This is a genomic window from Endozoicomonas sp. NE40 (genome assembly GCF_040549045.1).
Taxonomy (GTDB): domain Bacteria; phylum Pseudomonadota; class Gammaproteobacteria; order Pseudomonadales; family Endozoicomonadaceae; genus Endozoicomonas_A; species Endozoicomonas_A lisbonensis.
On record NZ_JBEWTB010000002.1, the window covers coordinates 4,096,705 to 4,153,340 of the forward strand.

Annotated in this window: 48 protein-coding genes, 17 tRNA genes and 1 pseudogene (2 of these 66 only partly in view); 46 read left to right on the forward strand and 20 right to left on the reverse strand. The window is 50.9% G+C overall.

The features are described from left to right. From V5J35_RS19530 to def, 19 genes are all read left to right on the forward strand, one after another. Window positions 1-74: transfer RNA gene (locus V5J35_RS19530), tRNA-Val, on the forward strand; it begins 2 nt to the left of the window's first position. 38 nt (window positions 75-112) lie between these two features. Continuing rightward, window positions 113-189: transfer RNA gene (locus V5J35_RS19535), tRNA-Asp, on the forward strand. A 57-nt stretch (window positions 190-246) separates the two neighbouring features. Beyond that, a tRNA-Val gene (locus V5J35_RS19540) sits at window positions 247-322 on the forward strand. A 38-nt stretch (window positions 323-360) separates the two neighbouring features. Next, window positions 361-437 (forward strand) — tRNA-Asp (locus tag V5J35_RS19545). Window positions 438-494: 57 nt separating this feature from the next. Further along, window positions 495-570, forward strand: a tRNA-Val gene (locus V5J35_RS19550). Between the two features lie 38 nt (window positions 571-608). Beyond that, window positions 609-685, forward strand: a tRNA-Asp gene (locus tag V5J35_RS19555). Between the two features lie 53 nt (window positions 686-738). Next, window positions 739-814: transfer RNA gene (locus V5J35_RS19560), tRNA-Val, on the forward strand. 51 nt (window positions 815-865) lie between these two features. Beyond that, window positions 866-942, forward strand: a tRNA-Asp gene (locus tag V5J35_RS19565). A gap of 70 nt (window positions 943-1,012) precedes the next feature. Beyond that, window positions 1,013-1,088, forward strand: a tRNA-Val gene (locus tag V5J35_RS19570). Window positions 1,089-1,139: 51 nt separating this feature from the next. Further along, window positions 1,140-1,216, forward strand: a tRNA-Asp gene (locus V5J35_RS19575). A 70-nt stretch (window positions 1,217-1,286) separates the two neighbouring features. Then, window positions 1,287-1,362, forward strand: a tRNA-Val gene (locus V5J35_RS19580). Window positions 1,363-1,400: 38 nt separating this feature from the next. Further along, window positions 1,401-1,477: transfer RNA gene (locus V5J35_RS19585), tRNA-Asp, on the forward strand. 404 nt (window positions 1,478-1,881) lie between these two features. Continuing rightward, window positions 1,882-1,958, forward strand: a tRNA-Pro gene (locus V5J35_RS19590). Window positions 1,959-2,001: 43 nt separating this feature from the next. Continuing rightward, window positions 2,002-2,078: transfer RNA gene (locus V5J35_RS19595), tRNA-Pro, on the forward strand. A gap of 43 nt (window positions 2,079-2,121) precedes the next feature. Then, a tRNA-Pro gene (locus V5J35_RS19600) sits at window positions 2,122-2,198 on the forward strand. A 43-nt stretch (window positions 2,199-2,241) separates the two neighbouring features. Next, window positions 2,242-2,318: transfer RNA gene (locus V5J35_RS19605), tRNA-Pro, on the forward strand. 43 nt (window positions 2,319-2,361) lie between these two features. Further along, a tRNA-Pro gene (locus tag V5J35_RS19610) sits at window positions 2,362-2,438 on the forward strand. Between the two features lie 194 nt (window positions 2,439-2,632). Continuing rightward, a complete protein-coding gene (locus V5J35_RS19615; protein WP_354008753.1) occupies window positions 2,633-3,670 on the forward strand; it encodes a CNNM domain-containing protein in 1,038 nt (345 codons plus the stop codon). An 86-nt stretch (window positions 3,671-3,756) separates the two neighbouring features. Then, window positions 3,757-4,269, forward strand: coding sequence for a peptide deformylase (def, locus tag V5J35_RS19620; protein WP_354008754.1), 513 nt, complete (start codon window positions 3,757-3,759; stop codon window positions 4,267-4,269). A 62-nt stretch (window positions 4,270-4,331) separates the two neighbouring features. On the opposite strand, the gene V5J35_RS19625 is transcribed toward def, so the two are convergent. Both V5J35_RS19625 and V5J35_RS19630 read right to left on the reverse strand, forming a co-directional pair. Next, window positions 4,332-5,477 carry a hypothetical protein gene (locus tag V5J35_RS19625; protein ID WP_354008755.1) on the reverse strand — a complete coding sequence of 382 codons (1,146 nt, stop codon included), beginning with the start codon at window positions 5,475-5,477 and terminating at the stop codon, window positions 4,332-4,334. 26 nt (window positions 5,478-5,503) lie between these two features. Beyond that, window positions 5,504-6,310, reverse strand: coding sequence for a TatD family hydrolase (locus V5J35_RS19630; protein ID WP_354008756.1), 807 nt, complete (start codon window positions 6,308-6,310; stop codon window positions 5,504-5,506). Between the two features lie 41 nt (window positions 6,311-6,351). Between V5J35_RS19630 and V5J35_RS19635 the strand changes: the two genes are divergently transcribed. Next, entirely contained in the window at window positions 6,352-6,855 is a 504-nt protein-coding gene (locus tag V5J35_RS19635) for a hypothetical protein (RefSeq protein ID WP_354008757.1), read from the forward strand. Continuing rightward, the gene (locus V5J35_RS19640; RefSeq protein ID WP_354008758.1) at window positions 6,856-7,362 is read left to right on the forward strand and encodes a copper chaperone PCu(A)C; all 507 of its coding nucleotides are present in this window, start codon (window positions 6,856-6,858) and stop codon (window positions 7,360-7,362) included. It begins immediately after the preceding gene. Between the two features lie 60 nt (window positions 7,363-7,422). Here the strand turns inward: V5J35_RS19640 and V5J35_RS19645 are convergent, their stop codons facing one another. After that, window positions 7,423-8,613 carry a nucleoside recognition domain-containing protein gene (locus V5J35_RS19645; protein ID WP_354008759.1) on the reverse strand — a complete coding sequence of 397 codons (1,191 nt, stop codon included), beginning with the start codon at window positions 8,611-8,613 and terminating at the stop codon, window positions 7,423-7,425. A gap of 149 nt (window positions 8,614-8,762) precedes the next feature. Beyond that, window positions 8,763-10,343, reverse strand: coding sequence for a peptide chain release factor 3 (locus V5J35_RS19650; protein WP_354008760.1), 1,581 nt, complete (start codon window positions 10,341-10,343; stop codon window positions 8,763-8,765). Window positions 10,344-10,506: 163 nt separating this feature from the next. On the opposite strand from V5J35_RS19650, the gene V5J35_RS19655 reads away from it, so the two are divergent. Then, a complete protein-coding gene (locus tag V5J35_RS19655) occupies window positions 10,507-13,050 on the forward strand; it encodes an inositol phosphate phosphatase SopB (protein ID WP_354008761.1) in 2,544 nt (847 codons plus the stop codon). Here the strand turns inward: V5J35_RS19655 and V5J35_RS19660 are convergent. The 4 genes from V5J35_RS19660 to V5J35_RS19675 all read right to left on the reverse strand — a co-directional run bounded on the left by V5J35_RS19660 (window position 13,041) and on the right by V5J35_RS19675 (window position 16,437). Next, complete coding sequence (locus V5J35_RS19660; RefSeq protein WP_354008762.1) at window positions 13,041-13,499, reverse strand: potassium channel family protein; 459 nt, start codon at window positions 13,497-13,499, stop codon at window positions 13,041-13,043. The two genes, V5J35_RS19655 and V5J35_RS19660, sit on opposite strands and share 10 nt — an antisense overlap. Window positions 13,500-13,570: 71 nt before the next feature. Beyond that, window positions 13,571-14,551 carry an octaprenyl diphosphate synthase gene (gene ispB, locus V5J35_RS19665; protein WP_354008763.1) on the reverse strand — a complete coding sequence of 327 codons (981 nt, stop codon included), beginning with the start codon at window positions 14,549-14,551 and terminating at the stop codon, window positions 13,571-13,573. An 81-nt stretch (window positions 14,552-14,632) separates the two neighbouring features. After that, window positions 14,633-15,484 (reverse strand): GNAT family N-acetyltransferase, encoded by an 852-nt coding sequence (locus V5J35_RS19670; protein ID WP_354008764.1) that lies wholly within the window; start codon window positions 15,482-15,484, stop codon window positions 14,633-14,635. 53 nt (window positions 15,485-15,537) lie between these two features. Beyond that, complete coding sequence (locus V5J35_RS19675; RefSeq protein ID WP_354008765.1) at window positions 15,538-16,437, reverse strand: polysaccharide deacetylase family protein; 900 nt, start codon at window positions 16,435-16,437, stop codon at window positions 15,538-15,540. Window positions 16,438-16,703: 266 nt separating this feature from the next. On the opposite strand from V5J35_RS19675, the gene rplU reads away from it, so the two are divergent. From rplU to proB, 4 genes are all read left to right on the forward strand, one after another. Further along, the gene (gene rplU / locus V5J35_RS19680; protein ID WP_262563638.1) at window positions 16,704-17,015 is read left to right on the forward strand and encodes a 50S ribosomal protein L21; all 312 of its coding nucleotides are present in this window, start codon (window positions 16,704-16,706) and stop codon (window positions 17,013-17,015) included. 107 nt (window positions 17,016-17,122) lie between these two features. Next, on the forward strand, window positions 17,123-17,380 hold the full coding sequence (gene rpmA / locus V5J35_RS19685; protein ID WP_354008766.1) for a 50S ribosomal protein L27: 258 nt from the start codon (window positions 17,123-17,125) through the stop codon (window positions 17,378-17,380). A 257-nt stretch (window positions 17,381-17,637) separates the two neighbouring features. Next, window positions 17,638-18,849: an Obg family GTPase CgtA gene (gene cgtA, locus V5J35_RS19690; protein WP_354008767.1), complete on the forward strand. Its 1,212-nt coding sequence runs from the start codon at window positions 17,638-17,640 to the stop codon at window positions 18,847-18,849. A gap of 54 nt (window positions 18,850-18,903) precedes the next feature. Beyond that, window positions 18,904-20,031 (forward strand): glutamate 5-kinase, encoded by a 1,128-nt coding sequence (gene proB, locus V5J35_RS19695; protein ID WP_354008768.1) that lies wholly within the window; start codon window positions 18,904-18,906, stop codon window positions 20,029-20,031. 13 nt (window positions 20,032-20,044) lie between these two features. On the opposite strand, the gene V5J35_RS19700 is transcribed toward proB, so the two are convergent. After that, window positions 20,045-21,352, reverse strand: coding sequence for a hypothetical protein (locus tag V5J35_RS19700; RefSeq protein WP_354016479.1), 1,308 nt, complete (start codon window positions 21,350-21,352; stop codon window positions 20,045-20,047). 201 nt (window positions 21,353-21,553) lie between these two features. Then, a pseudogene (gene rpsT, locus V5J35_RS19705) lies at window positions 21,554-21,821 on the reverse strand (30S ribosomal protein S20). Between the two features lie 298 nt (window positions 21,822-22,119). Between rpsT and murJ the strand changes: the two are divergent. Then, window positions 22,120-23,691: a murein biosynthesis integral membrane protein MurJ gene (gene murJ, locus V5J35_RS19710; protein WP_354008771.1), complete on the forward strand. Its 1,572-nt coding sequence runs from the start codon at window positions 22,120-22,122 to the stop codon at window positions 23,689-23,691. Window positions 23,692-23,971: 280 nt separating this feature from the next. Here the strand turns inward: murJ and bhcD are convergent, their stop codons facing one another. The 3 genes from bhcD to bhcB all read right to left on the reverse strand — a co-directional run bounded on the left by bhcD (window position 23,972) and on the right by bhcB (window position 27,225). Further along, window positions 23,972-24,964, reverse strand: a complete 993-nt coding sequence (bhcD, locus tag V5J35_RS19715) for an iminosuccinate reductase BhcD (RefSeq protein ID WP_354008772.1) — start codon at window positions 24,962-24,964, stop codon at window positions 23,972-23,974. An 87-nt stretch (window positions 24,965-25,051) separates the two neighbouring features. Further along, window positions 25,052-26,200 (reverse strand): 3-hydroxy-D-aspartate aldolase BhcC, encoded by a 1,149-nt coding sequence (gene bhcC / locus V5J35_RS19720; protein WP_354008773.1) that lies wholly within the window; start codon window positions 26,198-26,200, stop codon window positions 25,052-25,054. A gap of 50 nt (window positions 26,201-26,250) precedes the next feature. Next, complete coding sequence (gene bhcB, locus V5J35_RS19725; protein WP_354008774.1) at window positions 26,251-27,225, reverse strand: beta-hydroxyaspartate dehydratase BhcB; 975 nt, start codon at window positions 27,223-27,225, stop codon at window positions 26,251-26,253. 229 nt (window positions 27,226-27,454) lie between these two features. Here bhcB and V5J35_RS19730 point away from each other — a divergent pair, with 229 nt between their 5' ends. The 3 genes from V5J35_RS19730 (at window position 27,455) to V5J35_RS19740 (ending at window position 29,414) form a co-directional block, all read left to right on the forward strand. Next, window positions 27,455-27,823: a hypothetical protein gene (locus tag V5J35_RS19730; protein ID WP_354008775.1), complete on the forward strand. Its 369-nt coding sequence runs from the start codon at window positions 27,455-27,457 to the stop codon at window positions 27,821-27,823. A 174-nt stretch (window positions 27,824-27,997) separates the two neighbouring features. Next, window positions 27,998-28,777: an IclR family transcriptional regulator gene (locus V5J35_RS19735; RefSeq protein WP_354008776.1), complete on the forward strand. Its 780-nt coding sequence runs from the start codon at window positions 27,998-28,000 to the stop codon at window positions 28,775-28,777. Between the two features lie 4 nt (window positions 28,778-28,781). Continuing rightward, complete coding sequence (locus tag V5J35_RS19740) at window positions 28,782-29,414, forward strand: TetR/AcrR family transcriptional regulator (RefSeq protein ID WP_354008777.1); 633 nt, start codon at window positions 28,782-28,784, stop codon at window positions 29,412-29,414. Window positions 29,415-29,437: 23 nt separating this feature from the next. Here the strand turns inward: V5J35_RS19740 and V5J35_RS19745 are convergent, their stop codons facing one another. After that, window positions 29,438-30,781: an NCS2 family permease gene (locus V5J35_RS19745; protein WP_354008778.1), complete on the reverse strand. Its 1,344-nt coding sequence runs from the start codon at window positions 30,779-30,781 to the stop codon at window positions 29,438-29,440. Window positions 30,782-30,975: 194 nt separating this feature from the next. Here V5J35_RS19745 and xdhA point away from each other — a divergent pair, with 194 nt between their 5' ends. The 3 genes from xdhA to xdhC are packed head-to-tail and all read left to right on the forward strand — an operon-like array spanning window position 30,976 to window position 35,681. Next, window positions 30,976-32,406 (forward strand): xanthine dehydrogenase small subunit, encoded by a 1,431-nt coding sequence (gene xdhA / locus V5J35_RS19750; protein ID WP_354008779.1) that lies wholly within the window; start codon window positions 30,976-30,978, stop codon window positions 32,404-32,406. Continuing rightward, a complete protein-coding gene (gene xdhB / locus V5J35_RS19755; protein WP_354008780.1) occupies window positions 32,399-34,810 on the forward strand; it encodes a xanthine dehydrogenase molybdopterin binding subunit in 2,412 nt (803 codons plus the stop codon). Before xdhA ends, xdhB begins: the two co-directional genes overlap by 8 nt. Continuing rightward, window positions 34,800-35,681: a xanthine dehydrogenase accessory protein XdhC gene (gene xdhC / locus V5J35_RS19760; protein WP_354008781.1), complete on the forward strand. Its 882-nt coding sequence runs from the start codon at window positions 34,800-34,802 to the stop codon at window positions 35,679-35,681. The genes xdhB and xdhC overlap by 11 nt, the downstream gene beginning before the upstream one ends. Window positions 35,682-35,713: 32 nt before the next feature. Here xdhC and puuE read toward each other — a convergent pair whose 3' ends face one another. After that, entirely contained in the window at window positions 35,714-36,643 is a 930-nt protein-coding gene (gene puuE / locus V5J35_RS19765; RefSeq protein WP_354008782.1) for an allantoinase PuuE, read from the reverse strand. A gap of 190 nt (window positions 36,644-36,833) precedes the next feature. Here puuE and alc point away from each other — a divergent pair, with 190 nt between their 5' ends. The 7 genes from alc (at window position 36,834) to V5J35_RS19800 (ending at window position 43,186) form a co-directional block, all read left to right on the forward strand. Next, the gene (alc, locus tag V5J35_RS19770; protein ID WP_354008783.1) at window positions 36,834-37,850 is read left to right on the forward strand and encodes an allantoicase; all 1,017 of its coding nucleotides are present in this window, start codon (window positions 36,834-36,836) and stop codon (window positions 37,848-37,850) included. Beyond that, window positions 37,847-38,368 (forward strand): 2-oxo-4-hydroxy-4-carboxy-5-ureidoimidazoline decarboxylase, encoded by a 522-nt coding sequence (uraD, locus tag V5J35_RS19775; RefSeq protein ID WP_354008784.1) that lies wholly within the window; start codon window positions 37,847-37,849, stop codon window positions 38,366-38,368. The genes alc and uraD overlap by 4 nt, the downstream gene beginning before the upstream one ends. 57 nt (window positions 38,369-38,425) lie before the next feature. Continuing rightward, complete coding sequence (gene uraH, locus V5J35_RS19780) at window positions 38,426-38,764, forward strand: hydroxyisourate hydrolase (RefSeq protein WP_354008785.1); 339 nt, start codon at window positions 38,426-38,428, stop codon at window positions 38,762-38,764. A 123-nt stretch (window positions 38,765-38,887) separates the two neighbouring features. After that, entirely contained in the window at window positions 38,888-39,424 is a 537-nt protein-coding gene (locus tag V5J35_RS19785) for an ureidoglycolate lyase (RefSeq protein WP_354008786.1), read from the forward strand. Beyond that, the gene (gene guaD / locus V5J35_RS19790; protein WP_354008787.1) at window positions 39,421-40,725 is read left to right on the forward strand and encodes a guanine deaminase; all 1,305 of its coding nucleotides are present in this window, start codon (window positions 39,421-39,423) and stop codon (window positions 40,723-40,725) included. Before V5J35_RS19785 ends, guaD begins: the two co-directional genes overlap by 4 nt. A 2-nt stretch (window positions 40,726-40,727) precedes the next feature. Further along, a complete protein-coding gene (locus V5J35_RS19795) occupies window positions 40,728-41,972 on the forward strand; it encodes a urate hydroxylase PuuD (protein WP_354008788.1) in 1,245 nt (414 codons plus the stop codon). Between the two features lie 134 nt (window positions 41,973-42,106). After that, entirely contained in the window at window positions 42,107-43,186 is a 1,080-nt protein-coding gene (locus V5J35_RS19800; RefSeq protein WP_354016480.1) for a pyridoxal-phosphate-dependent aminotransferase family protein, read from the forward strand. Between the two features lie 114 nt (window positions 43,187-43,300). Here V5J35_RS19800 and V5J35_RS19805 read toward each other — a convergent pair whose 3' ends face one another. From V5J35_RS19805 to V5J35_RS19815, 3 genes are all read right to left on the reverse strand, one after another. Then, window positions 43,301-43,597, reverse strand: coding sequence for an RNA recognition motif domain-containing protein (locus V5J35_RS19805; RefSeq protein WP_262568285.1), 297 nt, complete (start codon window positions 43,595-43,597; stop codon window positions 43,301-43,303). 516 nt (window positions 43,598-44,113) lie between these two features. Further along, window positions 44,114-44,674 (reverse strand): DUF2780 domain-containing protein, encoded by a 561-nt coding sequence (locus V5J35_RS19810; RefSeq protein ID WP_354008790.1) that lies wholly within the window; start codon window positions 44,672-44,674, stop codon window positions 44,114-44,116. A gap of 47 nt (window positions 44,675-44,721) precedes the next feature. Beyond that, window positions 44,722-45,678, reverse strand: coding sequence for a DUF1853 family protein (locus tag V5J35_RS19815; protein WP_354008791.1), 957 nt, complete (start codon window positions 45,676-45,678; stop codon window positions 44,722-44,724). A 329-nt stretch (window positions 45,679-46,007) separates the two neighbouring features. Between V5J35_RS19815 and V5J35_RS19820 the strand changes: the two genes are divergently transcribed. From V5J35_RS19820 to V5J35_RS19830, 3 genes are all read left to right on the forward strand, one after another. After that, a complete protein-coding gene (locus tag V5J35_RS19820) occupies window positions 46,008-48,206 on the forward strand; it encodes a hypothetical protein (RefSeq protein WP_354008792.1) in 2,199 nt (732 codons plus the stop codon). A gap of 73 nt (window positions 48,207-48,279) precedes the next feature. Then, window positions 48,280-49,173, forward strand: a complete 894-nt coding sequence (locus tag V5J35_RS19825) for an NAD(+) kinase (RefSeq protein WP_354008793.1) — start codon at window positions 48,280-48,282, stop codon at window positions 49,171-49,173. Window positions 49,174-49,229: 56 nt separating this feature from the next. Next, window positions 49,230-50,108, forward strand: a complete 879-nt coding sequence (locus V5J35_RS19830) for a rhomboid family intramembrane serine protease (protein WP_354008794.1) — start codon at window positions 49,230-49,232, stop codon at window positions 50,106-50,108. A 136-nt stretch (window positions 50,109-50,244) separates the two neighbouring features. Here V5J35_RS19830 and V5J35_RS19835 read toward each other — a convergent pair whose 3' ends face one another. Next, a complete protein-coding gene (locus V5J35_RS19835) occupies window positions 50,245-50,895 on the reverse strand; it encodes a hypothetical protein (RefSeq protein WP_354008795.1) in 651 nt (216 codons plus the stop codon). 65 nt (window positions 50,896-50,960) lie between these two features. Continuing rightward, on the reverse strand, window positions 50,961-52,733 hold the full coding sequence (locus V5J35_RS19840; protein WP_354008796.1) for a trans-sulfuration enzyme family protein: 1,773 nt from the start codon (window positions 52,731-52,733) through the stop codon (window positions 50,961-50,963). A 90-nt stretch (window positions 52,734-52,823) separates the two neighbouring features. On the opposite strand from V5J35_RS19840, the gene V5J35_RS19845 reads away from it, so the two are divergent. The 3 genes from V5J35_RS19845 to pepN all read left to right on the forward strand — a co-directional run. Beyond that, window positions 52,824-53,090, forward strand: a complete 267-nt coding sequence (locus V5J35_RS19845; protein WP_354008797.1) for a YeaC family protein — start codon at window positions 52,824-52,826, stop codon at window positions 53,088-53,090. A 121-nt stretch (window positions 53,091-53,211) separates the two neighbouring features. Next, window positions 53,212-54,012, forward strand: coding sequence for a DUF2797 domain-containing protein (locus V5J35_RS19850; protein ID WP_354008798.1), 801 nt, complete (start codon window positions 53,212-53,214; stop codon window positions 54,010-54,012). Between the two features lie 61 nt (window positions 54,013-54,073). Continuing rightward, window positions 54,074-56,636 carry the 5' portion of an aminopeptidase N gene (gene pepN / locus V5J35_RS19855; RefSeq protein WP_354008799.1) on the forward strand. 80 nt of this gene lie beyond the right edge of the window, so only the first 2,563 of its 2,643 coding nucleotides appear in the window; its start codon is at window positions 54,074-54,076; the stop codon falls past the right edge of the window.

Genomic DNA, 56,636 nt, shown 5'->3' on the forward strand with positions numbered 1-56,636 from the left:
GTGATTAGCTCAGCTGGGAGAGCATCTGCCTTACAAGCAGAGGGTCGGCGGTTCGATCCCGTCATCACCCACCAAACATTGTGTTGAAGTATTAACTTCAAAAAGATTATGCGGACCGGTAGTTCAGTTGGTTAGAATGCCGGCCTGTCACGCCGGAGGTCGCGGGTTCGAGTCCCGTCCGGTCCGCCATTATTATTGCTCTTTAATAGAGAGTAAGTTGCAATACGACAGGCGTTGTAACGAACAGGGTGATTAGCTCAGCTGGGAGAGCATCTGCCTTACAAGCAGAGGGTCGGCGGTTCGATCCCGTCATCACCCACCAAATATTATGTTGAAGCGTTAGCTTTAAGAAGATTATGCGGACCGGTAGTTCAGTTGGTTAGAATGCCGGCCTGTCACGCCGGAGGTCGCGGGTTCGAGTCCCGTCCGGTCCGCCATTATTATTGCTCTTTAATAGAGAGTAAGTTGCAATACGACAGGCGTTGTAACGAACAGGGTGATTAGCTCAGCTGGGAGAGCATCTGCCTTACAAGCAGAGGGTCGGCGGTTCGATCCCGTCATCACCCACCAAATGTTATGTTGAAGCGTTAGCTTCGAAAAGATTATGCGGACCGGTAGTTCAGTTGGTTAGAATGCCGGCCTGTCACGCCGGAGGTCGCGGGTTCGAGTCCCGTCCGGTCCGCCATTGTTTCTCCTTACGGAGAGTAGATTGTTGCACGACAGGCGCAGCGATTGATTGGGTGATTAGCTCAGCTGGGAGAGCATCTGCCTTACAAGCAGAGGGTCGGCGGTTCGATCCCGTCATCACCCACCAAACATAGTTTTGAAGCGTTAGCTTCTTAAAGACTCTTTATAGAGACTATGCGGACCGGTAGTTCAGTTGGTTAGAATGCCGGCCTGTCACGCCGGAGGTCGCGGGTTCGAGTCCCGTCCGGTCCGCCATTGTTATCTCAGATAAAGAGTTTCTCCTTGCGGAGAGTAGATTGTTGCACGACAGGCGCGGCGATTGATTGGGTGATTAGCTCAGCTGGGAGAGCATCTGCCTTACAAGCAGAGGGTCGGCGGTTCGATCCCGTCATCACCCACCAGATATTATGTTGAAGCGTTAGCTTCAAGAAGGCTCTTTATAGAGACTATGCGGACCGGTAGTTCAGTTGGTTAGAATGCCGGCCTGTCACGCCGGAGGTCGCGGGTTCGAGTCCCGTCCGGTCCGCCATTGTTATCTCAGATAAGGAGTTTCTCCTTGCAGAGAGTAAATTGTTGCACGACAGGCGCAGCGATTGATTGGGTGATTAGCTCAGCTGGGAGAGCATCTGCCTTACAAGCAGAGGGTCGGCGGTTCGATCCCGTCATCACCCACCAAACATTATGTTGAAGCGTTAGCTTCAAGAAGAATATGCGGACCGGTAGTTCAGTTGGTTAGAATGCCGGCCTGTCACGCCGGAGGTCGCGGGTTCGAGTCCCGTCCGGTCCGCCATATTTCAAAAACCCGAAGTCATAAGGCTTCGGGTTTTTGTCGTTTATAGCCCTGTGCTTATGGGCTTTTTGCGTATTTTTTGGTTTTTAAAAACATACCATCGATCTGTGTGTGCCGAATGAGAGCGTCGCCTGAAAAATATGAGCTTTCAGAAGTAACTTGATCATATGTTCATTTTTTACTGCCTCAGATCAAAAGAAGCAAAGCTGGGTGAACGGTGTAAGGCAGAAATGAGTGTCCATTGTTAACAGCTGATTTCTGAAGGAACTGGCTGGTAAACTCTGAGATGTTGGCCTGCGAATCTGAAAAAATCCATTTTTTCGGTTAATACTTTTGTAATACGCAAATCATTTTGATAGATTAGCCGCCGTCGTTGAACAAGGCAGCTGTTCTGTTCAGGGATACGGGGTATAGCGCAGTCTGGTAGCGCGCCTGCTTTGGGAGCAGGATGTCGGGAGTTCGAATCTCTCTACCCCGACCACTTTACATGCTCATGGTTTTGAGTCTAAATAAGCCGCACAGTTCGGGGTATAGCGCAGTCTGGTAGCGCGCCTGCTTTGGGAGCAGGATGTCGGGAGTTCGAATCTCTCTACCCCGACCACTTTACATGCTCACGGTTCTGAGTCTAAATAAGCCGCACAGTTCGGGGTATAGCGCAGTCTGGTAGCGCGCCTGCTTTGGGAGCAGGATGTCGGGAGTTCGAATCTCTCTACCCCGACCACTTTACATACTCACGGTTCTGAGTCTAAATAAGCCGCACAGTTCGGGGTATAGCGCAGTCTGGTAGCGCGCCTGCTTTGGGAGCAGGATGTCGGGAGTTCGAATCTCTCTACCCCGACCACTTTACATGCTCATGGTTCTGAGTCTAAATAAGCCGCACAGTTCGGGGTATAGCGCAGTCTGGTAGCGCGCCTGCTTTGGGAGCAGGATGTCGGGAGTTCGAATCTCTCTACCCCGACCACTTTTTGAAAGCGATTAAACCTGCAGTTTTGCAGGTTTTTTTGTATGTGCCTTTTACCCACCATAAATATCTCCGCAAAAAATTGACTCGTATCTATACCTCTCTATTTTCCCGTTTTTACTAACTTCCCTTGTCGTCAATCGCTTCTGGATGACGTTACAATAGCCGCTGAATCTTAGTCTCTGGAGTTGTTTGTGTTAGCGCTCGTTGCGTTTGTAGCGGTTGCCCTGGTGGTATCGTTTTTCTGTTCCGTATTTGAATCGGTTCTTCATCATCTCACCCCGGCTTATGTCATAAATCTGGAAAAGAAACAGAGTCCCTGGGCAAGTGCAGTCAGGGGATTGTACGACAATCTCGATCGTTCACTGGCAGCTGTGCTGACCCTGAATACCATTGCTCACACTGTTGGTGCAGCCGGGGCGGGGGCTCAGGCCGCCAGTGTGTTTGGTGACGGTTCGACAGGACTGTTTGCTGCCGTTCTGACTCTGTTGATTCTGTTTGTGTCTGAAATTATCCCTAAAACCCTGGGAGCGAATGGCTGGCAGAAACTGGCACCTTCTACGGCCGTGTGTGTCAGTTTTCTGATCAGGTTGCAGATGCCGTTGATCTGGCTGGCAGAACAGGTTACCCGACAGCTGACTCCCAGACATAAAAAGAGTGATTATCTGCGTGATGAAATCAGTGCCATGGCAGATATTGGAGAGGAGGAAGGTGTTCTTCACGGCACTGAGTCGGACCTGCTTAAAAACATGCTTCGCTTCAGGGACTTGAAAATTATTGAGATCATGACACCTCGCTCAGTCCTGTTCACTCTGCCTGAATCCATGGATGCAGAAACTTATCTGCAGACCTGCCCTGACAATGCCTTCTCAAGGGTTCCGGTTTATAGCGATGAGCCGGATGATATCAATGGCTTTGTGATGAAAAATGACATCCTGATGGCTTATCATCAGAAGGATGGCAAAGTGACGCTGGGTGAACTGAAACGTCCGATCATTGCTGTGCTTGAAAATGAATCCCTGCCAAGATTGATGACAACGCTGCTGGAGCAACGCAATCATATCGCTATGGTGGTGACCGAGTATGGTGATATCAGAGGCATTGTGACGCTGGAAGATATGATTGAAACCCTGTTGGGTCGTGAAATCGTCGATGAAAGCGATGAGGTGGTGGACATGCAGCAGGTGGCACTGCAGAAGTGGGCAGAACGACTGCCGTCGCAATTACACTGACAAACAGTGGGTGGGGTTGTTCATATAAAGCCGCTCTGTCTATATTGGTGTAGTGATCATTTCAGACAATCATCAGAAGAAAACAGATGGCTTTATTACAACTGGTTGACGAGTCCCATCCTAATTTAAGACGACCCACCAAGCCCGTTTCTGACTTCGGAGACGCTTTTCAGGCAATCGTCGACGACATGCTTGAAACCATGTATGAGGTGAACGGTGCGGGTCTGGCTGCCACCCAGGTTGGGCTGGATATCAGGGTAGCGGTTATTGATGTTACCTCTGATCGCAGCCAGCCGCTGGTTCTGGTTAATCCCGAGATTATTGACTCAGCCGATGAGCAGAATATGGAAATGGGCTGTTTGTCGCTACCCGGTTGCTGGGCTGCGGTAAAACGTGCTGGCTGGGTTAAAGTTCGGGCGCAGGATCGTTATGGTGAATTTTATGAAATGGACGGTGAGGGGATTCTTGCCGAAGCATTTCAACACGAGATCGATCACCTGGATGGCATTCTTTTCATTGATAAACTGTCTCCGCTCAAGCAAAAGATGGTGCGCCAGCGAGCAAGGAAAGCGCTGAAAAAGCAGCAGCGGCGCAGTTAGCTGGTATTCAGATTCGAGTCAGGGAGGCGTGAACCTTCTCTTTGCAGTGAACTTTGCGGTCATCATCCGTATGAATCAATCTGTTGCTGTCTCCAGATCTGCTGCGCCATGACCGTAATGTCATACGGCGTCCAGAAGCTGTTAGGCTTATGAATGTTCTTACGGTTTTCCTCCGGCAGGCCTGCCAGAAGCAGGTTGCCGACCTTAGTGGCACAGTTGTGGCTGGTCAGGTGGTAGCCCTTGTCTCTGACTGATTCCAGATAGTGAACCATTTCGTCCCGGTCCATACCTTTCAGTTCAACCACAAAGTCCGGCATCCCAAACTGTACGCAGTCTTGCCTGAATTCGTGACTGGTGGCTTTGGTAGACGAGCCGGGGAAGACGGCTTTTATTTTACTCAGCACGGACTCCCCGAGCCCCAGGTGGGAAACATAGAGAGGTTTTTTCCCGTTTATTCCTTTTCCACCAATCACCAGCGCGGCATGGCCGGGTTGCTCAGGCGCTCTGTCCTGATAGACAACAACATAGACCGAGGCAGGGTTAGACAGCTTTTCCCCCTGTTGAATGATGGCTCTGGCATAGGCTTCAATATCTTCAATTTTGTTGCGTTGCGCTTTACCGGTGAATCTTCTTTTCTGTCCGGCGATAAGCTGGCGTGTGCCTTTCAATAAGCCTGCCTTGCGGGGAATCACCAAACCATCCTGCTGGTAGAAGCCCATCATTTCAGACAGTTTCATACGGCTGATCATTGCGTTCATGTCTGTCAGTTTGGAAGAGGGTGCTTTTTTTTGGAGCGGAACTATGGAAAAGTCGGTGCGTTTACCGTTTGAAGGAACTTTGTATTGCGCCAGCCCGTTGGCCACCAGAAAGGCAGAGGCAATGTTCTGACTTTGTTTTCTCGAGAGGCTGTGCGGCTCCTGTCGCAGAACGGCTGCGCAGGTTTGCTCAAACAATGAATTAAAGTCTATTTCCTTCTGGTTCACCTGAGGTGTGACGGATTCCGCCTTTGTGACCTGATAGGAATGAATCGAACGTGTTTGAAAAGGGTGTTTTAAATATTGAAGAAAGCGTTTGCCAAGCTCTCTCAGTTCAGTGCGAAATCCGCGCCATGAGGTTGTTTTCGTCTGCTGGCTTCGCGAACTCCGGGGAGTTGATTCAGGCGATGATTGCTGTTGTATCTGCAACGGGGTTTTTGGTTCGGTTTTCATTGGCTTCCCTGCCAGTCGTACCTGATCTAAGGATAGCTGGCATGGGGAAGTGACAGTATTTTCAGGGTGTTCCGGCGAGTGGCCTCTGCAATCTCAGTTAATGATTCCGGGCGAAGGTCTGCCAGACATTTGAGGACCTCAGTCAGTTGTGCCGGCTCATTTCGTTGTCCCTGAAAGCCACACAGCGGCATATCGGGCGCGTCGGTTTCCAGCACTAATGAACCCAGGGGCAGGGTAGCGGCAAGGGCTCTGGTTTTCCTGGCTCTTGGGTAAGTGATGCCGCCACCAAAACCAAGGCAGAATCCTTGTTCAATATACTGGTAAGCCTGCTGTTCACTGCCGGAAAAGGCATGAACTATGCCACCCTGTTTGACCGGCTTTTGTCGCAGCTGTTTCAGTATCAGGTCATGGGCTTTGCGGGCATGCAGAATCACGGGCTTTCGGAATTGCCGGGCCAGCTCCAGCTGTTCAGTAAACCAGAATTCCTGTGCTTTTTGACTGATGGATTGCAGAGCGAAATCAAGCCCGATCTCGCCAACAGCGACGATGTGCTGGTTTGTTTCGAAAAATTTGACCAGTTGTTGCAGGTCATCTGGCTCGTGTTGATCGATAAACCATGGGTGAATGCCCAGTGCTGCGTAAAGTCTGACTGGCTTGATGGTCTCAGTACACATCTGCAACAGTGGCTTCCAGTGTCGGGACTCTGTCCCCGGAATGCAGATAGCTTCAATACCCTGTTCGGAAGCAGCGCTGATGACCTGTGACCGGTCCGGATAAAACTCGGGAAAATCAAGATGGCAGTGGCTGTCTATCAGGGGTGGCAGGTTGGTCATGGTAGTTTAATGCTGTCAGTGATTGTGCGTATAATGCCCGCATGAATTATAAGAAGAATGGCGCTGTACTGCTGGCCTTGATTCTGACTCTGATGCTGATCGCAACAGTAGTCACTGCGCCCGGATTATTACAACAATCTCTGCGTTCAGCAGAAGAAAAAGGCAAAGAATATCACCATTCAAGCTGTCAGGTATCAGCGGGCTGCCAGCTGGACTATCCGGATGGTTCCATCAAACTGGTTATTAAGCCTTATACTATGCCAGTGCTGCAACCGTTACAGGTTGATGTATTGGTTCATGGTGCGAAGCCGGAAGCCGTGAGTCTGGAATTTGTCGGACGTGATATGCCAATGGGGTTAATGCCCTACAGCCTGTCGCCGCAACAGAACTCAGCAGGCCGCTGGGGCAATGACCAGTGGCGCTATCAGGATACTGCCATGATTACGTTTTGCCCGGTTGACCGGAACATGGTATGGCTGGCAAAGGTGGTGGTTGAGTTTGATCAGTTAATAAGAATAATGGTTTTTGAACTGGAGAATCAGTAAATGAAGTGTCTGGCACCTGTCTTTCGTTATTCCAGAGCGGCTCTGGCCGGCTTGTCTATGGCTGGGTCGTTGATGATTGGTTGTATCAGTTCAGCGAATGCTGCAATGGTTTCGATAACCGACCCGGCAGTCAGGGCTGTGCCACCCACCTCAACCAATACCGCAGCCTTTATGACGCTGCAAAACAAGGGCAAAGACGACATTAAGCTGGTTGGTGTGGATAGCAGCATTGCCGCCCGGGTAGAAATACACGGTCATCGCCATGAAGGTCATAAAATGGTGATGTTTAAAATGGACGACCTGCCTTTACCCGCCGGAAAAGAGGTCAGGCTTGAATCCGGGGGCTATCACATCATGATAATGGGGCTGAAGAAGACGTTGAAGGAAGGTGAAGAAGTACCGCTAACCCTGCATTTCTCTGACTCCGATGCCATTGATATTCTGGCACCGGTTAAACCTCTGATGGAAACCATGTCGAAAGACCCTCACGGTCACATGCATCACTGAGCTTTGAAAAGGTGAACCTGTCAGATGGTTTTTATCTGACAGGTTCCTGTTTAAAGCAGATTAGAAAAGGTTCTGAATCAGCAGGTAAATATAACGGGCAGCGACACCGGCGCAGAGTCCGCCCACGGTATGTGCAATGATTGCCTTGGAAGTCAGTTTGCGAAAGCCCAGCGTGTCCAGCATGGCTGTATGTGTGCTCAGATAACCACTCCAGCACATGCCCATGGCCGTGAATACGGCAATATCGCTTTCACTGATAATGCCCTGGGAGATAAAGTTAGGCACCAGGGACATGGCTGCACCCACCGCGCCTAACGATGTAATCGGAAATGCGACCAGCTCAGGATGGTCAAAACCAAACAGGAACTGAAACAGCCAGGACAGTTCACCAGCCAGCTTTGGCAACAGAGCTACGCCTTCGTATGCAGCACCGGTATAACCTTCAGCAGAGGGTCCGAAGGTCAGCACCATCACCATAGTGCTGATAATCAGCACACCGGGGATAATCGCCATGCCCATTTCTACACCGCTTTTGCCTCCGTCCAGAATCGAATTAAGGCCGCGTAGCCAGACAGGACTGTTGTCATGGTCTTCAGGCTGCTCTGATGGTTTTGAACTCAGGCTGTTCAGGTTGATGGCTTTTACATCAGAAGCGGTCAGTCGCTGCATCAGACGTGTGGAAATAACGGCACCAACCATTGCGCCTGCCAGTCCTACCAGAGCCGCATGAAGAAAGTTCTGGCCGGGATCACTGTCCAGTGTTGCCATAAAAGTAATAACGATCAGTCCCATGCCAAAGGCTGTACCAAAGTTGGTCAGGGAAATCAGCTCATGGGGCTTGAAGCTGCTACTGAAGCGTTTGTCTTTGGCAAGGCTGATAATTGCGGGATTATCCGAGAAGAAAGTCATCATGGCTGCCATGGCTGCCCGACCGGGCAGGTTGAACAGTGGCCGCATCAGTGGCATCAGCAGGCGTTCCAGCAGGCTGATGACATGAAATTCAGTAAGAAGCCGACTCAGGGCGCCTGCGAGTACGGTGATACCCATCAGGAACAGAACGGTGTGCAGAAGCAGGTCGTGAGCTGTGCTGAACAGAGTGTTGAACATGTTGGTGAGCCCCATTTCTGAGCCCACGTAACCGAAAAACAGAACCAGAAGCGCTATCAGGCCCAGAGGTTCGATGATCTGGCGAGCACCAAGGCTGCTCGATTGGATTTTGTCTTTATCAGACACCGAGACAAATTCATTCATATAGGCTCCGGGAGGGGACTGGAGAGTAAAGATTAGATGAAAACAGGTGATTACGCAGAATTTTGAACAGTTAAGCTACATAAAGCAGTGGGTCAGGCAGTTATTTAATACTCATAAACAGGCCGGGAGTCCCGGCCTTTTTTCAGAAATCAGTGCTCGCGGGTGGTGCGGAACTCAACGTCCGGATAGCGCTCCTGAGACAGTGACAGGTTAACCCGGGTTGGAGCCAGATAGGTCAGGTGGCCACCACCATCAATGGCCAGGTTCTCCGCGCATTTACGCTTGAACTCTTCCAGCTTTTTCTCGTCGCTGCACTCAATCCAGCGAGCGGTGTTAACGTTCACCGGCTCATACAGGGCTTCTACTTTGTATTCATCTTTCAGACGACGCATCACCACATCAAACTGCAGCACACCGACCGCACCCAGAATCAGGTCATTGTTGTTGAGCGGCATAAACAGCTGGGTGGCCCCTTCTTCCGACAGTTGCTGCAGACCTTTCTGAAGTTGCTTCAGCTTCAGCGGGTCTTTCAGGCGAACCCGGCGGAACATTTCCGGTGCGAAGTGTGGGATACCCGTGAATTTCATCAGTTCGCCCTGACTGAAGGTGTCGCCGATCTGGATAGTGCCGTGGTTATGGAGGCCGATAATATCGCCGGACATTGCTTCTTCTACGTGAGAGCGGTCACCCGCCAGGAAGGTCACAGCGTCGGCGATTTTAACATCCTTGCCAATACGCACATGTTTCATCTTCATGTTGCGGGTGTACTTACCGGAACAGATGCGCAGGAAGGCAATACGGTCACGGTGTTTCGGGTCCATGTTGGCCTGAATCTTGAATACGAAGCCTGAGAACTTATCTTCCGCAGGTTCAACGGCACGTTCATCCGTATGGCGGGGTAAAGGTGCCGGAGCCCAGCGGGCAAAGTCGTCCAGCATTTCACGTACACCAAAGTTTGCCAGTGCAGTACCAAAGAATACCGGTGTCATCCGACCCGCCTGATAGGCTTCCAGGTCGAATTCATGACTGGCTCCCTGAACCAGCTCGATTTCTTCAACAAAGTCGTCGTAGATTTCACCCAGCAGTTCCCGGGCTTCGTCGCTGTCCAGCCCCTGAATGCGGATGTCGTCCGGAATCGTATGGCCCTGACCCGGTGTAAACACATGGATGGTATCGGTGTACAGGTTGTAGACGCCTTTAAAGCGTTTACCCATGCTGATGGGCCAGGTGACGGGCGCACACTGGATTTTCAGGATGCTTTCTACTTCGTCCAGCACTTCAATCTGGTCACGCACTTCACGGTCCATCTTGTTGACGAAGGTGAAGATCGGGGTGTCGCGCAGGCGGCAGACTTCCATCAGCTTGATAGTCCGGTCCTCGACACCTTTGGCGCCGTCGATCACCATCAGGCAGCTGTCTACGGCGGTCAGGGTGCGGTAGGTGTCTTCCGAGAAGTCTTCATGTCCCGGGGTGTCCAGCAGGTTGACGGTGCAGCCTTTGTACGGGAACTGCATCACCGAGGTGGTGATGGAGATACCGCGCTCCTGCTCCATCTTCATCCAGTCAGAAGTGGCCATGCGTCCAGACTTTTTACCCTTGACGGTACCCGCCATCTGAATGGCGCCACCCAGTAGCAACAGTTTTTCAGTGATGGTGGTTTTACCCGCATCAGGGTGGGAAATGATTGCGAAAGTACGGCGTTTTGCCACTTCCTGAGCCAGTGCGCTCATTGATACCTGCCAAGAAATACTCAAAAAAACTGGCTGCATTATATAGGCTCTGACAGCTAAAACCAGTGATCTGTTCTGAATAAGCTGTTTCCGGCAGGCTGTTTTCTTCAGGCTGTACGCCGATAACCTATTTAATCAAAGTGGGTAGAGCCAATACGTATTCATGGATGCACTTCAAAGACTGTTAACCGCTCCGGTCAGTGGTATAGCCGACATTACAGAGGAGGACGCGCCCGTTGGTGTCTGGCATGGGCATAGCGTCCAGCCTTTTCCTCTTGGGCGGGAGCTGGGGCTACAGGAAGGCGATGAAGTGGCTGTGGAAGAAGTAACCGGGGCGCTGGAAAAGCATTACGGGTCTTTTGTGAAGCAAGAGATAGAGCAGCACCTGGTGGGAATGACGGCCCTGAGTGACAGGGATGTTGCCATCATTGATAAGCAGGCCAGAAAGATATTCCGTGAAGTCAGGGATGGAAACCAGGAGCTGATAAAATCTGCAGTTACAGTGAAATGGGTTGGCAGGCTGTTTGAGTTCTTGCAGACGGAGCCGAACGACGACAGGCTGAGAGTCAGCTGGAATTATCTGCCAGAACATGAGCAGCAGCACATGGTGGAGTCTGTCCGGATCAGTATGCAGGCAAAACAGGGTGTACTCACTTTTGATGATATTGATCGCGAGGGTGTGTCCAGCCTGAAGGCTCATCAGACGTTGTTTGCCAGGTCGGCACCGCAGATTACCCGCTTTCTTGAAAATCAGGGACTTGAGCCGCCCATCAAGCCCGGTGATCTCAGGGATTTTGCTGAAGAATTATATTTTTGCACCAAGCCTTCCGGTCAGGAGATCAACCGGCAGGAACTGGGGCTTATGCGCAATGCGGATGTCTTAACCAACCGTACTGCGAAGCTGCTCTATAACTCCCCCCTGGAAATGATGCATGAAAAAACGCTGGGTATGCAGAAACAGGAGGCGAGGGAGCACGCCAAGAGTCTGATGCGCGGGCTTTCAGCCGTTGGTAAATATGGTGAGAACCTTCCGGAGGCTTTTCAGGAAGCGATGATCATTGATTTACGCAGCCAGTTTTTTGCCACAGTTGATCACATTCATCAGCTGGAGGTGCTGGAGGCCAACAACCCTCTGGACCAGGCTCACTGGCAGCAGTGTAAACAGGACGAGCTGGCTGTGGCTCTGGATGTGTTGCTGGCTGAAGAAGACCGGCTCGGGGAAGAAATTGAGCAGGGTAGCGATGATGGAAGAGGCTCGAAAGCCCGGTTTTATAACCGGATCAATCAGTTGACCGATGAATTTGATGACTTGGCTGGTAAGGTTGGGAGCTACACAGATGGTGACCTGTTACCCAGCGGCGAACACTCCGATGAGCTGGGGGCTGAACGATTAGGGCGCCGCCCTGTCCAGGACGCCAGTCGCTATGCCCGTTTGATTGCCCGGCGCCTGAAAGGCATTGGTATCAAAAAAGTGGATAAAAAGCTGAGCGAGGCCAGAACCCGAAGAATGGCCAGTGTTCCCTGGAAAACCGTTGAAACCCGCCTTGAGCCTCGTATCAACAACAAAACCCTTAAACTGAAAAGCCGGATCACCCCTGCCGCAGAGTTTCGGCTGGAGATGGGGCATTCGCGCAATGTTGATATATTTCCTATCCATCTGCATGGCAAGGGCAAACCCTCTTCGAAAAGAGACGAGATGAATAATGCCGTTAATCTGGGCGAAACGCAGTTGCTGCTTGAGCAGGGTGGGAAACAGAAAAGACTGTTCAGAGGTTTGCGTTCCGGCACACTGATGGCATTTGGGGTCTCAAAGAAAAAAATACGGGAAAAGGCCAATGACACAAGGTGTTATGACCTGGCTGTTTCCAGTCTGAAGCAGGTGCTGGACGATAATCCTGAACTCTTTAGTCAACAGCCTGTTCCCATCAGGCTTTCAACACTGCAGCTTCTGACACCTGATAAAGGACGTCACTGGCTTCGAATACATGATGATGAGCTGAAAATGCAACGGGAACAGATGGAGGCGTTAAAACGATTAAAAGCCCGGCTGGACGGTGGTGAGAAACTGGCTATTACGGACAGCTACGGTGATGTACATGAAGTGGAGGTCGATTTTGATTTTGCAGCAACCAATTTTGGTGTCAACAACCTTGCACTGGAGACAAAGTGGAGGGCTATGGGGCCGTGGGGCGCTGTCAGGGATGACAATCAGGAAGGGTTGAAAAAGTTGATGGGCGGTGTTGAGCCCGGTGATGAAATGGGTGGCTGGGCTCAGGACTTTTTAAATGGTCAGGCATCCTCAAAAGACAAGATGATTGTCAGGCAGCTGATTGAACAGATTCGTGACCTGTATGTTACCGAAGATTATAAGCGGGAAGGGATAGACGCTTATAAAATGGTGGCTCGTATACTGCTACTGTCTTATAAGCTGGGACTGATCACACACTTCAACTGTAAGAGTGGTAAAGATCGTACGGGTGAGGCTGATGCGGCTGTCAAGCGGCTGGCTGCGCAGGTAGAGGCGCTGGGTTATGTGCCTGATCCCAGGCAGCCCCTTAGTCAGGCAGAGCGTGTTTTATCCCAGATGTTTGCACTGGAAACCGGAAATATTCTCTGGCAGCAGATGAACATTAACCGTCCCGGCTATAAAACGACAACCGGCAAGGACAGACTGGGCGAGCGGGTGTTTGGCATGATTCATGTGTAGTGATCAGGACGTTTGAAAAGCTCTTTCCAGATGGTCTGTATCACCATAAACAACATGGCTGTACTCCAGCCGGAAAGAATGATGCCATTGATGGACTGAATGCCTGTTAAGAGTCGTGTATCACCGGTCAGAACAATGTCGCCATAGCCCAGTGTTGTGAATGTCACCATGGAAAAGTAGATGGCATCGGTCCAGGACAGAATGATTTCCACTTTCGGAATGATGTAATAACCCGCAGCCCAGACAATAATCTCTGCCAGGTGCAGGAATACAATGATCAGTGTTGTGCTGGTCAGGATCAGTAATTGGAAATTAGCGGTATGCAGAAGGTGGGGGAAGGACCGGTTCAGACTGTACAGCCCTTTAAGCCAGAGCGTGGTACCGGCTGCGTGCAGTATAACCGTGACCGTAACCATTAGTGAACCGTACAGAGAAGCTTCAAGCAGCATATCATCAGGCCAGTGTCGTGAACTGAAAGGGCTTCGTTGCAGAAGCCCTTGTCAGACAGATATAAAGAGTTTTAGTAGGTGCGGGCTACAGCAAAACGGGCCAGGTCTTCCATAGCAGAGCGGTATGGAGATTCAGGCAGTTTGGACAGGCTGGCAATGGCTTTCTGAGCCTGTTCCTGTGCTCGCTGTGCGGTGTAGCCCAGGGCGCCACAGTCCCGAACGGCGGCAATAATGGCATCCATATTGTCAAGACCGTTCCCTTCTTCAATGGCCTGGCGCACCAGCTCTTTCTGTTCCGGCTTGCCTTCTGACAGAGTGAAGATCAGGGGCAGGGTAGGCTTGCCTTCCGCCAGATCGTCACCGAGGTTTTTACCCATGGCTTCTGCGTCACCGACATAGTCCAGCAGGTCGTCAACCAGCTGGAAAGCCATGCCAAGATGGTTGCCGTAATCGCACAGAGCCTGTTCGGTTTTTTTGTCCTGACCGGACAGGATGGCAGCTGTGTGGGTAGATGCTTCGAACAGCATAGCCGTCTTACAGCGAATTACTTCCATATACTGGGCTTCTGTGACGCTGGAATCGTTGACATTCATCAACTGCATCACTTCACCTTCAGCAATCACATTGGTGGCATTGGACAGAATGTTCAGCAGGCGCATGTTGTCCAGCCCGACCATCATCTGAAAGGCTCTGGAGTAGAGAAAGTCGCCGACCAGTACACTCGGCGCATTGCCCCACAAGGCATTGGCAGTGTCACGGCCGCGACGCAGGTCAGACTGGTCAACCACATCGTCATGCAGCAGGGTGGCGGTGTGCAGGAACTCGATAATGGCGGCCAGTGGAATATGATTTTTGCCTTTGTAGCCACAGGCGTTGGCGGTCAGAAGAACCAGCAGGGGGCGCAGGCGTTTGCCGCCGGACTGGATGATGTACTGGCCAATCTTGCTGACCAGTGCGACATCAGAATGCAGCTGTTCACGAATGCACTGGTCGACCAGGGCGAAATCGTCACGGACAACAGCTTGGAATGAGGGTTGTTTGCGATCAGGCATAGGTTTGCTGCAGAAGGTATAAATGGCTGCATCCTATGGAGTGCTTGCGTTGCTGTCAATAGCCGTACTGTTGATAGTGGCTTATCCGGCTTCCAGTGAGGTGAGTGCATACAGGCGCTGATAGTCAAGGTCAGGCTCATAGCCACGGTACATGCGGACAGAGAGAAAGTCGATGGGCCGGCCTTCAAAGCTGTGTACCAGATGACGTGCGTAGCGATTGGTTTCCGGCATATCGCAGAAAACAGGCTGTCCAAGGCTGTGCTGGAGCAGGGCCTGCATCAGGTGCTCGCCAATCACGGGGGTGTCGGCAAACAATGGGCCAATCTTATAGCCAGTGATACACGGGCGCAGAACGCCAAAGCCTTTGATATCGTGATGATCGCGAAAGCAGAAGGCGCTGGCTTCGGGCTGGGTGACCCAGGCTTTCAGGTAGGGCTTGCGTTTTCCGGGAAACAGCTGTTTTTCATAGTCAAGCAGTTCCAGCAGACGGATATGTCTGAGGTTTATGATATTAGGGTGAAGTTCTTCCGGAGCGTGCTGCCAGTTGAATTCAAAGCGTTGATTGATATGGGCAGTCCGAAAGCCCACCGAACGGTATACGCTTTCTTTTTCCAGAACACCGTCCAGCGACAGGTTGCGGTAGCCCGCCATCTGTAGCCGCTTTCGGGTCATCATCAGGCCAAATCCCTGTCCACGGTATTCTGGTTTGACAACGAAGTTGCCAAAGCTGGCATAGCGGGTATTGTGCCTGAATACGGCTGCAACACCCACCAGTTCGTCATCCAGTTTGATACCAATAAACCCACTGGCAAATGCTTTGTAAAAAGTATCTGCGTCGTGGATACCAGGATTCCAGCCTTCCCGGGCGATCCACTGATACATGGTTTGCACTTCTTCCCGGCTCAGGGTGTCGATGTGAATGTTTCCCCGCATGGCAGTACCTCATCGTTATCAGCCATCATTTATAGTGTTTCTATTGAAGCGGCTTATTGCCGGTATTGTTGTATCCACAGGTCAGCAATGCTGGATCGAGTGGTAAACCACACATCAGGATAGCTGCTGGTGTAGTTCAGGAACTCTCTGATGGCTTCGCTGCGTCCGGGATGGCCCGACAGCCGGCAGTGCAGACCAACGGTCATCAGGCTGGGTTGCGCTCCGCCTTCCCTGTACAGACAGTCAAAAGTGCTTTTCAGATGCTGGTAAAAGTGGTCGGGCGTTATCCAGCCGGGGCTGGAGCCGTACAGGCAATCGTTATTGAGCAAAGTGTAGGGGATGATCAGATGTCCGTTCTCCCACCAGGGGTAATCGTCGGAATAATCATCGCTGTCCCACAGCAGACCGGCTTCGATCACCAGTTCACGGGTATGCAGGCTTTTGCGTCCGGTGTACCAGCCCCGGGCGGGTTTGCCGGTACTCTGGTGAATCGTATCCAGAGTGCGTAGCAGATGTTCCCGTTCGTCCTCTCTGGAAAAGTGATGATAATCAATCCAGCGCCAGCCATGCCCCGCGATTTCATGGTTCGACTGACCCAGGACTTTAGCGATGGCCGGGTTGCGGGCCAGTGCCTGACCGCAGGCAAAGACGGTAACGGGTATCTTGTATTCTTCAAACAGCCGGTGCAGTCGCCAGAATCCGGCTCTGGCGCCATAGGCAAACAGGCTTTCGCTCGACGGGTGACGGGCACCGGTTCGCTCAGGCAGGCCGGAAAAGCCGGAAAGGTAGTGTTCCGAAGAGTCGTCCCCATCCAGTACGTTACGCTCAGCCCCTTCCTCAAGATTCAGTATCAGGTTGATCGCCAGCCGCTGGTTTCCGGGTAGTCTGATTGCGGGTGGCTTACCGGCGTAACCGGCCCAGTTGCGGGGATAAGGGGTTGATTGATCGGTCATCAGTGGCTGTACCTACACAGGTCGAGTCAATTAATAACCAAGAGAATAGACAAACCTACTTGCCAGATGGGCTGGCATTACTTAAAATTTGCGCCCCTATCTGAGAATCCGGTGCGGTGTGCCATTTTGTTATGAGTTTCATTTGAGGCTTATGCGGTGCCGCTCTTTTGAAGTGATTTTTAGGTAGCTAATGAAAATTCCGCCAGAACCCTGTTCTTGAGCGGATGCCTTTGACAAAGAGGCTGACAGGATTTTCGGAGATTATTATGTACGCTGTTATCAAGACCGGCGGCAAGCAGTATCGCGTTGCTGAAGGTACCACCCTCAAAGTAGAGAAGCTGGACGTAGCTGCTGGCGAGAACGTTGAAATTACTGACGTTCTGCTGATCGCTAACGGTGAAGAGCTGAAAGTTGGCGCGCCAGTTATCGAAGGTGCCAAGGTGACTGCTGAAGTCGTTGCTCATGGTCGTGGTCCTAAGATCAAGATCATCAAGTTCAAGCGTCGTAAGCACCACCGCAAGCAGATGGGCCACCGTCAGTGGTTCACTGAGCTGAAGATCTCCAGCATCGCTGGTTAATTTCGGTTTCATAACGCTGATGGGTTAGTTTTAACCCATTTTATGTTTTAGAAGGTGGGTGTCTGGTTTGGTCGCTGGCCACTTCACCGGGTTAAAAGGAGAGCATAATGGCTCACAAAAAAGCTGGCGGTTCTACCCGCAACGGTCGCGATTCAGAAAGTAAACGCCTTGGTGTCAAGCGCTTTGGTGGTCAGGTAGTTATCGCAGGTAACATCCTGGTTCGTCAGCGTGGTACTCGTTTCCACGCTGGTGAAAATGTTGGTATTGGCAAGGATCACACCCTGTTCGCCAAGGCTGACGGCAAGGTAGTATTTGAGGTTAAAGGTCCTCAGAAGCGTAAGTACGTTCGTATCGAAGCTGCTTAATCGCTACTGCTTTTTACCGGATGCCCTGATTGATATCAGAAGTGGTTATCCGGTAAACAGAAAGCCCCGCTTTAATGCGGGGCTTTCTCGTATCTGAGATATATTTATACAGTTGCATAAATGCGGCGTAATCAGTGTCTGATGCTTTGATGGCTCTGATGAACTCTGATGAAAAGGTGCCTGGAGATAAGTTTTTCGAAGCGAAGAATTTATGTGCAGGCATTGCCATTGAGAGCGAATGCTGCAGGAGGTTGTGAATGAAGTTTGTCGATGAAGCCACGATCTGGGTTCAGGCAGGTAAGGGCGGTAACGGTTGTCTGAGTTTCCGTCGTGAAAAATACATCGCCAAGGGTGGTCCTGACGGTGGTGACGGTGGTGACGGTGGCAGTGTTTACGTAGAAGCCAGGGATGATCTGAATACGCTGGTGGACTACCGCTATACCCGTCGCTATCAGGCAGAGGCCGGTGCGCCGGGGCGTGGTCGTAATTGCTCCGGTAAAAAAGGTGAAGACATTATTCTGCCAGTACCGGTCGGTACGACCGTTGTTGATGACGATACTGAAGAGGTGATCGGTGACCTGATGGAAACCGGTCAGCGCATTATGGTAGCTCACGGTGGCTGGCATGGTCTGGGTAATACCCGCTTCAAGTCCAGTGTTAACCGCGCGCCCCGCCAGACAACGCCGGGTTCTGAAGGTGAAGCGCGCAACCTGCGTTTTGAGCTGAAGGTGATTGCGGATGTGGGCCTGCTGGGTATGCCTAACGCCGGTAAGTCGACCTTTATCCGCTCGGTATCCCATGCCAAACCAAAAGTAGCGAACTATCCGTTCACAACTCTGGTACCTAACCTGGGGGTGGTGAGTGTAGAGAAGCATCGCAGCTTTGTCGTGGCCGATATTCCGGGTCTGATTGAAGGGGCGGCAGAAGGCGCGGGACTGGGGATTCGTTTTCTGAAGCACCTGTCCCGCTGTCGTGTGCTTCTGCATCTTGTTGATGTCGCGCCTTTTGATGAAACCGATCCGGTGGAAACCGCCAGGGCCATTGTTAAGGAACTGGAAAGCTTCAGCCCGGCACTGGCAGAGCGTGAACGCTGGCTGGTGTTGAACAAGGTTGACCTGCTGCCGGAAGATCAGCGTGAGGAAGTGTGCGCCCGGATCATCAAAGAACTGGGCTGGGAAGGTCGTGTGTACCGTACCGCAGCCATTGCCAGCCAGGGAACTGACCTTTTGTGTCAGGAACTGATGACTTACATCGAAGAGCGTAATCAGGAAGAGGCTCACGACGACAGTATTGCGGCTCAGGAAGAAGAGCATCGCGTCAAGATGGAAGAAGAAGCCCGCAGTCGTATGCGTGAGGTCGCTGAAGAGCGTCGGCAGAAGCGTCTGGCCCAGAAAATGGCTCAGTTCGAAGACGAGGATGACGATGACTTTGATGATGAGGATGATGTAGAGGTATTCTACGCACCTTAACTGTTTTTATAATGGCCGCCCTGAACAGGGCGGTTTTTGTTTTTAGGAGAAGGAATGAGTGAGCGAGGCAGGTTGAGTTCGGCAAAGCGCTGGGTGATAAAAATTGGCAGTGCTTTGTTGACCGACGAGGGTCGTGGTCTTGATGTGGCGCGCATTGATAACTGGGTGACCCAGATGTGCCGTTTGCGACGCAAAGGCGTTGAGATTGTTCTGGTCTCATCCGGTGCAGTGGCCGCCGGAATGGAAAAGCTGGGGCTGGATGAACGACCGTCTGCCTTGAATGAACTTCAGGCAGCGGCAGCGGTCGGACAGGCAAGGCTGGTACAGGTCTGGGAGGAAAGCTTTCAGAAACATGGTCTTCAACCTGCACAGGTGCTGCTGACCCACGCTGATCACAGTAATCGCCAGCGCTATCTGAATGCTCGCAGTACACTGAATACCCTGCTTGATATGGGTGTCGTGCCGGTGGTGAATGAAAACGATACCGTAGCCACTGAAGAGGTTCGGTTTGGCGACAACGATACTCTGGGAGCGCTGGTGGCGAATCTGGTTGAGGCGGATATGCTGGTGCTGATGACGGATCAGGACGGTTTGTTTACGGCCGATCCGCGCAAAGACCCCGGCGCAACGCTTGTCGATAATGTCCGGGCGAAGGACAGGCAGCTGGATGCCATGGCCGGTGCTGGCAGTGGTCGTCTGGGGCGTGGTGGAATGCAGACCAAGCTGCGTGCCGCCCGTCAGGCTGCGGCTTCCGGTGCAGCCACCGTGATTGTGGGCGGGCGCATGGAGTCAGTGATCGAACGGCTCTATGCAGAAGAAGCGCTGGGAACGCTACTGTTGCCGGATCATGAACGAATGGCAGCCCGTAAGCAGTGGCTGCAGGGGCATATGCAGACTTCTGGCGAACTGGTCCTGGATGCGGGGGCTGTTAATGTTCTGGTGTCAAAGGGCAAAAGTCTTCTGCCTGTCGGTGTTCAGGAGGTCCGTGGTTCGTTTCTGCGGGGGGAAATGGTGGCCTGTCTGGATGAGTCCGGTCGTGAGGTGGCGAGAGGGCTGGTTAACTATGGTGACAAGGATGCCCGTAAAATTATTGGTAAGCCCAGTGAGCTGATCGGTGAGCTGCTAGGCTACTCTGGCGAACCTGAACTGTTGCACAGGAATAATATGGTGCTTGCCGGTTGAGTAGGATGAATCACTAATGCCATCCCATCAGCCAGTACAGAAACCGGTAAAGCAGGTTGGGTGAAGGTGGGGCAGTCTCGGGTGTTGCTCCCGGGTCTTCCTCATTCGATGAAGATGAGTTCAGGTCATCCTGCTCTGTCACTTGTTGGCTGCTGTGAGCAGTTTCCGGGGCAGGGTGGCTGCTATCGTTGTCATCAGGAGCGGTAGAGCTGGATGCACCATGGTTGATTTTATGGTGATGAGTGATGCTTTTGACACCTTTTGGGTGAACTCCGTGAACCTGACCTGTTGTTGATGTGTGATGAGAGGTTGTTTTTCTTTTTTTATGGAACTTACGCCTTGTTTCTTTATTTTTAGGAATTTCAGCTTGTTTTCTCTCTCCTTCAGCTGTTACCCAGCGCAAGAGGACATTTTCGGCAACTCCATGACGCACTTTAGTAAAAGTAACCTCTATTGATCCGGGTCGAACATTGCCCATCATTTCAAAGTCCTCTCGTGTCAGTTCTATTACAGTATCTTCTCCCTTTTTTTCTTCTATTGGCTGGTGGGGATTGTTGTTCCTTCTGGCACTCTTTTTTTGCTTCCCTTCTCTTCTTGCTTTTGCTGCAGCTTGTTTGCTTTGTTGTGAGGTTTGAGTTTTTTTTGGTTTTCTTCCGTCAGGTGGCGATTTTTCTCCACCGGCAAAGCACCAGCAAAACTCTTGTCTTTGAGGCATGAATATAGAACTCAGGCATTGACTCTTAATGACCGAGAGTGTTTCAAGGTTTGCATCCTGATAGGCTGTTTTTGCGGGTGCTTCTGATCCGAAAAATTGCCTGCATAGAGTTTGTATCTGACTTCTTGTACTGGCTTGATTGGATAGACTTGCAGTTATGACAGTGTCGCAGTCTTTTATTTTGTCGCATGGCGCAGGTTGAGTCTGCTGGCAGTTGTCATCATTGCACAGGGATACGTCAAATGCTTTGTCAGGTGAGAGGCTTTGAGCCGAGGTAAACTCAACCTTTGGTTGGTCTGCATAGGGGATGATGACCAGAGTGGTCTCTTCCCAGTCAGTGTAGGTCAGGGCATTTTGCTCTGATATGGGAATCAGCGGCGCTGTGCTGGTTGGGGTTAGTCTGATTTCAGGTGCATCCAGGGCATTTTGCAACCTTGTTGTAAGTTGGTAATTAAGATCCTTATAGGGACGGGGCTCAGTTGTGGCAGCGGAGGTTATTGAGAAAGTGACAGATACCAGAAAAAGTATTATTTCAGGAAAAAAGAGTTTTGTTTGTTCGTTCGCTGTTTGGGTTATATGGTCATTATTGTTGTGATTTAAATGCATTTTGCCCCGGCACCCCTTAGAAGCACATAAACACGGACACAGTGTAGTTGAGAGTTCTGGAATCGGAAGGGTCAATAAGATATGAGCTGTAAGCAGGAAACTGACAGGGAGCGAGAATCAGGTGACATTTTTAAGAATGCGGGTAAGGCAGGGCATAAAGCCCTGTCTTACAAAATCTTTCTGAGTAAAAACTCTCAGAAATTACGCAGACAGGGCTTTAACCTGAGCGTTCAGACGGCTCTTGTGACGAGCGGCCTTGTTCTTGTGGATGATACCTTTGTCGGCCATACGGTCGATAACAGGTACAGCTGCAGCGTATTCAGCTTTAGCCAGTTCAACGTCCTTAGCTTCGATAGCGCGTACTACTTTCTTGATGGAAGTACGAACCATGGAACGCAGGGAAGCGTTGTGAACACGACGGGTTTTCAGCCTGACGGGCGCGCTTTTTAGCAGATGGAGAGTTAGCCATTCTGGTGCTCCTAAAATCGAATGTGTGTACTGTATTCAATTGCAGGGCGGCTTCGGGCACCCTGTGATTGGAGTATGGAGTTGCCGCAGTTACTGGAAGGTGGCTCCCGGGCAAGAGAACCTTTCAGTGCCATACCCATACAGTCAAGTCGCCGAATCATGCCGTGTCGGGCTGCTGTTGTCAATACGGCGTCCTGCCTGAGCTTGACTGTATAGTCCCTATCCCTCCATCATCTGGTGTAAGGTGGGAGTTATCGTTAATATCGATGCCTTTTCTGAACCTGGTATTGAGCCCCTGAATGTCTGAACAACCCTCTGATAATGATATAAAGCAGCCACGCTCCCACAGCTTGCTGAGATCCAGTCTGGTGGTAGGCGTTATGACCATGATGTCCCGGGTACTGGGGCTGGTTCGTGACGTGGTGGTGGCTGGCTATTTTGGCTCGTCCATGGCAGCGGACGCTTTTTTTGTCGCTTTCAAAATTCCCAACTTTCTCAGGCGGCTGTTTGCCGAAGGCGCTTTTTCCCAGGCATTTGTGCCGGTTTTGTCGGAATATCGCACCACCAAACCCTTTGATGAAGTCCGTATTCTGGTCAGCCGTGTCAGCGGTACACTGGCTGGCACGCTGTTGATGGTCACCGTTCTTTGTATGCTGGGTTCGCCATTGCTGATTCGCCTGTTTGCGCCGGGCTTTATTGATGAGCCGGAAAAGCTGGCGCTGGCTGGCAGTATGCTGCGCATCACCTTTCCTTATTTGCTGCTGATTTCGCTGACGGCTCTGGCTGGCGGGATTCTTAACAGTTTCAGCCGTTTTGCTGTGCCTGCCTTTACGCCGGTTCTGTTGAATCTCAGCCTTATTGGCTCAACTCTGCTGCTTACCCCTTACTTTGCCGAGCCGGTGATGGCGCTGGCGTGGGGCGTTGTGATCGCAGGTGTCTCCCAGCTGCTGTTGCAGCTGCCGTTCCTGATGCAGATCCGTTTGCTGCCTTTGCCGCGCTGGGATCGTCAGCATGAAGGGGTGCGACGCATCATGAAGCTGATGATTCCGGCTCTGTTTGGTGTGTCCGTCAGTCAGATCAACCTGTTGCTGGATACAGTGCTGGCTTCGTTTCTGCAAACCGGCAGTGTCTCCTGGTTGTATTATTCCGATCGTCTGTCAGAACTGCCTCTGGGGGTGTTTGGTATCGCCATTGCGACGGTGATTCTGCCCAGCCTGTCCCGTAAACACGCCGATGACTCGAAAGACCAGTTTTCCAGAACGCTGGACTGGGCGATTCGTCTGGTGCTGTTGATTGGTATTCCTGCCGGTGTTGCACTGTTTATTCTGGCTGAACCGTTGATTGCGACCCTGTTTCATTACGGTGAAATGCAGGATCGGGATGTGATTATGGCCGGTATGAGTCTGCAGGCTTATTCACTGGGGTTGGTGGCCTTTATGCTGATCAAGGTGCTGGCGCCGGGTTACTTTGCCCGTCAGGACACGAAGACTCCGGTACAGATTGCTATTAAGGCCATGGTCGCCAATATGGTGTTTAACCTGATGCTGGTGTTCTGGCTGCAGCATGTGGGTCTGGCACTGGCGACGGCTATGTCAGCCTTTTTGAATGCCAGCCTGCTGTTCCTGGGGCTTAAGAAAACAGGGGTCTTCAAACCCCAGACAGGTTGGTGGCTTTATGCTTTCCGGCTGCTGTTTGCCAATGTGGTGATGGCTGCTGTTCTGCTGCTGATGGAAGGCGATGTTCAGCAATGGCTGGACTGGTCGCTTTGGCAGCGTGTCAGTCAGATGTCGTTAACCGTTGTGTCGGGTCTGGCCGCTTATGGGTTGAGCTTGCTGGTTGTCGGTGTTCGCCCGTCGCAGTTCAGGCACTAAAATTCAGGGTGGTGGTGAGAGCTGCCACCCTATTGTTCTGATTGTATTACTCCAGCATTGTGTTGGATTACCTTGCATATCAATTATCATTAATGCCAGGTCAGGCGATGCGTTTGCCTGAATGAAATCAATGCTGTTAGCTGTGGTAAGCGTGTATATCAATAGCAGAGATAGGCCCACGGAAAATACGTCTGTCAAAGCGGTATGAATTTTAACTGCCAGGCCAGAGGTTACCGTCCGGCCTGGAAAGGAAAGTGTGATATTTCTGTGGCGGGGCTTTTTATAATTCCAGAATCTGCGCCTTATTTTCAGAAACAGCCAGTTCTGCTGCAACCGAGGCGACAGCCAGGTCTTGTAAACCAACACCGGTACCGTCGAATAATGTAATATCTTCGTCGCTGGTACGTCCGGGTTTAGCATTATTGATCACATCGCCAATAGGCACGATATCGGTTTCCCTGATCAACCCGCTGGCAATGGCATGCTGTGCTTCACCCAAAGTCACCGATTGGACGACTTCATCCGTAAACACTCTGGCTCTGGCAAATAATCTGGGATCGACTTCCTGTTTCCCTACTGTGTCCGTTCCCATGCAGGCAATGTGGGTGCCGGGTTTAACCCAGTCGCTGTCAAGCAACGCTTCAAATGCAGAAGTAATGGTGATAATCACATCAGACCGGGCGCATAGCTCTTTACGGTCCACTGTTTCGAAAGGCAGGGACAACTCTTCGCACACTGCCGCCAGTCTGGGCAGTGTTTCCGGGTGAAGGTTCCAGGCGACGACGCTTTCGAAGTCGCGTTGCTCCAGAGCGGCTCTCAGTTGAAAGGTGGACTGATGACCGGCTCCCACCATGCCAAGCACTTTAGCGTCTTTACGGGCCAGGTGAGCAATGGATACCGCCGATGAAGCCGCAGTTCGCAAGGCGGTGAGGTAGTTACCGCCCACCAGGGATTTTAGTCTGCCGGTATCCGGGTCAAATAAAACCACCGTTGACTGGTGGTTGGTTAAATTCAGTCGGGTATTGCCTGGCCAGTAGCCGCCTGACTTCAGACCTAGTACTTTGCCTTCACGGTCAAAGCCGGATTTAAAGCCATATAACGCATCAGCATGGCCAATCGCTTCGCGAACGACCGGGAAATTGTAGGCATTTTGTTTAGCCATGGCTGCGAACACATTTTCGACAGCGGTAAAGGCATCCTGACGCCCTATTACTTGTTCGCAGACGGCTTCAGATACAACGGTGACAGCGTTGCCCTGGTCGGATACGGGCATGAGGTTTCTCCTGAGACTTTATTAAAATTTTCGGAATTTTTTAAAAAGGGGAAGTCTCCCCGGCACTGCCGGGGAGGGTGTGATCAATCAGTAGCCTTTACCACGGGCTGAGACCGGCCACAGGGTTTCTACGATTCCGTTGCGAACTCCAACGTAATAGTCGTGAACATTGCAGGTTGGGTCACAGTGGCCAGGCACAAGCTTGAGCTTGTCATTAACCTTTAATACGCCTTCAGGGTCTGAAATGATGCCGTGTTCATCAGAACACTTGATATATTCCACATCATCACGGCCAAAGACATAGGGCAGGCCACTGTCGACAGACTGTGCTTTCAGCCCGGCATCGCAAATGGCTTTGTCTGCCTTGGTATGGCTCATGACGGATGTCAGTATGAACAGAGAGTTTTCAAACTCGGAAATTTTTTCGCCTTTTTCATCATGGATACGCTGATAGTCAGCATCCATAAACGCGTAAGAACCACACTGTAATTCGTTGAAAACGCCTGAGTTTCCTTCAAAGTAGTAAGAGCCGGTACCACCACCTCCGACAATATCGCATTCAAGCCCTTCGGCTTTCAGCATGTCTATTGTGCGAGCGACCATGCCAACAGCGATGTCTATTTTTTCTTTGCGCTCATTGTAACTTTCCAGGTGTTGCATGGCGCCCTGGTAAGCCTGAATACCGGCAAAGGTTAAGCCGGGTGTCGCGGCAATGGCTTTGGCAATGTCTACAACGGGTTGTCCTTCACTGACACCGCAGCGACCTGCGCCGCAATCAATCTCAACCAGACATTCCAGTTGTGTGTCGTATTTATTAACAGCAGCGGCCAGCTGGGCGACATTCTCAATATCATCCACACAAACGATTGTGCGGGCGCCAAGTTTTGGTAAACGTGCTAAACGATCGATCTTGGCCGGGTCACGCACCTGGTTGGAGACCAGGATATCTTTTATACCACCACGGGCGAATACTTCAGCTTCTGATACTTTCTGGCAGCAGACGCCACAACTGTCCCCCAGTTTTTCCTGTAACAGTGCGATATCAACGGACTTATGCATTTTGCCATGCACCCGATGGCGCACCCCCATGCTTTTAGCGTATTGCCCCATGGTGATGATATTACGTTCCAGTGCATCCAGGTCCAGTATCAGGCAGGGGGTCTGAATATCGGTCTCTGCCATGCCGGGAACTGCCGGAACATCGTAGCCTACTTCCAGATCGTTTGTTGTTGTCATAGTTTTCTCCAAAAGTGTCCTTCTAAAAGTATTTTTTTCAGCATTCCGTTTTATTGATTCATCCAGGGCAGTCTGTCCAGATCGACATTACCACCGGTCAGGATGACGCCAATTCTCATTCCCTTAAACACCTCCGGATTTTTGAGAATGACAGCAAGAGGAACGGCGCTGCTGGGTTCTACAACGATTTTCATACGCATCCAGATCAGTTTCATAGCGGCGACGATTTCTTCTTCAGTCGCCGTTAAAATATCGGTCACGTGGTTTCTGACGAAGTGCCAGGTTAAATCTTTCAGGGGGACTTTAAGGCCGTCAGCAACGGTATTCGGTGCATCGTCTGCAATAATGTGGCCCGCTTTAAACGAACGGGCGGCATCATCGGCATTAAGGGGCTCAGCCGCATAAATTTTTATGTTCGGGGCGATGTTTGACAGTGTCAGGCAGGTGCCTGAGATCATGCCTCCCCCGCCTATAGGTGCAATGACCGCGTCCAGCTGTTCAACCTGCCGGATCAGCTCCATGCTGCAGGTTGCCTGACCGGCAATCACCCGTGGGTCATTATAAGGATGAACAAAGTCTGCGCCGGTCTCTGCAACCACTTCGGCAAAGACCGCTTCGCGGGAGCTGGTTGAGGGCTCGCATTCAACAATGGTTCCACCGTAGCCAATCACGGCATTTTTCTTTGCCTGGGGAGCGGTTCTTGGCATGACCACGGTAACAGGTATACCGCGCTGGCCTGCAGCGTAGGACAGTGACAGGGCGTGGTTGCCTGATGAGTGAGTAGCAACCCCTGCCTGTGCCTTTTCTTCAGGTAAGCCGAAAACGGCATTACAGGCACCACGTACTTTAAAGGCGGCTGCTTTTTGCAGGTTCTCACATTTAAAGAACAGCTCGGCACCGGTCAGTTCGTTCAAAAAGCGGGAAGTTAATACAGGTGTTTCATGTATGTAGGGCTTAATTCTTTCATGGGCAATGAGCACACTGTCATAACCCGGAATATTCGATGGTGGGGTTTTCGCTCCCATAGTTACCTCTGGATAGCTTCCTTTGGTTATTCGTTATTTTTATTGCAGTCGCAGGACATGAGCGGATTCAGGTTCTGCTGAGGCTTTTTAATGACAATGTCACTGTATGAATAACCGGGGGACAGGGCAAACAGAATGGCTTTCATAATGTGAAAACGAGAGGGCTAATAAAGATAGAACCGGAAACCTGTCTACCCTGAAAAGATTTATTACCAGAAGGCAGCTACAGATGACTAAAAAACTACTATTGATGTGTCTCCTTCTTATCTGCCCCTTAGCAAAGCCTTATCAATACAAGTTGGTATTTTTTGATACCAGGCCTGAAGTACTTGATTACGTCCATGCAGAAGTCTTTCGCCTGAACGGCCAATGGTACTTTTCAGGGACTAACGAGAGATACAGAATTTACAATTTTTATTTTACCAACAACGTTCGTACTCCTTATGCGATGGTGGTGATAATACTGGATGATGAGAATCGACCCCATACTATATATGCCGACATTATGAGTATGATGGCTGAGACTGAGGCTGAAGCCAGGTATCTTCAAGAATGCGATTCAACCTGTATCCCACCTGTCACTGAAGAGCATGAGTAAGCGGTTAATCGTTTTTTGAGTTTTCCTGAAGGTTATGCTTATCGGCTCATTGGGTCTGTATGGGTTTTAAGGTATATTCTGCTATGAAAATACTATTCTTAGCCTCAGGAAGTAGAATGGTGTTTCCCGATCATGGCCATCAGGGCTAAAGCAGTGCGGATACCGATAAAAATAATGAAAAATTCAAAACCAGGCGCTCGTATTCAGGTAATTGACCGGGCTGCAGCATTGCTTGAGGCAATATCACGCTACTCCATGCCTGTCACACTGAAAGCGCTCAGCGCGGATACCAACCTGGCACCTTCAACCGCTTGTCGTATATTGCGTTCATTGATTGATAATCGCTTTGTAGATCAGGACGGGTCTGGAAAATACCGGTTAAGTGGTCGCTTTATATACTCTGGCCATGGGCGCTCCAGCCCCGATGAAATTCGCACAACAGCTGTCCCTTATATGGAAAAGCTGCGAGACAGTTTTGGTGAAACCATCAACCTCACCAGACGGGAAGGCGATGTGGTGATTTATGTTGAAAAAGTGATTCCGAACAGGATGATGAATGTCCAGCAGATTATCGGCAGCCGTGCGCCTCTGCACGTTACCGGAGTAGGGAAACTGATGTTAGGCAGGGAAGGTCAGAAAGGCATTGCCGGCTATGCGAAACGAACCAATCTGCCCAGCTATACCCGCAAAACGTTTTCAACACTGGAAAGCCTGGAAGACGAGTGTTTGCACAGTATTGAGCAGGGGTTTGCTTATGATAATGAAGAAGCAGAAACCGGAGTGGGTTGTATTGGCGTCCTGATTTATGGCCAGTTCGGTGAAGTGATTGCCGGTTTGTCGGTATCAGCCCCGATTATGCGCAGAAAAGACGAGTGGGTACGTGATCTGGTAGCGACAGGAAAGCAGCTGTCTGCCCAGTTCGGTTATGTGGAGAAAACACATTCAGGCAGGTAATCCTATGGTTCGTTCAGAGTGTACGACAAAGGCAACCGGTAAGGGGCAGGAAAGAGTCCGCATGATTCTTGAGGCGGCTGAAATAGAGTTTGCGCTGAATGGCTTTCGTGGTGCTACGGTACAGGGTATCGCAGACCAGGCTAAGCTTCCAAAGCCGAATGTCCTCTATTATTTTGCCAATAAAGAAGCTATCTACAATGAAGTTCTGTCAGACATTATCGAGCTATGGAATCAGGAGCTGGACGATATTCACCCCGACGATGATCCGGCAGAATCCCTTGAACGCTATATCCGGTCCAAAGTCGAAGTATCACGTAAATACCCGGTAGCCTGCCGGTTGTTTTCCAGCGAAATCATTCACGGCGGCTCCATGCTGTCTGCAAGTATGAAACGGGCGACCATGGACTGGGTTAAAGAGAAGACAACTGTCTTTCAGTACTGGATCAACAGCAAACAAATATCCGGTGATATTGATCCAACTCATCTGTTGTTTCTTATCTGGGGCTCAACTCAGCACTATGCTGACTATGAATTTCAGGTGTGTTCAATAATGAAAAGAAAACGCTTGAGGAAAAAAGACTATGACCTTGCCGCAGATACGCTATGCAAGGTCATTTTGAGAGGATGCGGGCTCTAGGAACCCACCCTCACTATCGGCTGTTAAACCCCGAAAACAGCAAACTTAAGGGCAAATACGGCAGCCATTACCCAGACACTGATACTGACATCCCTGGCGCGACCGGCCAGTATCTTGATGACCGGATAAGCGATAAAACCCAGGGCTATACCATTGGCAATGGAAAAGCTGAGGGGCATCATAATTGTAATGATCAGCACTGGACCGGCTTCCGTCAGGTCACTCCAGTCAATTTTGGCCAGGCTGCCAGCCATCAATATGGCCACATAAATCAGTGCGCCAGCGGTGGCATAAGCTGGAACCATTCCTGCCAGGGGCGACAGGAACATACACAGAAGAAACAGAACGCCAATAGTGACTGCTGTCAGACCCGTGCGTCCGCCTGCTGCAACACCGGAAGCGCTTTCTACATAAGACGTCACCGTTGGTGTACCCAGTAAGGCGCCTGCCCAGGAGGAGGTGCCGTCTGTTACCATAGCCCGGTTCAGATTATGCATATTACCCTTGTCGTCTGCCAGTCCGGCTTTGTCGCCCACGGCAATCAGTGTTCCGGTGGTATCAAACAGATTGACAAACATAAAGGCAACCAGTACCCCGATCATATCCGGCTTTAAGGCTCCCATAATGTCAAGCTGTCCAACAACCGGCATAATGCTTGGCGGCATGGAGGATACGCCGGTGAAGGATACCTGTCCTGCCACCAGGGCGATCAGGGTGACGACGGCAATAGCAATCAGTACCGATGCTTTAATGTTTCGAAATGCCAGCCCCAGTATCAGTACCAGGCTTAAACACGCCATTAACGGGCTGAACTGGGTAATGTCACCGAGGGTAATAATGGTACCGGGGCTTGTCACCACGATACCGGCGTTTTTAAGGCCAATCAGCGCAAGAAAGAGACCAATACCGGCGGTGATGCCAGCACGTAGCCCCATGGGAATGCTGTTAATGATCCACTCACGAACCTTGAACAGGGTCAGCAACATAAAGCCGACTCCCCCCCAGAACACAGCCCCCATGGCCTGTTCCCAGGAATACCCCATACCCAGTACGACGGCATAGGCAAAAAATGCGTTCAGCCCCATGCCGGGTGCCAGCCCTATGGGCCAGTTGGCGTATAAACCCACGGCAATACTGCTTAAACCGGCAACAAGGCAGGTAGCTGTAAACAGCGCGCCTTTATCCATGCCTGCGTCGGACAGCATGCCCGGGATAACAAAGACGACATAGCACATGGTGATGAATGTCGTGAAGCCAGCCACTAGTTCTGTTTTGACAGTGGTGTTGTGCTGTTTCAGTTTGAACACCCTGTCCAGCAGCGAATTCTCCTGATCTCCAGCAGACGATCTAAGCCCGGTAATATTCATACAAACCCCTGATTTTATTGTTGTTATGGTTCGGCCTTGAGGAACCAGAAAACGCTGTTTTTACCTTCAACCTACCTTGATGGATTGCGTTCTCTGAAAAATTCGGGATAATCAAAGCTTGCTATTTCTTGACCAAATAGTCAAATTCTAAAAAGAAGAACAGCAGAAGAATAACAATAAGGAATCATGCCATCGTGATAAATTTTCTTCTTAACGACAAGCTTGTCGAAGTCAATGAAACAGCTTCAGACACCACGGTTCTGGACTATCTCAGGGGCAACGCTACTGGCAGTCAGCAGCGACGGACTGGCACCAAAGAGGGTTGCTGCTCTGGTGATTGCGGAGCCTGCACAGTTGTCGTCGGGGAGCCTGAAGGCGACGAGATCCGGTATCGAACCATGAACGCCTGTATTGCTCTGATGCCATCACTTCACGGCAAACAGTTGCTAACCGTTGAAGACCTTGCCGAGGGGGATCAGCTCCACCCGGTCCAGCAGGCACTGGTCGACCATCATGCTTCACAATGCGGCTTCTGTACCCCCGGCATCGTGATGTCACTGTTTGCCCTGCACCACGAAAACCCTGAAAGTAAACCCGATGTCCTTGAAGCACTGGGCGGCAATCTATGCCGGTGTACGGGCTATCGTCCATTGGTGGATGCGGCACAGGAGCTGGCTGAGAAGTCACCCAGCGACGTTTATCATCAGAACCGCACGAAGATTATCGATCAGCTGAATGCCATGAAAGGCGAGGAAGGCTTCTCAGCCAACGGCAGTTTTATTCCTGATAACGAAGATGAGCTGGCTGATTATCTGGAAACCAACCCTGATGCCCGGCTGCTGGCAGGAGGGACCGATCTGGGTCTTGAAATCACACAACAGCTGAAGCGCCTCAAGAAACTGGTGGTGGTTGGTCAGGTGAATAACCTGCAGAACATTGAAAAGCACGAAAATGAACTGGTAATTGGTGCAGCCGCTACCTATCGGAAACTGGAGCCGGTGCTTGAAGGGTATTTCCCCGAATTTGCCCAGATGCTGAAGCGTCTGGGTTCGCAGCAGGTGCGTAATCAGGGAACACTGGGAGGCAATATTGGTAATGCCTCGCCGATCGGTGATACGCCACCAGTGTTACTGGCTCTGGATGCTTCTATTGATTGCCGCAAGGGCAAAAGAGTTCGTAACCTGCCTCTGGATAAATTCTTTCTGGATTATAAAAAAACCGACCTGCAGGAAGGCGAGTACATCAGCCGTATACGGATTCCGTTGAAACCCCACGACCTGAAAGTCTACAAACTCAGCAAGCGCTATGGTGACGATATTTCAACTGTACTGGCAGCCATCAATCTGGTCACTGACGACAATGGTGTTGTGACTAAGGCAAGGGTTGCCTTTGGTGGTATGGCAGCAATACCCAGAAGGGCTCTGCGTTGTGAACAGATACTTCTGGGACAGCCTCTCGACGATGAGACCCTGGCCAGGACACAGGCAGCCCTGCAGGAAGAGTTTCAGCCAATGAGCGATGTCAGGGCCAGCAGCGAATACCGGATTCAGTCGGCCTGTAATCTACTTGAGCGTTACTTCAGAGAGTCAGCTGGCCAGAACATGAGGATTATCTACCATGCGTAAATTACCAGACGTAGCCGGTATATCCCCGGCCAGTAATCTCAATGCCGGAGCAGAGGGCGGCATCAATCAGTTAAAGGGCGGACGTTCTGCAAAACACGACAGCGCCCACCTTCATGTGACGGGCAGGGCGACCTATATTGATGATCGTCCGGAGCAGGCAGACCAGCTTCATGCCGGTTTTGGATTATCCACTCAGGCTTCTGCTGAAATTGTCAGTATCGACCTTGATGATGTCAGAAACAGCCCCGGTGTTGTTGTTGTAATCACTGCTGATGATATTCCCGGTCATAAAGATATCGGTCCGGTTTTTCCCGGCGATATGTTGCTCGCTGATGGGAAAGTAGACTACATAGGGCAGCCGGTTTTTGCGGTGGCTGCTAACTCTCACAGACAAGCCATGGAAGCCGCCACCAAAGCCCGTATCGAGTATCGTCCGCTTAACAAGGTTCTGGGTATTGATACGGCCATGGAGCAGAACTCTTTTGTGCGTCCTGATCACACCATGACGAAAGGCGACGCTGATACGGCGATTGCCCGGGCACCGGGACAGCTCAGTGGTGAGATGACCAATGGTGGTCAGGAGCATTTCTATCTCGAAGGCCAGATTGCCAGTGTGATTCCGCTGGAGGATGGCCAGCTCCATGTCTATACCTCCAGTCAGCACCCCTCTGAAGTTCAGAAGCTGGTGGCAGAAGTGATTGATGTGCCACTGAACAAGGTGGTAGCAGACGTTCGCCGTATGGGAGGTGGATTTGGCGGCAAGGAAACTCAGGCTGCGGCACCAGCCTGTATTGCAGCGGTACTGGCGGTAAAAACCGGTAAGGCGGTCAAGTTCCGTGTCGAGCGTCAGCAGGACATGATCTCAACAGGAAAACGTCATCCGTTCCGTCACCGCTATCAGGTGGGTTTTGACCAGAACGGACTGCTGGCCGGGGTTGATATAGAAGTGGCAGGTGATGCGGGTCATTCACCGGATTTGACCGATGCGATTGTTGACCGGGCCATGTTCCACAGTGATAACGCTTATTACCTCAACAACGCCAGGGTAAAAGGCTATCGGTGTCGTACCAATACTGCCTCTAATACTGCTTTCCGTGGTTTCGGTGGCCCGCAGGGTATGCTGGTCATTGAGCGAATTATGGACGATGTTGCCCGGGCCACAGGGCAGGACCCACTGGATGTACGACTGAAAAACCTTTATGGCATCGGTGAAAGAAATACCACCCATTACCATCAGAAAGTAGAGCACAATGTTCTCCATGAATTGATTGCCAGACTGGAAAAAAGTTCCGATTACCGTCAGCGGCGGCAGGACATTACCGCCTTTAACGACAATAGTCCGGTATTGAAAAAAGGCCTGGCAATGACTCCGGTAAAATTTGGTATCTCATTTACTGCCAAACATCTGAATCAGGCGGGCGCCCTGGTGCATGTCTATACCGATGGCAGCATTCAGATCAACCATGGCGGTACTGAAATGGGGCAGGGCCTTTACACCAAGGTGGCACAGATTGTTGCCAACGAATTCGGTGTGTCACTGGATCAGGTGCAGGTGACCTCTACCCGTACCGATAAGGTTCCCAATACTTCGCCGACTGCCGCGTCCAGTGGTGCAGACCTCAACGGTAAAGCGGCGCAGGATGCCTGCCGGAAAATCAGGGACCGGTTAACCCGTTTTGCGGCTGAACATTACCAGGTGTCTGAGGACAAGGTAGTTTTTGACAACAACTCTGTGTTCATTGATGGCAAACCAGTGCCATTTTCAGAGTTTGTTCAGGTCGCTTATCTGAATCGTATTTCAATGTCCAGTAACGGTTTTTACAGTACGCCTGAAATCCACTACGACCGTAAAACGGCCAGTGGCCGGCCGTTTTACTACTTCGCCTGTGGTGCCTCGGTGTCAGAAGTCACAGTCGATACCCTGACCGGAGAGTACAAAGTTGACCGTGTGGACATTCTTCATGACGTCGGTCGTTCTTTGAACCCATCCATCGACCGGGGGCAGATAGAGGGAGGCTTTATTCAGGGTATGGGCTGGATGACCACGGAAGAGCTGGTTTGGGACGACAATGGTCGTCTGCTTAGTAATAATCCGGCGACCTATAAAATCCCAAGCATTGAAGATATGCCGCCGGTGTTTAATGTTGACTTGTTTGAACAGGCTAACCCGGAACACACGATTTACCATTCAAAAGCGGTAGGTGAGCCACCGTTTATGCTGGGAATGTCGGTCTGGGCAGCCATCCGGGATGCCGTTTCGAGCCTGTCGGACTATCAGGTCAATCCCACTATTAATGTACCAGCCACTGCCGAGCGTGTATTAAAAGCCATTACCGAGCTGAAATATTATGCCGTTACAAAGCGTGAGCATGAAGGGCAGGAGGCATTAGAGAATGTGGATTGACGCGGTTTCAGAACAGCAGCGCAAAGGGGAAGCCAGCATACTGGTGACCATTCTCGGGACAGCGGGTTCTGCCCCGAGAAAAACCGGCAGCAAGATGCTGGTGACTGCGGAGCAGAGCTTCGACACCATTGGTGGCGGGCATCTGGAATACCTGATCATCCAGAAAGCCCATGAAATGTTAGCCAGTGGCAGTCGGGAACCCGTGCTGGAACACTTTCCCCTGGGACCAAAACTGGGACAGTGTTGTGGTGGGAGTGTCAGTGTGTTGCTGGAGCCTTTGTCTGGCTGTGATTTCCATATTGCACTCTTCGGTGCAGGCCATATCGGCAAGTCCCTGATTGATGTGCTGGCGCCTCTGGACTGCCAGATCACCTGGATTGATAACCGGCCAGAGCTGTTTCCGGAAGAAGTCCCTGACAATGTCACGGTCTGTGTCAGTGAACAGCCGGAACAGGAAGTGGAAGACCTGCCTGATGACGTGTATAGCCTGGTGGTCACCCATAACCATCAGCTGGATTATTCGATTGTTGAGGCGACCCTGAAACACAATAAAAGTCACTGGTTAGGTGTTATTGGTTCGGAGACTAAAGCCAGACGTTTTCAGCAGCGTCTGGGACATCGCGGACTGTTCACCGATGAGCAGATTCAGCACATGAGCTGTCCGGTGGGGATTGAAGCTGTTGGTGGTCGCAAGCCTCCTGAAATAGCCATTGCTATCGCCGGGGAGATACTGTCGGTGCGTAATGGTTCCAGAAGTATGCAGAAGCGCAAACGGGAAGGCATTCCATGGCAGAACCTGAAAAGTCTGCTGACGACTGCCGGGGCTGAAGTTGAAACTGCAGGGGCTGAAGCTGAAGTTGAGAGAGCCTGAATGATCAGGCTCAGTTCCAGACAGCCACAGGTTCAGACCTGTGGTGCTCTATAAGGGTGTTTCTCGTACCAGTGACGGGCAATCTGCTCTCTGGTACAGAGCCACACCCGCTCTTTTGACTGCACATAGTCCAGAAAACGTGCCAGGGCCGCTGCCCGGCCCGGACGCCCTACCAGACGACAATGAAGCCCTACCGACATCATTTTAGGAGTGGCTTCACCCTCTTCGTACAATGTGTCGAAAGCATCCTTTAGATACTGGAAGAACTGTTCTCCGCTGTTGAACCCCTGGGCGGTTGCAAAGCGCATGTCATTACAATCCAGTGTGTAGGGTATGACCAGTTGAGGTCTGCCAAAGCGGGGGTCCCAGTAAGGCAGGTCATCCGAATAGCTGTCAGCGTGGTATAAAAAGCCACCTTCTTCCACTACCAACTGTTCCGTATTCGGACTGCATCGGCCCGTATACCAGCCTGTAGGACGCTGGCCGGTTATCTGGGTGTGAAGCCGAATGGCTTCGAGCATGTGCTCACGTTCTTTTTCCATATCATGGAATTGATAGTCAATCCATCTATAACCATGACACGCCATTTCCCAGCCAGCTTCCTGCATGGCTTTAACGGCTTCTGGATGGCGGGCAATAGCCATAGTCACCGCATAAACGGTGACCGGAATTTTCCGCTGCGTAAACATCCGGTGTAATCGCCAGAAGCCCGCCCTGGAGCCATATTCATAAATGGATTCCATACTGATATGACGCATGCCCTGATGGGCGGGCGCCCCGATGATTTCAGACAGGAAGGCTTCTGAAGCCGGATCTCCGTGAAGAATATTATTCTCTCCACCTTCTTCGTAATTGATAACAAACTGTACAGCAATCTTACTCTTGCCCGGCCATTCAGGGTGAGGTGGGGTAGCGCCATAGCCTACTAAGTTTCTGGGATAGCTGGCGTTACTGAATTCCATAAATAGTTCCTGTTTTTATTGTTGTTGTTAACGCTATTTTATTACCGGGGATAAAAAAGTTCCTTTCAGATGCATGTTGCATGTCCCCTGCGTTCTGTGGCATAAAATGAAAGTCATTGTTGACCAATTGGTCAGAACTCTGATTATATCTTAACAAGTTTTTAATAATAAAAATAACAATGGATTCTTAATGAAAGTGGATCTCAAACAAACGACTGAAAACCAGGCAGAAATTTTTGCCCAAACCCGAATCAATCTGGCATCCCGCGCACTGGGCGGTGATGTACTCTCGTGCAGCGATGATTTTTTTGCCGAAAAAGACAACCTGTTACTGGCCAGTGAGCCGGTTTTCCTGCCAGAAAAATTTACCGCTTACGGCAAGTGGATGGATGGCTGGGAGTCCCGTCGTCGTCGTGATGGCAAGAATGACTGGGTTGTTATTCGTCTCGCTGTAATGGGCGATGTTGAAGCCCTTGAAGTTGATACACGACATTTTAAAGGCAATGCGCCGGGTGCGGTGCAGCTGGAATACATTGCCAGTGAAACAGACCCCGATGAGAAGACCCGCTGGCAGCCACTGGCGGAAAGAACCGAAGTACAGTCCGACTTTAGAAACCTGATTAACTTCGACAAGCCGGTTCGTGCAAGTCATATCCGTCTGACCATGATTCCGGACGGTGGTATTGCCCGCTTAAGGGTTTATGGCGACATCCCGCTGGAGAGCCAGAACCGCCTGCCGGGAGAGCCAGTAGACACCGCAGCCATTATGAACGGTGGTCGCTCAGTGGCCTGCAGTGACTCATTTTTCAGCTCCATGCAGAACCTGCTGTTGCCAGGCCGTGGTACCGATATGCACGATGGCTGGGAAACCAGACGTCGCCGTCAGGGTGGACATGACTGGATGATTGTCAGGCTGTCAGTGCCTACACAGATTAAGCGAATTGAAGTGGATACACTGCATTTCAAGGGCAACTACCCTGATAGCTGCACTATTGAAGCCTGTCAGTCACCCGACGAGCAGCCGGATGAGAATACACAATGGGTCACTGTGCTTCCGGAACAGAAGCTTCATGCGCACCGCAATCATACCTTTTTGAAGCAGTTGGAAAATGCCAGACAGTTGTATACCCATGTCCGGCTCAATATTTTCCCTGACGGTGGTGTATCAAGGCTGCGTGTGATTGGTTATGAGGCAAACCAGCTATGACCCTTGAGCAGTTAAATGCAGCAGCTGACTCTGCAGCGCGGGATTTCTTTTCCCGCTGCTGCACCAGTGAGCGCTGGGTTCAGGCTATGGTGTCAGCCCGTCCTTTTTCCAGTCAGGAGAATCTGCTGGCTAAAGCTGACGAATACTGGCAGCAGTGCGACATAAACGACATACTTCAGGCGTTTGAGGGACACCCGAAAATAGGCGATATAAATAGCCTTAAAGCAAAGTATGCCAATACTTCTCAGATGGCAGGTCATGAGCAGTCTGGCACTGAAGGTGCTGATGACAAGACCCTGAACGCTCTGGCTGAAGGTAACCGGGTGTATGAAGAGCGCTTTGGTTACATCTTTATTGTCTGCGCTACCGGGAAATCTGCCGCTGAAATGCTGACACTGCTGCAGGCACGGCTGGATAACCCGCCAGGGGATGAACTGATTATTGCCGCTGCGGAGCAACAGAAAATAACCCGGATTCGACTGAACAAACTGATTAGCGAAGCGGTTTTAACCCCTTAAGGTTAGCTTGTTAATCACAATAACAGTTAATCGGAATAACAATACAAAGTTGGAAATATGACAGGTATCAGCACCCATATTTTAGATACAGGAACGGGCTATCCAGCCGCAGGTGTTCTGGTCTCCCTTGAACGGCAGAGTACGGATGGATGGGGTCCGGTTGGTGAGGGAATAACGAACGACGATGGACGAATCACGAGTCTGGCCCCTGAAGAGCAGAACCTGGAACCGGGCGTTTACCGTCTGCAGTTTGCGGTTAAGAACTATTTTCGGCGGCAGCAGGTGAAATGTTTTTACCCGGAAGTCACGGTTGTTTTTGAAGTCAGTGATGACCGGCACCACCACATTCCACTGCTGCTGTCGACTTATGGTTACTCGACTTATCGTGGTAACTGAATCGATAGCTGAATCGGTAGCGGAATAAATCGATAGCGAAATAAACAGCTGAACAGGCAGTAACGCAGACAACACTGTCGCAAATGTTATCAACGCCTGAAAATAAAAAAGAGAAGAAGGCAAATGGATACAGTTTTACCTGTTGAGGCGCTTACGGTTGAGCCTTTAACGCAAGCCGCTTTTGCACCTTTTGGGGATGTCGTTGAAGCAAGGGATATACCTCTGGTCATTAACCAGGGGCGTTGTTACAAGTACTGTGACCTGACATCGGTAAGCACCGACAAGGATGGTCATCCCTCCGTCCATATTTTAAAAACCTCTGCCATCAGCCAACCCTACAAGCTTGATCTTGTTGAACGTCACCCACTGGGCAGCCAGACCTTTATGCCGCTGGAAAAACAGCGTTTTCTGGTGGTTGTGGCTGAAAGCACTCCAACTGGAGAGGGCAGTGACGGCCCTGACCTGAATACGCTTCGTTGTTTTCTGACCAATGGCTCTCAGGGTGTGACTTACCGGGCTGGTGTCTGGCATCACCCACTGTTGTCACTGGATACTCCGTCAGACTTTCTGGTGCTGGATCGTGGGGGACCGGGCCATAATTGTGATGAGGTTCCTATCCCGGAAGGGGTTCGCTATACCGTGGAGGCTATGGGGTTATGAATAACGCTGTAGTATGGAAGGCTTCTGTCCTTCACTTTCTTGAAGACCCGGATTCCGCGCTGGCCAGAGATGCCTATGAGTATTTTGAAGACGGCGCGCTGCTCGTGGTCGACGGGCATGTTCTCCTGTGTGGTGCAGCACAGGATGTCATGAAAGACCTGCCGCCAAGCTGTGAGGTTCGGGAGCTGCCGGGAAGACTGATTGTTCCGGGTTTTATTGATACGCATGTCCATTATCCGCAGCTGGAAGTACTCGCAGGCTGTGGTGTGCAACTGCTTGACTGGCTGAACCAGTATACATTTCCGGCTGAAAAGCGCTTCTCTGACCGGGAATACGCTGATGAAATAGCCGGTTTCTTTCTTGACCAGAGCCTCAGTCATGGAACCACTACCTCACTGGTGTTTGGCACAGTTGACCCCACATCGGTGGATGCTTTTTTTGCTGCCGCGCAACAACGTAATCTGCGTATGATTGCCGGCAAGGTATTGATGGATCGAAATGCCCCAGACTACCTTCTGGACACTGCAGAAAGCAGTTACGAAGACTGCAACGCCCTTATCCGGCGCTGGCATGGCAAAGACCGGCTGGCCTATGCGGTGACACCACGCTTTGCTCCGACTTCGACCCCGGAACAGTTACAGGTGGCAGGCCGCCTGCTTAAAGAACATGAAGGTCTTTACCTTCATACGCACCTGTCGGAAAACCCGAAAGAGATTGAGTGGGTGCAGGAACTGTTTCCATCCAGCAAAAACTATCTTGACGTTTATGACCAACATGGGCTGCTGGGACCAAGATCGGTTTTCGCCCACTCTATTCATCTGTGCGATCACAGCTGGGAGCGGATGGGAGCGTCGGGTTCGTCCATCGCCTTCTGCCCGGGCTCCAACCTGTTTCTGGGCAGTGGTCTGTTTAATCTTGGGAAGGCAAAAAGCTGTGGTATTCCCACGGGGCTGGGTAGCGATGTCGGTGGTGGTACCGACCTGTGCCTGCTCAATTCAATGAAAAGCGCTTACCAGGTATCTCAGTTGCGCGAGGAAACAATCTCTCCGCTTCAAGCCTTCTACCTGGCAACTCTGGGAGGGGCAAGAGCCCTGCATTTATCGGATCGGATTGGCAGTTTCCGCCGGGGTAATGAAGCAGACTTTGTTGTGCTTAATCCTGAGGCAACCCCAATGTTGAGTTTCCGCTCCGGAAAAACAAAAACATTAGAGGAGCTACTGGGCGTACTGATGGTGATGGGTGATGACCGTGTTATTGAGTCCACAGTCATTATGGGCCAGGAAGCTTTCAGGAGAGATTGATTATGGAGTTTTATATTCAAGAGTGGCTGAATCTGCTGGTTCGCTGGCTGCATATAACGACAGGTATCGCCTGGATCGGTGCTTCCTTTTACTTTAACTGGCTGGAAGGACGGCTGGAGACAGCCTCCCCCAATAAAAAGAAGGAAGGCATTAAAGGTGAACTCTGGGCGGTTCACGGGGGAGGGTTTTACGAAATAAACAAGTATCACCTCGCCCCGAAAACCCTGCCCAAAACCCTGCACTGGTTTAAGTGGGAAGCGTATATCACCTGGTTCAGCGGCATGGGGCTGCTCTCCATCATTTATTACTGGGGTGCAGAGAGTTATCTGCTGGCACCGGAGTCATCCCTCACTCCCGTACAGGCAGTGACAATCAGTGTTGTCAGCCTGTTGGTTGGCTGGCTGGTCTACGACCTGCTCTGTCGCTCTGCGCTGTTTGAGCAGGAGGTGGCGTTCAGCCTGATTCTCTTTGGCTTGATCACGTTTGCAGCCTGGGGCTACAGTCAGCTATTCAGTGGGCGGGCGTCGTATATCCATGTGGGGGCGCTGATGGGAACGATGATGGTGGGCAATGTCTTCCGGGTTATCATCCCGTCCCAGCGTAAACTGGTCACTGCGGCGGAAAATGGTGATGAGTCCTTTGATCCTGCCATTGCCCGCCATGCCCTGTTGCGTTCAAGGCACAACAATTACCTGACTCTGCCATTGCTGTTTATTATGATCAGTGGTCACTATGCCATGACTTACGGCAGTGAATGGAACTGGGTTATCCTGTCTGTTCTGGCAGCGGCTTCTGTACTGGTGCGCCACTTCTTTAACCGCAGGAATCAGGGGGCTGTGTTACCCTGGCTCTGGCCATCAGCTGCTGTCATGATGCTGACCCTGGCCTTTGTTATCAAGCCCCAGGCTGTTGCCCAGATACCTGTTGAGGAACAGCATGCCTTTGATGAGGGCGAGGTGGTTGAGATTGTTAATGCACGTTGCTCTACATGCCACAGCAATACACCTACCGATGTTCTGTTTCAGTCGCCTCCGGGTGGCCTGGTATTCCTGGATTACCCATCCATCGTCAACAAAGCAGACCAGATTTACGCTCAGTCTGTTCAGACACAGATCATGCCACTGGCTAACCGCTCAGGTATGACAGATGAGGAAAGACAGCTTCTTGGACAGTGGTATCAGCAGTTAAAGTCCGAAGGCGGTCAGGCTATGAAAGCGGCTGTTGAAAAAGCGCCGGACAAGTCGTAAACCTTACTGAAAGTTCTGAAGGTGCTAGGAGCCTGCACCTTCAGCTTCACACGCTAATTGAATCCGTTACTCATTTAATCGAATAAGGAAGGCAAGTGAGCATTTCATCATTTTATCCGCCGCAGCGGATACTTATGGGTCCTGGCCCGACTGAAGTTCACCCGAAAGTTCTGCAGGCACTGAGTCGCCCTGTTATCGGGCATCTGGACCCGACATTCATTGATATGATGGATGAGGTCAGGGTGTTACTGCAATATGCGTTTCAAACCGAAAACGCATGCACCATGGCAGTGTCTGCACCGGGTTCAGCGGGCATGGAAGCCTGCTTTGTTAACCTCATAGAACCGGGTGACAAGGTGGTCGTCTGCATTAACGGGGTGTTTGGTAACCGGATGGCCGAAAACGTTGTACGCTCAGGCGGACAACTGGTCAGGGTTGAAGATGACTGGGGTAAGCCGGTCAGCCCGGACAAGCTTGAGGAAGCGCTCAGAACTCACCCGGATGCAAAAATTGTTGCGTTTGTGCATGCGGAAACCTCAACCGGGGTACTGTCTGATGCCAAAAAACTGTGTTCACTGGCCAGACAATACAACTGTCTGAGTATCGTTGATGCGGTAACGTCCCTGGGGGGAGTGCCACTATACGTAGATGACTGGGGTATTGATGCCATTTATTCAGGCACGCAGAAATGTCTGTCCAGCGTCCCGGGTATTTCACCTGTCAGCTTCAGTGATGCTGCGGTTGCCAGGATCACAGGGCGGAAAACGCCAGTGCAAAGCTGGTTTCTTGATCAAAGTCTGGTCATGAGTTACTGGGGAGGTAAGCAGAAGCGCAGCTATCACCACACTGCACCGGTCAACGCACTGTATGCGCTGCATGAATCACTGGTCAACCTGCAGGATGAAGGGCTGAATCAGGCCTGGCAACGTCATGCCGAACAGCATCAGGCATTGCGACTTGGGCTGGAAAAACTGGGTATTTCGTACATCGTTGATGAATCCTGCCGACTTCCTCAACTGAATGCGGTGGCCATACCGGAAGGTGTGGATGATGAAACCGTGCGAGCCCGTTTGTTGAACCATTATAACCTTGAAATTGGTTCTGGTCTGGGGGCGTTTACCGGGAAAGTCTGGCGTATTGGCCTGATGGGCTATGCTGCGCGGACAGAGAACGTGGCTTTATGCCTGCGGGCTCTCGAGGAGACTCTGAATTAATCACATCGGATAACAGTATAATTCTGCTCCGGCGCAGGTCGGGGCAGAAGATAAAGAAAAAGCCGGAACTAACATTCCGGCTTTTTCAAATAATCATCGCATCAGAAGCAAAGCTTAGAAACGACGACCACCTTCGCGGTTGCCACCACCCTGACGACGTGGGCGCTCAGTAGCAACGCTTACACGCATGTCACGGCCAGACAGGTTCTGACCGTCCAGAGCCAGAGCTTCGTTAGCGTCGGCATCAGAAGCGAAGGTGACAAAAGCAAAACCACGTGAACGACCGGTTTCACGATCCAGGATGATTTTAGCTTCCTGAATTTCACCGAATGCCCCAAAGGCTTCTTCCAGCTCCTGCTCGGTTGCTGAAAAAGCCAGGTTACCGATGAACAGTTTGTTTTTCTGTTGCATTGTTAATGCATCTCCTAGGACGTATGTATGCTTCTCTGTCTACCTTCAAAGCATCAATCGTCATCTGGGACTTTGTGTTTTGGGGCATCAGTCGAGGCGTTACAGGTTAAACGAGTTGGCATTGTAGCATGCAAACAATGAGATAGAAGGTGTCAGGTCAGTATTCTTTGTAATTTTTCCAAGTTTATTTAACGTTTTAGCTAGGTGTGAGTGCTTATTTATTTTCGCTATCAGTAGTTGATTTCTATTGTATGGATCTGGGTCAATTAAACCGATATGACCTGACAGCCAATAACAGGGATGAACACAGGTTGTCGCAGGCCGGTATTATTGTGAACAGATTCTGGCTGAATGGTCTGCTGGGCAATCCGTGACATAAATGATTCAGATTTGGTTACATTCTTGATTATTCAGGAAAAAAGCTTTCATGATGAGTCAATTCAGGCGGAGATTAATTGCTCCCCGCTACTATATTATTCAGGCCGGAGTTCAGGCCACCGGAACAGCCTGGATCATTTACCAGGTATTAAGCAGGGACTTTGCGGCATCGCCGGTCAAACCAGACGGCAATGCTGACTTGAAAATGGTTAAGGCCGCTGTACTGTTATTGTCTTTCAGATAACTCAGTATTTTATTAACCATGGGCATAATCAGATCACTGTTCATTCCCAGTGCTGAAAACTGCGACTTAATAGGTGCAAGACTGCCCATCAGGCTTTCTTCGTTAAACCCTAAAAAGTCATTTTGACTGGTAGCTGCTTGATTGGCAGAGAGGGAAGGTGCTTTGGCGATCAGAGTACTGGCGTCAGGTATAGCCTGTTTCAGCTGTTTAAATTCCCTGCTGGAAACGTTGTTGCCAGCCATTTGCAGCAGTGAGCCAATGCCTCCGGCGGCCTGGCCGGAATTAATGTTCAGGCTCTGACTGACCTCTTTCACCAGTGGGTTATTGAGAAGGTCAGCCTGACAGGGCTGATAAAGCCCGAAAACGATCAATGGCAGAAACAGCCTTGAGCGGAATAAAAGCCTTGAGCAAAAGAAAGAGCTGAAAAGCGGCAGGCCGGGAATGGAACGGAGCATTGTATTAACCCATTCTGAAACATCAGGACTGGGTTAATAATAGCTGCTCACCGTTGTTTTTCTGAGGCAAGTTCAGCTCGTTTTTGCCAGTCATCGGGAACCACAAAAAATCGATATTGTTCGTTATAGCCGTCTGCTTCTTCTGTGCAGGCAATGATCAACTGAGGTTCCCTGATTCCTGCCACACTCTGTAAAAGACTACTTTTGTCGTTTTTCTTCTGACTCTCATTTTCGTGCAGTGAGGCCAGCCACCTTAGTTTTGCTGGCCTGAAATAGTAGAGTCCGGAAGGCTGTTGCTCCAGCCAGTGGCTCAGCATCGATTCAGCAACCCAGTAACCTTTTAAATGGTCAGGGTTGCAGTTTTCCGGAGGCGGACAGTAGCCGTGAACTGGATAAAAGAGGTACCCCTGAAGGCAGATGGTGCGGGAAAGCTGGGCAACGCCCAGTGATGCAACTACTGCAGCACCTTCTGGGGTCCGGGCAAGCCTGATCTGGTGACTCAGCAACCGGTGGAGCTTTCGGTCCATCCGGTCCTTCAGGCCCGGTCCAACCCACTGATAGCAGTGACTGGCATTTTTATCTTGTGAGGGGTTGGGAATGCCAAGATAAAGCTTTATAGCCAGCTCCAGATGGGTAGTGATGCCAGTGTTCAGGTTGTTATAAATAAGGTCGAATTCGCCCAGCGTCGAATGATCGGCTTTTTGCACCTGCAGATTTCTGGCCAGAGTGTGAATAGCCGGGTGCTGATCCAGCAAATAGTGCCAGAGGGTTTCATAGTAAATACCCAGCAGATGCCAGCGTTTGTGCTCAAGGGCGTTGTGAATAAAGGCAACCGCTTCCGGGGCTAATGCGTAACCGGGCTGAAACAGAGGGGAACTGCATTCAGGCAGAATGCTGGATACAAAGCATTCATGACAGGTGTCGTTAAAAAGCACAGGACTGTCTTGAATCCAGCGCAAATCTCTCGACAGTTGTGTCCCTGATAAGTCAGCTGATAGCTTCATGAAGAGCTTCTTGGTGAAGGACGTATGGTTAAACAGTAGCACCTGTTATGAAGATGGCTGGTTCCCGTAGTTCTCAGAATAGGCTGAACCGTTCAGCCACTCAGTAACTTTGTCACAGATGTTGTCGCTCAGTTCCCATGGTATAGGTACGAAAGCGATCCAGGCAGAACCAGTAGTACTCCCATTACAGGACCGTCAATAAATCCCAATGAAAAATAGCGTCCTGAACATAGACGCTGTTGCGATTTGAAAGTTCAGAATGATTGAGTAGCCATCATTGCCGATACCTGAAAGAGAGGTGCAGAAAACGGCATAGCGATGGGCTGATTATGGATATTCCTCCAACTCCGCCAGCCAGGGGAACCCCGGCCAGCAGCGGCAAAAAAAAGCGTGGCAGAAATAAGGAAGAAAAGGCTCAGCCCGGGCGGCAGCTGCCATCACCTGACGACGGCCTCTCAGGAATTCAATCATCACCACAGTCGGTCAGGCTGGCTCTTCGTAAAGCAGACAATGCAGAGAGCAAGAAAATTCAGGTAGCAAAATTGACCAGGAAGATGCAGGAATTTCCAGTCAAAAAAGGCGACGAAATGAAAAGAATCATCGAAGAATATTCTGTTGAGGCACTCAGGCTCAAAGAGCAAGTTGGTCCTACGCTGGAGGTCAACTATGCACTCACCTACTGCGCAATGGGTAAGGGGGACTGGAAACAGGCCAGGGTGTACTGCGATGCACTGGTACAGCAGGTTAAAGACAACTCCATTGATCAGGCAAGAGCGTTGCTGCTGAGGGGAAAAATTGCCTTTGACAGCGAAGGCGGACTCACGGATGCCAGCACACGTGATATTGCCAGAGCTTATCAGCTGGGTAATCCGGAAGCAGGACGCTTTCTTATGCAGGCCAGAACAGGGTGGTATTCTACTGTCTGCCTTCTGGAGTGGTGCGACCCTTTGCAGTTAGTTGAAATAGCTCAAAAGCTTCCGACTCTTCGCAAAAATTATATGACCAGTCTGGCTCAGGAGGTATACAAGGCGAAATCTGCGGACAACAAAGGTCGGGAGTTGATGTACAGGATCGTTAACGCCTTTGAAACAATAGTACAGCCTGACGAGCGAAAAAGCTTTGCCACATGGTTTCCATTGCTGATCTGTGAAATGTTTGAAAAGAAGGATGATGAGCAGGAGGACATTGACAAACATATGCGGGTGGCTCTGGAACTTTATGCGAGACGGGGGAACGATGTTAAAAACTCTCGTGCCATTTATCATCATGCCAGAATAATGCGGTCAGGTATTACTAATGAAAGGCTTCAGAGCCTGCTCGACATTTCAAATGCCACCGCTTATATGTTCGCTGGAGATGCTCTGCTCAAGTATTGCCCGGACAATTACGAAGATGCTCTTTATCTTCTGAGAATGGCCAGACTTATGCCGGTAACCTATCAATTGCGAATTGAAGCCCTGCTGGAACGTAATCAATTAGAGGAGGCTCTGGCAGTGTGTCAGCAGGCTGTTAACCATATAACTGAATTTCTGAATGGTGAAAACGAACTGTTTGGCAAAGTATTAGGGGAACAGGCAGCAGCCCAGGAGCAGAAAAATCCGGACAGGGCAAACAGTATGCGCTTTGCGGAATTGCATGCGGCTAACGCGTTGCTGGAAAAATACCAGAATCAGGCCGAACTGTTTGAAGAGGCTCTCAGCCAACCCCGGCAGGAGCCGGAGGTTCAATCTGTAAAAACAGAGACTGCTGAAGACACGGGCGGTGTTGTTGCCATTGAAGCAGCTGGCGATGAAATCCCATTAACCGGGCAGCCTCCAGCTTCGGAGGTGGTTGATCGTCAACCGGAGGTTAATCAAACTGAGGGAGCGGTTGGGCAAAGCGCTACAGCGCACATGGATTCTGCCAGACAACCAGCCTCCTTGTCTGATTCTGAGATGCAGTCGGTTATCAATCGTGCTAATGACCTTATCCGGAACCAGTCTGAATTAGACAGGGCTGAAGAACTGTTGCTAAACCTGAAGCCGGAATCAGGTTCTCTGATGTGGTACCGGAAACAGCAGAGCCTCTGCTGGTTATATCATGAGCAGGGTACCAGCTATGACTATCTGTTTGGGAAGGTGGCGCCCGGTGAGCGTGCCAGTGACCTGGCGCAAGCGTACCTGAAAAAGTCAGATAAACTGGCAAAGAGGTTGATTAAAGACCTTGTGAAAATGGCAGAGAATACATCGCCTGAACTGCTTGCTGAGAAAACTCCGGACGCTGGAGCTTCGGAAAAAAAGAATGCTCCAGCAGTGGGACGTTTGTATACAGATCACAAACACTACATGGCAGTGGCCAGGGTTCTTGAACAAAAGAACCCCGGTTTCAGGAAGTTGTACGGTGGTTTGTATTCAGTACTGGGACATATTCAGAAAGCCTGTTGTGACAATCCGGCTGTCAGCGGGAGGATCAAAGGATCGCTACAGGAAGGTATCACCTGGTACCGGATTGCAAACTCGATTCGAGGTTATGGTGGCGTTAAGGCATAAGCGGTAAAAATTGGTTATTATTCCCGTCTGGAACGACTATCAGCCGCAAGGCTCTGAACGGTAAGTGACACCTATGGAACCATTCAAGCGTATCGGGGTAACCGGCCGTCAGGGACGATCTCATATAGAAAAGACCCTGCAACGCCTGACCGACTTTCTGCAGCAGCGGGGCATTGAAGTCCTGCTGGACGAGTCTATCGCCTATCTGTTACCGGGACATCCTTACAAAATGTGCGCCCGGGCTGATATGGGGTCGTGCTGTGACCTGGTCATTGTGGTCGGGGGGGATGGCAGCCTGTTGGGCGCTGCCAGAGACATGGTACCCCACGGCGTGCCACTGCTTGGGGTAAACCTTGGGCGGCTGGGTTTTCTGACAGATATCCTGCCGGACGAACTCGAACCTCAGCTTGAAGAGGTGTTGCAGGGGAAACACCGTCTTGTACACCGTTTTCTTCTGGACGCCTGTGTTATCCGCGATGGCAAGACCATCGGCAAAGCCGATGCCCTTAACGATGTGGTACTCCATCCGGGGCAGTCAACCCGGATTATTGAGTTTGAGCTGTATATTGATAATCAGTTTGTCTACCGTCAGCGTTCAGACGGACTGATTATTGCTACTCCGACCGGGTCGACGGCTTATGCGTTATCCGGTGGTGGTCCCATCATGCACCCCAAGCTGGATGCGATTGTTCTGGTACCCATGTATCCTCATATGCTGACCAACCGCCCACTGGTGGTCGATGGCAACAGCGAGATGCAGCTGGTGGTTCATCCTGACAACACGATTCATCCTGTGGTCAGCTGCGACGGGCAGGTCGAGATCAATCTGCAGCCGGGCGACATTATTTCTATCAGGAAAAAGCCGGAGCCTCTGAAACTGTTGCATCCGGTCAATCATGATTTTTATGAAGGCTGCCGTTCCAAACTGCGATGGCATCCCCATGAAATAACCGTTGATGAAGACTAATCATTAACAGCCCACTGCTTTCAGTGGGTTTTTTCATAGATGAGCAAGAGTAAATTATGTACAGGGCTCTGGTGATACCAGGACATAAAGATTTAAGTCCACTGTCTTATTTTTTATACCGGCAGGGGCTGCCCCATAAAATCACGGAAGAAGCCGGACAGCTGGTTATATGGACGGCCACTGAAGAGCAGGGCGAAGTTGTCAAACAGGCTTACAATGACTGGGAAGCCGGTTTGTTGCAACTGGAGCAGGCACCTGCCCGGCAGGGCGTTAATGTCGAAGGCATTATTAAAAGCATTCCCTGGCGAAGTTTTCCGGTGACGATGCTGTTTCTGGCAGCCTGTCTGGCCGTGGCGGTTTTGACCCAGCTGGGTGAAAACATTGGCATGGTCAGCCATTTTACCTTTGTCAAAATCAAGGTGACCGGGCCATACGCCTATTTTGCCAGCCTCGCTCAGACACTGGATTCCGGCGAATACTGGCGGCTGCTCAGCCCGATATTCCTGCATTTTGGCATTATTCATCTGGCGTTTAATATGCTCTGGCTGTTTGATCTGGGACGACGTATTGAATATCGTCAGGGCGGGTTGCATCTGTTTGGTATTGTGATGGTGACCGGGCTGTTGTCTAACATTGCCCAGTATGTTTTTGGCGGGGATGCGACAATATTCGGTGGTTTCTCCGGCGTGATTTATGGTTTTCTAGGCTACTGTCTGGCGCGTGAAAAAATTGATCCGCGTTGTCAGTTTGGTGTGCCTCCAGCCATTTACGGCTTTATGCTGGTGTGGCTGGCGATAGGTTATACCGGTATTCTGGGGGCTATTGGTTTTGGTAACATGGCTAATGCAGCTCATTCCGGCGGGCTGGTGTCGGGCCTGTTGATTGGCACTCTGGCGGGGGTGTTTTTACGCAGGTTTGAAGATTCAGAGTACTAATAAATAGAGTACTAACGCTGAAGCTGAGAAGGGTTAACAGGCCTACCTCGAACCGGGCGTGACCGTCATGCCCGGAACTCCACTGCCTGGAACAAAGACACTATTTAGGGGCGCTATCAGTTGGTTAGGGGCGCTATCAGCTGGAAAGGAAATCGCTACAGTCATCGGTAGGCATGCCAGCGCTATCCGTCATTTTTGAACACTCCAGTTCGATCATACGAAGTCTTTGGCACCATTGACTTGCGGGTACGTGAGTGTCGTCAGTCGTGTATATTTCCTTGCCTTCAAGCGACCAGTAATTCGACTGCAATGTGACCATCGGAGCGTACATGTCCAGCCTGCAATGTATATTGAACCAGGCATCGCATACCCAGAACTCATCATTTTTGAACTGTTCAAACTCGTTTAGTGTTAACTTGCCTTGCAATCGGGGCTCGTTGGCCAGCACTAGAAATGCATGTAAATCATGGTTCACCAGCCATATATTTGGAATCTTCGTATCGATGCCGAACTTGAGGGCAATACAGGTGTATTCTTTACAGTTACCTGCCCTCTCATTCGGATTCATGGAGTGTAAAAGCAATACCGTATCAATATTATCGCGACGATGCCTTAACCTGGGTATCAACGCAGCGGCTCTGTCAGAAGCGTTAATACGCCTCTGTCTTCTTGACGGAAGCGCAGTTCCCAAATAGCGGGAAAAGGTCTTATTCGATGTTTTTAAGGACCCTTTAAAAAAGTTACGGGTATAAGTTAGCATCAGTTGTGCATTGGTCATCTCATTCATGAGCCTGTGGCCCCCGTGTCAGAAGGGGTGTTGCCTTTTTCTGATCAGGGCTGACTTGCACCTGACTACTGCTGCTCCAGGTGTTTTTCATGCACCGACAGATGAACGCTTCTGATCAGCTCTTCAACCTTTTCTCCAGGCATAAATGAATCGGAGAAACCCGTTGATACCGGATCAATATGCAGTTTTGCACAATCCCTGAAATGGCTGATCAGGTCTCTGGGGTTTTCATCGCCCATAGCAATCCGGATGGTGGTCAGATGAATATGGGCCTCGCTCTGGGCCTGTTCATCCAGCTCTGAATGGGAAGTCAGTGCCGGGCAAAGTACCAGTGTATTACTCTGCCCAAGGCTGACCATGTGTCCGAATACGGGCTCCATGGCATCGAAGAAGCGGACAAAAGCTTCTCTTGGCAGGTTGGCCTGTTCCATATCAATGCTGAACAGCGGGCTGGGCAGACCCAGATAAAGGTTCTTCTGACACAGCTCCCGGTTTGGATGATCTTTCAGACCGTGGCTGTTCACGTTGATCATCGGATGACTGTCGAGGAACTCGGAAAACACCAGTGTGTTGATGCACTTGTTCAGCATCCGGTTTTCCAGGGTCTTGATACCATTAATGACCTCAATCGCCTTGTCGGCGTCCAGAAAAGCACCTTTGATGTAGTACACATCCCAGAACAGGGTCTGGTCCCAGTTGATGCCATTATGCTGGTGGCCTTTGGGAAGGAACATCCGGCAGGACTCTCCGATCACTCCGCCAGCGGTGGTGGAACCTCCTCCGGAAATATCCTTGGTGTAGCTGTGAATGACCCAGTCCGGGCGACAGGCTTTGTCCGGATGGCGCAGGGGACGGCTGAGGAACGGTGTTGCCAGTGTTGAGTCGAGCATGACCAGATGATTATGCTGGTGGCTGATACGGCAGATTTCCGGAACATCCAGCACATAGCCGTGGGGGTTGCAGGGGGACTCCAGATAAACAAACAGACGCTTGCCCTTGTTGAGCGCCTGCTGGTGCTGGCTGCGAACCGCTTTCATACGTTCTGCAAATTCCCCACCAGAGTAACCGTCAAACCATTCCAGCTGAATATTCAGACGGTCAGTGCGTGCGTAATAATCATTGATCAGCTGAAAGGTGCCACCATAGACATTGCGGGACGCCAGCAGGATATCGCCATGGCGCAACTGGTTGCTGAGCAGGCCGTCAATGGCGGCCATGCCACTGTTGAAATTCCACGCCATGTAGTCTGCGGCGTATTTTCCGGCTTCCAGCGCAACGATGGTATTGGCGAGCGAAATAGAAGTTGGGTTCAGCAGGCGGGAGTATATCGGGTGCGTACTTTCCATGCCTTTAAAAGCGTCTTCCACCCATTCTGTACAAGCGTATAGATAAGTAGCCGTGCGAACGATGGCCGGGGTAGCGGAAAACAGCGCGCCGACATTGGCAAACAAGGGGTAGTCACCTTTGACTGCCCGACTGCTGACATCCATATTCAAAGCCTGATAACTGGCTCTGAGGCTGGGCTGAAGGGTGTCAATCAGTTTGGCAAGCTGAAAACACAGGAATTTTTTAGCGTTGAAGTAACTGATGCGGTCCGTTTGTGGCAAACTGTCAAGGGTGTTGTTCAGGGCTTCCACCTGGTTCAGTTCGCCAAAGGTCTGATACAGGTGGGTGGTGGCCTGCAACAGAGCCTGACCGTATTCTGAGCCGGGGTCTATGCCAAAGTGCAGTAACTGTTCCTGTGCCAGCCCGTGTGCATCCTGACATTGGGTTGAATTTCGAACCGGTGACAGTCTTTGCAAAACCGACGGTTGCAAAACAGAAGGGTTTGTTGCCATTGGAGCCCCTTGATGGTTGTCATGATCACTGAATCAGCTTTGCATCAATCGGTCTGTCTGACAAGGCAAGGGTAATAATAAGAGGTCAATATGCAGTTAACGGACTTTCTTGAAATAATGAATCCTGATCTTTATCAGGTATTGAAACAGTCGGTTGAATTAGGGCGCTGGCCTGATGGCAAAAGACTGTCCGAACAGGAGCGGGAAGCCAGCTTGCAGGCACTGATTGCCTGGGAGTTTGAGCATCTGCCTGAAGATCAACGTACTGGTTATATGCCGGTCAGTTGCAAAAGTAGTCAGAAACCGGTGCAGACAGAGGACGAACCTGCCAGCATCCTGCGTTTCAGGGATGGCTGAGCAGTTTCATGGATTAAGAGAGAACTCGATAGTGGCAGATGGAGTAGTTGTGTCAAATAAAGCAGCAGGATCAAATAAAGCAACAGGGTCAAATAAAGCATTGACCGGAAACCTGCGGAAAATGGTTTCTGAATTACAGGGAACCGTCGTCTATCAGTTGCCGGTTGGTGATGACCTGATCACGATGAACGACCTGATCGGACGCAAAATTGTTCTGGACTATCAGGGGGTGATCAACTGTTGTCACTGTGGACGCAAAACGAAAAAGAGTTTTAGCCAGGGTTACTGTTACCCCTGTTTTAAAAAACTGCCTCAGTGTGATACCTGCATTATGAGTCCGGAAAAGTGCCACTACCATCAGGGAACCTGTAGGGATGCCCAGTGGGGGGAGCAGTTCTGTATGACCGACCATGTGGTTTATCTGGCGAACTCTTCCGGCCTGAAAGTAGGCATTACCCGGGCAACGCAGATACCTACCCGCTGGATTGACCAGGGCGCGACCCAGGCCATGCCATTTATGAGGGTGTCCACCCGTCGGCAGTCCGGTTTGCTGGAAAGCCTGTTTAAGGAGTTTGTTGCAGACCGTACCAACTGGCGAGCCATGCTGAAAGGCACTGCCGAGCCTCTTGATCTGGCGACTTCTGCACAGGAACTGATGGACATGAACCGTTCCCGTATCACTGCTTTGCAGGAACAGTTTGGCATTCAGGCGATTCAGCCGGTTGAGAAGCCGGAAGTGATTGAAATTCACTACCCTGTGGAGCACTATCCCACCAAAGTTACCTCATTGTCGTTTGACAAAACACCTTCCGTGGAAGGCGTGCTGCAGGGTATTAAAGGGCAGTATCTGATACTGGATACCGGTGTATTGAATATTCGCAAGCATACGTCGTATCAGGTCCGTGTCACGACTTGCGCATAACTTATTTATGAAGCCTGTTGGACTTGATCGTCCAACAGGCTTCCGTGATCAGGAATAAACGATGAAAGACGCACAACCCCGCACCATTTACCTGAAAGATTATCAGGCACCTGACTACTGGATTGATACCACCCATCTGACCTTTGACCTGTATGAGGACCATGCACTGGTCACTGCGGTTTTACAGATGCGCCTGAATGATGACATCGGCTGTGGCGGTGCTTTGCCTGCCCTGGTGCTGCATGGTGAAGAGCTTGATCTGGTCAGCCTGCACCGGGACGGAGAGGAGCTGGAAAGTGACCAGTTCCAGCTGGCAAAAGGTACCCTGACACTGCCTGTTGAGCAGCCGCGTTTCCAGTTACAGATCGTGACCCGTATTCGGCCTCAGGAAAATACGTCGCTGGAAGGCTTGTACAAATCCAACGGTATGTTCTGTACTCAGTGTGAAGCCGAAGGTTTCCGCAAGATCACTTACTATCTGGATCGTCCTGATGTGATGTCTGTGTTTACCACCAAAGTCATTGCCAGTCAGGCACGTTATCCGGTATTGCTGGCGAACGGTAACGCCATTGATCAGGGTGAGCTGGAGAACGACCGTCATTATGTTACCTGGGAAGATCCGTTTAAAAAGCCGAGCTATCTGTTCGCGCTGGTGGCGGGTGATCTCGAATGTGTTGAAGATCACTTTACCACCATGAGTGGTCGGGATGTGACACTGCGGATTTTCACCGAGTCCCACAATATCCATAAGTGTGATCACGCCATGGTGTCCCTGAAAAAGTCCATGAAATGGGACGAAGAAGTGTATGGCCGGGAATACGATCTGGATATCTTTATGATCGTGGCCGTGGATCACTTCAATATGGGCGCCATGGAAAACAAGGGGCTGAATATTTTCAACTCGTCCTGTGTGCTGGCAAGCCCGGAAACGGCTACCGATGCCACTTACCAGCGGATTGAAGCCATTGTTGCCCATGAGTATTTCCATAACTGGTCCGGTAACCGGGTGACCTGCCGGGACTGGTTCCAGCTGAGCCTGAAAGAGGGCTTTACCGTTTTCCGTGACGCTGAGTTCTCTGCGGATATGAACTCCCGTGGCGTAAAGCGGATTCAGGACGCCTCACTGCTGCGTACTGCCCAGTTTGCCGAAGATGCCGGACCGATGGCACACCCGATTCGTCCAGAGTCGTTTATTGAAATTTCCAACTTCTACACCCTGACGGTTTATGAAAAAGGCTGTGAAGTGGTGCGAATGATTCATACCCTGCTTGGGGCAGACCAGTTCCGCAAAGGCACCGACCTGTACTTCGAGCGTCACGATGGCGAAGCGGCTACCTGCGAAGACTTTGTTAAAGCCATGGAAGACGCTTCCGGTGTTGACCTGACCCAGTTCCGGAACTGGTACAGTCAGGCAGGTACGCCGGTGATTACGGTCACAGACCGATACGAGGCGGATACGGGGGATTATCATCTGACCATCGCCCAGAGCTGCCCTGCGACACCGGGACAGGAGCATAAGCAACCGTTCCATATTCCGGTAGGGCTGGCTCTGCTGGATGAACAGGGTGAGCTGTTGCCATTGAATGCAGAAGGCATTCATGCAGAAGGCGATAAGGAAAAGGTTCTGTCTATTAAACAGACAGAAGAAACCTTTGTCTTTAAAGGTTGCAAGAGCAAGCCCCTGCCTTCACTGCTGCGAAACTTTTCGGCACCGGTACGTGTTCGCTATGACTACAGCAAAGACGATCTGGTGTTCCTGATGAAACACGACACTGACAGTTTTAATCGCTGGGATGCCTGTCAGCGTCTGGGGGTAATGGCGATCGAGCAGCTGGTTGAGCAATCAGAGCAAGCAGTTGACCCGCAGCTGGTGGATGCATTCGGTGCCGTGATTGCCGACCCTGAACTGGACTTTGCCGTTAAGGCAGAAATGCTGTGCCTGCCCAGTGAAGCGAGTCTGGCGGAGCAGGCTGAGGTGATTAAGCCTCTGGCGATTGTGGCGGCCCGTAAAAAGGTGAAGCAGGCCATTGCTGAAGCTCACTCAGAGGCACTGCTGGCCTTGTATAATGAGCTGAGCTACGAACGTGACTATCGACCTGAAGCCACTGATATTGCCGAGCGAACCCTGAAGAATGTCTGTCTGGGTTATCTGGCAGCGGAGGATGACGCGGAGTGTCTGCAACGGTTGGCAGAACAGTATAACGATGCCTCCAATATGACGGATCGACGGGCTGCCCTGGGCTGTGTTGTGGATGCACGCCATCGTGATGAGCGTCTGGTTGAACGGGTGCTGACCGATTTTTATGACCGTTATAAAGACGACGCTAATGTAATGGACGACTGGTTTGCAGTGCAGTCCTCCAGTGCGGAACTGGGTACTGTGGAGAAGGTAAAGGCATTGATGCAGCATGACAGTTTTGACCCGACGAGTCCGAACAAGCTTCGTGCGCTGATCGGTGGATTCACCCGCAATATGACTCACTTCCACACGGCAGGTGGTGCCGGTTATGAGTTTCTTGCGGATCGGGTGATTGAGCTGGATAAACAGAATCCGCAGGTGGCCTCCCGTGTCATGATGCCTTTGACACGCTGGAAAAAATTTGAACCTGCCGCCAGTGGCTTAA

Excerpts from the sequence above, each read along its gene's own strand:
- def (WP_354008754.1), top strand. The coding sequence starts at position 3,757 with ATGGCTTTATTACAACTGGTTGACGAGTCCCATCCTAATTTAAGACGA.
- V5J35_RS19625 (WP_354008755.1), bottom strand. The coding sequence starts at position 5,477 with ATGAAAACCGAACCAAAAACCCCGTTGCAGATACAACAGCAATCATCG.
- V5J35_RS19630 (WP_354008756.1), bottom strand. The coding sequence starts at position 6,310 with ATGACCAACCTGCCACCCCTGATAGACAGCCACTGCCATCTTGATTTT.
- V5J35_RS19635 (WP_354008757.1), top strand. The coding sequence starts at position 6,352 with ATGAATTATAAGAAGAATGGCGCTGTACTGCTGGCCTTGATTCTGACT.
- V5J35_RS19640 (WP_354008758.1), top strand. The coding sequence starts at position 6,856 with ATGAAGTGTCTGGCACCTGTCTTTCGTTATTCCAGAGCGGCTCTGGCC.
- V5J35_RS19645 (WP_354008759.1), bottom strand. The coding sequence starts at position 8,613 with ATGAATGAATTTGTCTCGGTGTCTGATAAAGACAAAATCCAATCGAGC.
- V5J35_RS19650 (WP_354008760.1), bottom strand. The coding sequence starts at position 10,343 with ATGAGCGCACTGGCTCAGGAAGTGGCAAAACGCCGTACTTTCGCAATC.
- V5J35_RS19655 (WP_354008761.1), top strand. The coding sequence starts at position 10,507 with ATGGATGCACTTCAAAGACTGTTAACCGCTCCGGTCAGTGGTATAGCC.
- V5J35_RS19660 (WP_354008762.1), bottom strand. The coding sequence starts at position 13,499 with ATGCTGCTTGAAGCTTCTCTGTACGGTTCACTAATGGTTACGGTCACG.
- ispB (WP_354008763.1), bottom strand. The coding sequence starts at position 14,551 with ATGCCTGATCGCAAACAACCCTCATTCCAAGCTGTTGTCCGTGACGAT.
- V5J35_RS19670 (WP_354008764.1), bottom strand. The coding sequence starts at position 15,484 with ATGCGGGGAAACATTCACATCGACACCCTGAGCCGGGAAGAAGTGCAA.
- V5J35_RS19675 (WP_354008765.1), bottom strand. The coding sequence starts at position 16,437 with ATGACCGATCAATCAACCCCTTATCCCCGCAACTGGGCCGGTTACGCC.
- rplU (WP_262563638.1), top strand. The coding sequence starts at position 16,704 with ATGTACGCTGTTATCAAGACCGGCGGCAAGCAGTATCGCGTTGCTGAA.
- rpmA (WP_354008766.1), top strand. The coding sequence starts at position 17,123 with ATGGCTCACAAAAAAGCTGGCGGTTCTACCCGCAACGGTCGCGATTCA.
- cgtA (WP_354008767.1), top strand. The coding sequence starts at position 17,638 with ATGAAGTTTGTCGATGAAGCCACGATCTGGGTTCAGGCAGGTAAGGGC.
- proB (WP_354008768.1), top strand. The coding sequence starts at position 18,904 with ATGAGTGAGCGAGGCAGGTTGAGTTCGGCAAAGCGCTGGGTGATAAAA.
- V5J35_RS19700 (WP_354016479.1), bottom strand. The coding sequence starts at position 21,352 with ATGCATTTAAATCACAACAATAATGACCATATAACCCAAACAGCGAAC.
- murJ (WP_354008771.1), top strand. The coding sequence starts at position 22,120 with ATGTCTGAACAACCCTCTGATAATGATATAAAGCAGCCACGCTCCCAC.
- bhcD (WP_354008772.1), bottom strand. The coding sequence starts at position 24,964 with ATGCCCGTATCCGACCAGGGCAACGCTGTCACCGTTGTATCTGAAGCC.
- bhcC (WP_354008773.1), bottom strand. The coding sequence starts at position 26,200 with ATGACAACAACAAACGATCTGGAAGTAGGCTACGATGTTCCGGCAGTT.
- bhcB (WP_354008774.1), bottom strand. The coding sequence starts at position 27,225 with ATGGGAGCGAAAACCCCACCATCGAATATTCCGGGTTATGACAGTGTG.
- V5J35_RS19730 (WP_354008775.1), top strand. The coding sequence starts at position 27,455 with ATGACTAAAAAACTACTATTGATGTGTCTCCTTCTTATCTGCCCCTTA.
- V5J35_RS19735 (WP_354008776.1), top strand. The coding sequence starts at position 27,998 with ATGAAAAATTCAAAACCAGGCGCTCGTATTCAGGTAATTGACCGGGCT.
- V5J35_RS19740 (WP_354008777.1), top strand. The coding sequence starts at position 28,782 with ATGGTTCGTTCAGAGTGTACGACAAAGGCAACCGGTAAGGGGCAGGAA.
- V5J35_RS19745 (WP_354008778.1), bottom strand. The coding sequence starts at position 30,781 with ATGAATATTACCGGGCTTAGATCGTCTGCTGGAGATCAGGAGAATTCG.
- xdhB (WP_354008780.1), top strand. The coding sequence starts at position 32,399 with ATGCGTAAATTACCAGACGTAGCCGGTATATCCCCGGCCAGTAATCTC.
- xdhC (WP_354008781.1), top strand. The coding sequence starts at position 34,800 with ATGTGGATTGACGCGGTTTCAGAACAGCAGCGCAAAGGGGAAGCCAGC.
- puuE (WP_354008782.1), bottom strand. The coding sequence starts at position 36,643 with ATGGAATTCAGTAACGCCAGCTATCCCAGAAACTTAGTAGGCTATGGC.
- alc (WP_354008783.1), top strand. The coding sequence starts at position 36,834 with ATGAAAGTGGATCTCAAACAAACGACTGAAAACCAGGCAGAAATTTTT.
- uraD (WP_354008784.1), top strand. The coding sequence starts at position 37,847 with ATGACCCTTGAGCAGTTAAATGCAGCAGCTGACTCTGCAGCGCGGGAT.
- uraH (WP_354008785.1), top strand. The coding sequence starts at position 38,426 with ATGACAGGTATCAGCACCCATATTTTAGATACAGGAACGGGCTATCCA.
- V5J35_RS19785 (WP_354008786.1), top strand. The coding sequence starts at position 38,888 with ATGGATACAGTTTTACCTGTTGAGGCGCTTACGGTTGAGCCTTTAACG.
- guaD (WP_354008787.1), top strand. The coding sequence starts at position 39,421 with ATGAATAACGCTGTAGTATGGAAGGCTTCTGTCCTTCACTTTCTTGAA.
- V5J35_RS19795 (WP_354008788.1), top strand. The coding sequence starts at position 40,728 with ATGGAGTTTTATATTCAAGAGTGGCTGAATCTGCTGGTTCGCTGGCTG.
- V5J35_RS19800 (WP_354016480.1), top strand. The coding sequence starts at position 42,107 with ATGGGTCCTGGCCCGACTGAAGTTCACCCGAAAGTTCTGCAGGCACTG.
- V5J35_RS19805 (WP_262568285.1), bottom strand. The coding sequence starts at position 43,597 with ATGCAACAGAAAAACAAACTGTTCATCGGTAACCTGGCTTTTTCAGCA.
- V5J35_RS19810 (WP_354008790.1), bottom strand. The coding sequence starts at position 44,674 with ATGCTCCGTTCCATTCCCGGCCTGCCGCTTTTCAGCTCTTTCTTTTGC.
- V5J35_RS19815 (WP_354008791.1), bottom strand. The coding sequence starts at position 45,678 with ATGAAGCTATCAGCTGACTTATCAGGGACACAACTGTCGAGAGATTTG.
- V5J35_RS19820 (WP_354008792.1), top strand. The coding sequence starts at position 46,008 with ATGGATATTCCTCCAACTCCGCCAGCCAGGGGAACCCCGGCCAGCAGC.
- V5J35_RS19825 (WP_354008793.1), top strand. The coding sequence starts at position 48,280 with ATGGAACCATTCAAGCGTATCGGGGTAACCGGCCGTCAGGGACGATCT.
- V5J35_RS19830 (WP_354008794.1), top strand. The coding sequence starts at position 49,230 with ATGTACAGGGCTCTGGTGATACCAGGACATAAAGATTTAAGTCCACTG.
- V5J35_RS19835 (WP_354008795.1), bottom strand. The coding sequence starts at position 50,895 with ATGAATGAGATGACCAATGCACAACTGATGCTAACTTATACCCGTAAC.
- V5J35_RS19840 (WP_354008796.1), bottom strand. The coding sequence starts at position 52,733 with ATGGCAACAAACCCTTCTGTTTTGCAACCGTCGGTTTTGCAAAGACTG.
- V5J35_RS19845 (WP_354008797.1), top strand. The coding sequence starts at position 52,824 with ATGCAGTTAACGGACTTTCTTGAAATAATGAATCCTGATCTTTATCAG.
- V5J35_RS19850 (WP_354008798.1), top strand. The coding sequence starts at position 53,212 with ATGGTTTCTGAATTACAGGGAACCGTCGTCTATCAGTTGCCGGTTGGT.